The 54491-nt window shown below is 65.0% G+C and carries 57 protein-coding genes, 1 tRNA gene, 2 other RNA genes and 1 pseudogene; 22 read left to right on the forward strand and 39 right to left on the reverse strand.

The window, feature by feature from the left end:
- The first annotated feature begins 704 nt into the window (after nucleotides 1-704).
- Together CRO22_RS16265 and CRO22_RS16270 are read left to right on the forward strand one after the other, a co-directional pair.
- The gene (locus CRO22_RS16265; RefSeq protein ID WP_097071218.1) at nucleotides 705-932 is read left to right on the forward strand and encodes a hypothetical protein; all 228 of its coding nucleotides are present in this window, start codon (nucleotides 705-707) and stop codon (nucleotides 930-932) included.
- Between the two features lie 161 nt (nucleotides 933-1093).
- Nucleotides 1094-1816 (forward strand): HNH endonuclease, encoded by a 723-nt coding sequence (locus tag CRO22_RS16270; protein ID WP_097071219.1) that lies wholly within the window; start codon nucleotides 1094-1096, stop codon nucleotides 1814-1816.
- 154 nt (nucleotides 1817-1970) lie between these two features.
- Here the strand turns inward: CRO22_RS16270 and CRO22_RS18945 are convergent.
- Nucleotides 1971-2054 (reverse strand) — tRNA-Tyr (locus CRO22_RS18945).
- 124 nt (nucleotides 2055-2178) lie between these two features.
- On the opposite strand from CRO22_RS18945, the gene rlmB reads away from it, so the two are divergent.
- The gene (rlmB, locus tag CRO22_RS16275; RefSeq protein WP_097071220.1) at nucleotides 2179-2964 is read left to right on the forward strand and encodes a 23S rRNA (guanosine(2251)-2'-O)-methyltransferase RlmB; all 786 of its coding nucleotides are present in this window, start codon (nucleotides 2179-2181) and stop codon (nucleotides 2962-2964) included.
- Between the two features lie 180 nt (nucleotides 2965-3144).
- On the forward strand, nucleotides 3145-3564 hold the full coding sequence (locus CRO22_RS16280) for a CoA-binding protein (RefSeq protein ID WP_097071221.1): 420 nt from the start codon (nucleotides 3145-3147) through the stop codon (nucleotides 3562-3564).
- Nucleotides 3565-3594: 30 nt separating this feature from the next.
- Here CRO22_RS16280 and CRO22_RS16285 read toward each other — a convergent pair whose 3' ends face one another.
- From CRO22_RS16285 to CRO22_RS16335, 11 genes are all read right to left on the reverse strand, one after another.
- A complete protein-coding gene (locus CRO22_RS16285) occupies nucleotides 3595-4779 on the reverse strand; it encodes a DegT/DnrJ/EryC1/StrS family aminotransferase (protein WP_097071222.1) in 1185 nt (394 codons plus the stop codon).
- A gap of 92 nt (nucleotides 4780-4871) precedes the next feature.
- Nucleotides 4872-6179, reverse strand: a complete 1308-nt coding sequence (locus CRO22_RS16290) for an NAD(P)/FAD-dependent oxidoreductase (protein ID WP_097071223.1) — start codon at nucleotides 6177-6179, stop codon at nucleotides 4872-4874.
- A 3-nt stretch (nucleotides 6180-6182) separates the two neighbouring features.
- The gene (locus CRO22_RS16295) at nucleotides 6183-7550 is read right to left on the reverse strand and encodes a glutamine synthetase family protein (protein ID WP_097071224.1); all 1368 of its coding nucleotides are present in this window, start codon (nucleotides 7548-7550) and stop codon (nucleotides 6183-6185) included.
- A gap of 36 nt (nucleotides 7551-7586) precedes the next feature.
- Entirely contained in the window at nucleotides 7587-8207 is a 621-nt protein-coding gene (locus CRO22_RS16300; protein ID WP_097071225.1) for an FMN-binding negative transcriptional regulator, read from the reverse strand.
- Nucleotide 8208: 1 nt separating this feature from the next.
- Nucleotides 8209-8886 (reverse strand): type 1 glutamine amidotransferase, encoded by a 678-nt coding sequence (locus CRO22_RS16305; RefSeq protein WP_097071226.1) that lies wholly within the window; start codon nucleotides 8884-8886, stop codon nucleotides 8209-8211.
- 171 nt (nucleotides 8887-9057) lie between these two features.
- Nucleotides 9058-10389, reverse strand: coding sequence for a glutamine synthetase family protein (locus tag CRO22_RS16310; protein WP_097071227.1), 1332 nt, complete (start codon nucleotides 10387-10389; stop codon nucleotides 9058-9060).
- Between the two features lie 3 nt (nucleotides 10390-10392).
- Nucleotides 10393-11226: an ABC transporter permease gene (locus CRO22_RS16315; protein ID WP_097071228.1), complete on the reverse strand. Its 834-nt coding sequence runs from the start codon at nucleotides 11224-11226 to the stop codon at nucleotides 10393-10395.
- Nucleotides 11223-12104, reverse strand: a complete 882-nt coding sequence (locus CRO22_RS16320) for an ABC transporter permease (RefSeq protein WP_097071229.1) — start codon at nucleotides 12102-12104, stop codon at nucleotides 11223-11225. Before CRO22_RS16320 ends, CRO22_RS16315 begins: the two co-directional genes overlap by 4 nt.
- A gap of 65 nt (nucleotides 12105-12169) precedes the next feature.
- A complete protein-coding gene (locus CRO22_RS16325; protein ID WP_097071230.1) occupies nucleotides 12170-12889 on the reverse strand; it encodes a transporter substrate-binding domain-containing protein in 720 nt (239 codons plus the stop codon).
- Between the two features lie 27 nt (nucleotides 12890-12916).
- Nucleotides 12917-13693, reverse strand: a complete 777-nt coding sequence (locus CRO22_RS16330) for an ABC transporter ATP-binding protein (protein WP_097071231.1) — start codon at nucleotides 13691-13693, stop codon at nucleotides 12917-12919.
- Nucleotides 13694-13826: 133 nt separating this feature from the next.
- Nucleotides 13827-14276 carry a tellurite resistance TerB family protein gene (locus CRO22_RS16335; protein WP_097071232.1) on the reverse strand — a complete coding sequence of 150 codons (450 nt, stop codon included), beginning with the start codon at nucleotides 14274-14276 and terminating at the stop codon, nucleotides 13827-13829.
- A gap of 116 nt (nucleotides 14277-14392) precedes the next feature.
- Here CRO22_RS16335 and CRO22_RS16340 point away from each other — a divergent pair, with 116 nt between their 5' ends.
- Nucleotides 14393-15031, forward strand: coding sequence for a TetR/AcrR family transcriptional regulator (locus CRO22_RS16340; protein ID WP_097071233.1), 639 nt, complete (start codon nucleotides 14393-14395; stop codon nucleotides 15029-15031).
- A 143-nt stretch (nucleotides 15032-15174) separates the two neighbouring features.
- On the opposite strand, the gene CRO22_RS16345 is transcribed toward CRO22_RS16340, so the two are convergent.
- From CRO22_RS16345 to CRO22_RS16365, 5 genes are all read right to left on the reverse strand, one after another.
- On the reverse strand, nucleotides 15175-16014 hold the full coding sequence (locus CRO22_RS16345; protein WP_097071234.1) for a cytochrome c1: 840 nt from the start codon (nucleotides 16012-16014) through the stop codon (nucleotides 15175-15177).
- Between the two features lie 18 nt (nucleotides 16015-16032).
- Nucleotides 16033-17346 carry a cytochrome b gene (petB, locus tag CRO22_RS16350; RefSeq protein ID WP_097071235.1) on the reverse strand — a complete coding sequence of 438 codons (1314 nt, stop codon included), beginning with the start codon at nucleotides 17344-17346 and terminating at the stop codon, nucleotides 16033-16035.
- Nucleotides 17347-17357: 11 nt separating this feature from the next.
- Nucleotides 17358-17918: a ubiquinol-cytochrome c reductase iron-sulfur subunit gene (gene petA, locus CRO22_RS16355; RefSeq protein WP_097071236.1), complete on the reverse strand. Its 561-nt coding sequence runs from the start codon at nucleotides 17916-17918 to the stop codon at nucleotides 17358-17360.
- A 216-nt stretch (nucleotides 17919-18134) separates the two neighbouring features.
- On the reverse strand, nucleotides 18135-18845 hold the full coding sequence (locus CRO22_RS16360) for a response regulator (RefSeq protein WP_097071237.1): 711 nt from the start codon (nucleotides 18843-18845) through the stop codon (nucleotides 18135-18137).
- Complete coding sequence (locus CRO22_RS16365; RefSeq protein ID WP_097071238.1) at nucleotides 18842-19342, reverse strand: MarR family winged helix-turn-helix transcriptional regulator; 501 nt, start codon at nucleotides 19340-19342, stop codon at nucleotides 18842-18844. The genes CRO22_RS16360 and CRO22_RS16365 overlap by 4 nt, the downstream gene beginning before the upstream one ends.
- 148 nt (nucleotides 19343-19490) lie before the next feature.
- Between CRO22_RS16365 and CRO22_RS16370 the strand changes: the two genes are divergently transcribed.
- On the forward strand, nucleotides 19491-20360 hold the full coding sequence (locus tag CRO22_RS16370; protein ID WP_097071239.1) for a branched-chain amino acid aminotransferase: 870 nt from the start codon (nucleotides 19491-19493) through the stop codon (nucleotides 20358-20360).
- A 274-nt stretch (nucleotides 20361-20634) separates the two neighbouring features.
- On the opposite strand, the gene CRO22_RS16375 is transcribed toward CRO22_RS16370, so the two are convergent.
- The 3 genes from CRO22_RS16375 to queG form a co-directional block, all read right to left on the reverse strand.
- Nucleotides 20635-20829 carry a hypothetical protein gene (locus CRO22_RS16375; protein ID WP_097071240.1) on the reverse strand — a complete coding sequence of 65 codons (195 nt, stop codon included), beginning with the start codon at nucleotides 20827-20829 and terminating at the stop codon, nucleotides 20635-20637.
- Nucleotides 20830-20934: 105 nt separating this feature from the next.
- On the reverse strand, nucleotides 20935-21897 hold the full coding sequence (locus tag CRO22_RS16380; RefSeq protein ID WP_097071241.1) for a DMT family transporter: 963 nt from the start codon (nucleotides 21895-21897) through the stop codon (nucleotides 20935-20937).
- A gap of 37 nt (nucleotides 21898-21934) precedes the next feature.
- A complete protein-coding gene (gene queG / locus CRO22_RS16385) occupies nucleotides 21935-22984 on the reverse strand; it encodes a tRNA epoxyqueuosine(34) reductase QueG (protein WP_097071242.1) in 1050 nt (349 codons plus the stop codon).
- A 365-nt stretch (nucleotides 22985-23349) separates the two neighbouring features.
- Here queG and CRO22_RS16390 point away from each other — a divergent pair, with 365 nt between their 5' ends.
- Nucleotides 23350-24591 carry an aromatic ring-hydroxylating oxygenase subunit alpha gene (locus CRO22_RS16390; protein WP_097071243.1) on the forward strand — a complete coding sequence of 414 codons (1242 nt, stop codon included), beginning with the start codon at nucleotides 23350-23352 and terminating at the stop codon, nucleotides 24589-24591.
- Nucleotides 24592-25656 carry a hybrid-cluster NAD(P)-dependent oxidoreductase gene (locus tag CRO22_RS16395; protein ID WP_097071244.1) on the forward strand — a complete coding sequence of 355 codons (1065 nt, stop codon included), beginning with the start codon at nucleotides 24592-24594 and terminating at the stop codon, nucleotides 25654-25656. It abuts the gene before it with no gap.
- Between the two features lie 102 nt (nucleotides 25657-25758).
- On the opposite strand, the gene fzlA is transcribed toward CRO22_RS16395, so the two are convergent.
- From fzlA to gatC, 13 genes and pseudogenes are all read right to left on the reverse strand, one after another.
- The gene (fzlA, locus tag CRO22_RS16400) at nucleotides 25759-26424 is read right to left on the reverse strand and encodes an FtsZ-binding protein FzlA (protein ID WP_097071245.1); all 666 of its coding nucleotides are present in this window, start codon (nucleotides 26422-26424) and stop codon (nucleotides 25759-25761) included.
- Nucleotides 26425-26477: 53 nt separating this feature from the next.
- Nucleotides 26478-26837 carry a TfoX/Sxy family protein gene (locus CRO22_RS16405; protein ID WP_097071246.1) on the reverse strand — a complete coding sequence of 120 codons (360 nt, stop codon included), beginning with the start codon at nucleotides 26835-26837 and terminating at the stop codon, nucleotides 26478-26480.
- Nucleotides 26837-27454: a recombination mediator RecR gene (gene recR, locus CRO22_RS16410; RefSeq protein WP_097071247.1), complete on the reverse strand. Its 618-nt coding sequence runs from the start codon at nucleotides 27452-27454 to the stop codon at nucleotides 26837-26839. The genes CRO22_RS16405 and recR overlap by 1 nt, the downstream gene beginning before the upstream one ends.
- Before the next feature lies 1 nt (nucleotide 27455).
- Nucleotides 27456-27800, reverse strand: a complete 345-nt coding sequence (locus CRO22_RS16415; protein ID WP_097071248.1) for a YbaB/EbfC family nucleoid-associated protein — start codon at nucleotides 27798-27800, stop codon at nucleotides 27456-27458.
- A 69-nt stretch (nucleotides 27801-27869) separates the two neighbouring features.
- Nucleotides 27870-28319, reverse strand: a complete 450-nt coding sequence (locus CRO22_RS16420) for a DUF6998 domain-containing protein (RefSeq protein ID WP_097071249.1) — start codon at nucleotides 28317-28319, stop codon at nucleotides 27870-27872.
- A 9-nt stretch (nucleotides 28320-28328) separates the two neighbouring features.
- On the reverse strand, nucleotides 28329-30113 hold the full coding sequence (locus CRO22_RS16425) for a DNA polymerase III subunit gamma/tau (RefSeq protein WP_097071250.1): 1785 nt from the start codon (nucleotides 30111-30113) through the stop codon (nucleotides 28329-28331).
- A 134-nt stretch (nucleotides 30114-30247) separates the two neighbouring features.
- A pseudogene (locus CRO22_RS16430) lies at nucleotides 30248-30453 on the reverse strand (IS110 family transposase); the annotation flags it as partial.
- 207 nt (nucleotides 30454-30660) lie between these two features.
- Nucleotides 30661-30828, reverse strand: coding sequence for a 50S ribosomal protein L33 (gene rpmG, locus CRO22_RS16435; RefSeq protein WP_036638206.1), 168 nt, complete (start codon nucleotides 30826-30828; stop codon nucleotides 30661-30663).
- 143 nt (nucleotides 30829-30971) lie between these two features.
- Nucleotides 30972-31379: RNase P RNA component class A (rnpB, locus tag CRO22_RS16440), an RNA gene on the reverse strand.
- A gap of 57 nt (nucleotides 31380-31436) precedes the next feature.
- The gene (locus tag CRO22_RS16445) at nucleotides 31437-32126 is read right to left on the reverse strand and encodes an N-acetylmuramoyl-L-alanine amidase (RefSeq protein ID WP_097071251.1); all 690 of its coding nucleotides are present in this window, start codon (nucleotides 32124-32126) and stop codon (nucleotides 31437-31439) included.
- Entirely contained in the window at nucleotides 32123-32788 is a 666-nt protein-coding gene (locus tag CRO22_RS16450; protein WP_097071252.1) for a hypothetical protein, read from the reverse strand. The genes CRO22_RS16445 and CRO22_RS16450 overlap by 4 nt, the downstream gene beginning before the upstream one ends.
- Before the next feature lie 11 nt (nucleotides 32789-32799).
- Complete coding sequence (gatA, locus tag CRO22_RS16455) at nucleotides 32800-34278, reverse strand: Asp-tRNA(Asn)/Glu-tRNA(Gln) amidotransferase subunit GatA (RefSeq protein WP_097071253.1); 1479 nt, start codon at nucleotides 34276-34278, stop codon at nucleotides 32800-32802.
- The gene (gene gatC, locus CRO22_RS16460; protein WP_097071254.1) at nucleotides 34275-34562 is read right to left on the reverse strand and encodes an Asp-tRNA(Asn)/Glu-tRNA(Gln) amidotransferase subunit GatC; all 288 of its coding nucleotides are present in this window, start codon (nucleotides 34560-34562) and stop codon (nucleotides 34275-34277) included. Before gatC ends, gatA begins: the two co-directional genes overlap by 4 nt.
- A gap of 143 nt (nucleotides 34563-34705) precedes the next feature.
- Between gatC and CRO22_RS16465 the strand changes: the two genes are divergently transcribed.
- Together CRO22_RS16465 and ffs are read left to right on the forward strand one after the other, a co-directional pair.
- Nucleotides 34706-35398 carry a metal-dependent hydrolase gene (locus CRO22_RS16465; RefSeq protein ID WP_097071255.1) on the forward strand — a complete coding sequence of 231 codons (693 nt, stop codon included), beginning with the start codon at nucleotides 34706-34708 and terminating at the stop codon, nucleotides 35396-35398.
- A 56-nt stretch (nucleotides 35399-35454) separates the two neighbouring features.
- Nucleotides 35455-35551: signal recognition particle sRNA small type (gene ffs, locus CRO22_RS16470), an RNA gene on the forward strand.
- Nucleotides 35552-35757: 206 nt separating this feature from the next.
- Here the strand turns inward: ffs and CRO22_RS16475 are convergent.
- From CRO22_RS16475 to CRO22_RS16495, 5 genes are all read right to left on the reverse strand, one after another.
- The gene (locus CRO22_RS16475; RefSeq protein ID WP_097071256.1) at nucleotides 35758-36471 is read right to left on the reverse strand and encodes a hypothetical protein; all 714 of its coding nucleotides are present in this window, start codon (nucleotides 36469-36471) and stop codon (nucleotides 35758-35760) included.
- Between the two features lie 55 nt (nucleotides 36472-36526).
- The gene (locus CRO22_RS16480; protein ID WP_097071257.1) at nucleotides 36527-39580 is read right to left on the reverse strand and encodes an efflux RND transporter permease subunit; all 3054 of its coding nucleotides are present in this window, start codon (nucleotides 39578-39580) and stop codon (nucleotides 36527-36529) included.
- Nucleotides 39577-40635: an efflux RND transporter periplasmic adaptor subunit gene (locus CRO22_RS16485; RefSeq protein WP_097071258.1), complete on the reverse strand. Its 1059-nt coding sequence runs from the start codon at nucleotides 40633-40635 to the stop codon at nucleotides 39577-39579. Before CRO22_RS16485 ends, CRO22_RS16480 begins: the two co-directional genes overlap by 4 nt.
- Entirely contained in the window at nucleotides 40632-41747 is a 1116-nt protein-coding gene (locus CRO22_RS16490; RefSeq protein WP_097071259.1) for an efflux RND transporter periplasmic adaptor subunit, read from the reverse strand. The genes CRO22_RS16485 and CRO22_RS16490 overlap by 4 nt, the downstream gene beginning before the upstream one ends.
- Nucleotides 41748-41831: 84 nt before the next feature.
- The gene (locus CRO22_RS16495) at nucleotides 41832-42593 is read right to left on the reverse strand and encodes an ATP-binding cassette domain-containing protein (protein ID WP_097071260.1); all 762 of its coding nucleotides are present in this window, start codon (nucleotides 42591-42593) and stop codon (nucleotides 41832-41834) included.
- Between the two features lie 106 nt (nucleotides 42594-42699).
- On the opposite strand from CRO22_RS16495, the gene modA reads away from it, so the two are divergent.
- Genes modA through CRO22_RS16510 form a run of 3 tightly spaced genes read left to right on the forward strand, consistent with a single transcriptional unit; the run spans nucleotide 42700 to nucleotide 44998 of the window.
- Nucleotides 42700-43437, forward strand: coding sequence for a molybdate ABC transporter substrate-binding protein (gene modA, locus CRO22_RS16500; RefSeq protein ID WP_097071261.1), 738 nt, complete (start codon nucleotides 42700-42702; stop codon nucleotides 43435-43437).
- A 3-nt stretch (nucleotides 43438-43440) separates the two neighbouring features.
- Nucleotides 43441-44145, forward strand: a complete 705-nt coding sequence (gene modB, locus CRO22_RS16505) for a molybdate ABC transporter permease subunit (protein ID WP_097071262.1) — start codon at nucleotides 43441-43443, stop codon at nucleotides 44143-44145.
- 25 nt (nucleotides 44146-44170) lie between these two features.
- The gene (locus tag CRO22_RS16510; RefSeq protein ID WP_097071263.1) at nucleotides 44171-44998 is read left to right on the forward strand and encodes a TOBE domain-containing protein; all 828 of its coding nucleotides are present in this window, start codon (nucleotides 44171-44173) and stop codon (nucleotides 44996-44998) included.
- Nucleotides 44999-45065: 67 nt separating this feature from the next.
- Here the strand turns inward: CRO22_RS16510 and CRO22_RS16515 are convergent, their stop codons facing one another.
- Nucleotides 45066-45272, reverse strand: a complete 207-nt coding sequence (locus CRO22_RS16515) for a TOBE domain-containing protein (protein ID WP_097071264.1) — start codon at nucleotides 45270-45272, stop codon at nucleotides 45066-45068.
- A 207-nt stretch (nucleotides 45273-45479) separates the two neighbouring features.
- On the opposite strand from CRO22_RS16515, the gene CRO22_RS16520 reads away from it, so the two are divergent.
- The 9 genes from CRO22_RS16520 to mdcE all read left to right on the forward strand — a co-directional run bounded on the left by CRO22_RS16520 (nucleotide 45480) and on the right by mdcE (nucleotide 54491).
- A complete protein-coding gene (locus CRO22_RS16520; protein ID WP_097071265.1) occupies nucleotides 45480-46379 on the forward strand; it encodes a DMT family transporter in 900 nt (299 codons plus the stop codon).
- A gap of 58 nt (nucleotides 46380-46437) precedes the next feature.
- On the forward strand, nucleotides 46438-46854 hold the full coding sequence (locus tag CRO22_RS16525) for a HutP family protein (RefSeq protein ID WP_097071266.1): 417 nt from the start codon (nucleotides 46438-46440) through the stop codon (nucleotides 46852-46854).
- Between the two features lie 522 nt (nucleotides 46855-47376).
- Nucleotides 47377-48339: a triphosphoribosyl-dephospho-CoA synthase MdcB gene (gene mdcB, locus CRO22_RS16530; RefSeq protein ID WP_097071267.1), complete on the forward strand. Its 963-nt coding sequence runs from the start codon at nucleotides 47377-47379 to the stop codon at nucleotides 48337-48339.
- 134 nt (nucleotides 48340-48473) lie between these two features.
- Nucleotides 48474-49682: a Na+-transporting malonate decarboxylase, carboxybiotin decarboxylase subunit gene (gene madB, locus CRO22_RS16535; protein WP_097071268.1), complete on the forward strand. Its 1209-nt coding sequence runs from the start codon at nucleotides 48474-48476 to the stop codon at nucleotides 49680-49682.
- Between the two features lie 22 nt (nucleotides 49683-49704).
- On the forward strand, nucleotides 49705-50604 hold the full coding sequence (locus tag CRO22_RS16540) for a biotin--[acetyl-CoA-carboxylase] ligase (RefSeq protein ID WP_097071269.1): 900 nt from the start codon (nucleotides 49705-49707) through the stop codon (nucleotides 50602-50604).
- Nucleotides 50601-52274 (forward strand): malonate decarboxylase subunit alpha, encoded by a 1674-nt coding sequence (gene mdcA, locus CRO22_RS16545; protein ID WP_097071270.1) that lies wholly within the window; start codon nucleotides 50601-50603, stop codon nucleotides 52272-52274. Before CRO22_RS16540 ends, mdcA begins: the two co-directional genes overlap by 4 nt.
- A gap of 14 nt (nucleotides 52275-52288) precedes the next feature.
- The gene (gene mdcC, locus CRO22_RS16550; RefSeq protein WP_097071271.1) at nucleotides 52289-52603 is read left to right on the forward strand and encodes a malonate decarboxylase acyl carrier protein; all 315 of its coding nucleotides are present in this window, start codon (nucleotides 52289-52291) and stop codon (nucleotides 52601-52603) included.
- A gap of 15 nt (nucleotides 52604-52618) precedes the next feature.
- Nucleotides 52619-53575 (forward strand): biotin-independent malonate decarboxylase subunit beta, encoded by a 957-nt coding sequence (locus CRO22_RS16555; RefSeq protein WP_097071272.1) that lies wholly within the window; start codon nucleotides 52619-52621, stop codon nucleotides 53573-53575.
- Nucleotides 53576-53597: 22 nt separating this feature from the next.
- Nucleotides 53598-54491 carry a biotin-independent malonate decarboxylase subunit gamma gene (mdcE, locus tag CRO22_RS16560; protein ID WP_097071273.1) on the forward strand — a complete coding sequence of 298 codons (894 nt, stop codon included), beginning with the start codon at nucleotides 53598-53600 and terminating at the stop codon, nucleotides 54489-54491.

Consider the following 54491-nt stretch of genomic DNA (forward strand, 5'->3'; position numbering starts at 1 on the left):
CTCGTCCGTGCCCCGCATCATGATCCCCTCTCGCCGTGAGAAGGGGTGAATCATGTTCTGCATCCAAGGTCGAGGCCGACTATTTCAGCGACCTGTTAAAGAGGCTACAAACGAAGCCACGCGCGACGACTACAATCGATGCTTAACTGAGGGGATGAGGGAATTAGGAGCCTTAGAACGTAAGCCGCCGCCTGCTTTCATATCTTTGGCAACGGACTTCGCGAACAACTATGCAGGATCGGCGGCAGCTGTTTTATCCATTAGCGCAGCGTCCTTCTTCGGCGCCGACTGGCTAGCTGATGAAGTTAACTCCAATGCTGGCGCGAACATACTATTCTCGTCAGTTGCTGCGACAGCGACCGGCCTAGCGTCGGCCTCACTGATCCAAAGAGTCCAACGCCGCAGCCACGTCGGCCCTGACGTCTTAAGCTACGCCCTGGAAGCGATAGGCGATCCTACGAATGAGCAGATAGCTCGCAAAGCGGCCGCTGAAGCTTTCATAGCTAGGATGCAAAACCGATAAGGCCCGTAGATCGATTAGGCGCAACTTCGTGGGTTCAATTGCGTCGGATTGGCCATAATCCCCCTGCCAAGACAGGTGCATCAAAAACGGTGTTTCTTGGAACTCGCGGCGACTCAAGCGAAAATCTTGAACGATCTTGCGTCACAAACTCTTGGCAAAACTGCGTTTAGCTTTGGTGTTGATGGACCGTGCCCAACAGGTCGCGTGGCGCGCTGGTGCAGCCAAGGCACGGGCAGAAGGCTTCCCTGCGGTCGCTGTCGTCGGGCTCGATGCGGGGCAGACCCTGCGCGATGCCTGCGCCGCCGCTGGCGTTGATCCTGACGCCGACCGGGCCGTGATCGGCCTCCCGCTTTACGCCATGCCGCCCGGCGTTGCGATGAAGCTGCGACCGATGTTGCCGGTGCGCTGATCTTCGAATTCGGGCGGCATGGCCTGTCTGCCCGATGGCCGTTCGTTCTTCGGGATTGTTCCGAACGGTTTTGCCCCGGCGCTTCATCGCGTCGGGGCTTTTTTCGTTGCTGTCGCAAGCCGGGCAGGTAGATTTGGAGAAAATCAGAAGCAGGATCCGCCATGCGACTTATCGACCCGCGCAACGGGCAACAGGCACCGCTTGATGTGGATTTGGCGAAGCTTTGGGCCAGAGACTACGCCGAATGGTCGCGCGGCGAATGCACCCATGAGAACAAAGAACTTCGTCGCGGGACGAACAACGGCGGGCATCCTGTCATTCGTAATCAATGTTTGGACTGCGGGCTGCGTATCGGCAACGCGGTCAAGCCGCCGTCGAACGTCGAAGAACTGGCGTTTTTCGATGACGCGATGCACGACGCTTACAACGCGAAACGCACCGCAGCGAAAGAAAAGATCGACCAAAAGTATGTCGAAATCCAATTGCGGCGTTGGCGGGCGAAGGAGGAAGGCGACAGCTACTATCGTCAGGCCCACAACGCCTATCTTGCTTCGCCCGAATGGCGCGACCGTAGGCGGTTGGTCATGGAAAGGGCGCAAGGTCTTTGCGAAGGATGCAGACAGACAAGCGCGACCGAAGTTCATCACCTAAGCTATGAGCACTGGGGGCACGAATTTCTGTTCGAACTGGTCGCGCTATGCGGCGATTGTCACGACCGCATTCATGCGAAGGGCGACCACGAAGCATTGGTCGCAGGCTGCAACAACTGTCTTCACGCAAGCAAAGGCAGTTACTGCCGCATGTTCGACATGCCAATGGAAATGGCGTTGGACCCCGAAGGGCCGTGCACATTTGACCGCGAAGCTTTCGAAACGGCCAACTGACCCGGCAAGCCTATCCCCGGCCCGGCCCTTGGTGTTCACGCTTGCGTGATCGTTTCCGGTTCTGGCGGGGGCGGTTGGGTTGCCCGGTTGCCCTTAGGCAATTCTTAGGCAGAAGCATCGGCTCACCATTTTACCCTTTAAAAACGAGGGGAAATGGTGGGTGACCCTGGAATCGAACCAGGCGTGGGTCTCCCCGGCGGAGTTACAGTCCGCTGCCGCACCTTGCAGCTCGTCACCCGACGAGGGCGGGATGTAGCGAAGGGGCGGCGGGGCGTCAAGCGGGTTTTTCACGGCGCCGTGCCTTCCCGCACGCTTGTCAAAACGGGGCGGGCAGCGCAGAGAGGGCAAAACGGGAGCATGCGATGAAAAAACCGACCTGGGTGATCGACAAGGAACGTGCCAAACGCGCCGCTGCCGCGGAAACGCTGTGGCTTTTTGGCCTCCATGCGGTGCGCGATGCGCTGATGAACCCTGCCCGCGAGAAGCTGCGTCTCGTTTTGACGAAGAATGCCGCCGACAAGCTTGCTGCGGCGATCACGGCGGGAGGGCTCGCCCCCGAGATCGTCGATCCGCGCAAGTTTGACGCGCATGTGCCGCTTGGCTCCGATCAGGTGCATCAGGGCGCGGCGCTCGAAGTGAAGCCGCTCGATTGGGGCAAGATTGGCGATGTTGCCCTCGAAGGCGCGGGGGCGCCCCTGGTCGTGCTTCTGGATCGCGTCACCGATCCCCATAATGTGGGGGCAATCCTGCGTTCGGCCGAGGTGTTCGGGGCGCGGGCCGTTGTGGCGCCGCACCGCCATTCTGCGCCCGAGACCGGCGCACTCGCGAAAACCGCCTCGGGGGCGCTCGAGCGCCAGCCCTACCTGCGGGTGGTGAATCTGTCCGATGCGATGCGAGATCTGCAGGAGATGGGCTACGTGCTTCTGGGCCTTGACGGGGCGGCAGAGATGAGCCTCGCCGAGGGGCTGGCCTGGGCGGGGGCGCGGCCGGTGGGGATCGTGCTCGGCGCCGAGGGGCCGGGTCTGCGCGAAAAGACCCGCGAGACCTGCGATCTGCTGGTACGAATCCCCTATGCGAGCGATTTCGGCTCGCTCAATGTCTCGAATGCGGCGGCCATCGCGCTTTATGCCATCACAACGCGCGGATGATCACGAAGTGGCGATTCCGGCCATTTTGCGCCCCGCGACCCTTTAACGCGGGTTTTACATACCTATGTCTGACTGAGGCCGTGCGGCTTTGGAACCGCCGCGCGCCAAGTCACTGTCCCTCGTTCCACACTTTCACGCCCGGGTCCTTGTGGCTCGGGCGTTTTTTATCCGGAGTGGTTGATGACCGATGCCGAGCTGCGCGAGATCTTCAACGAAACCAGGACCATCGCCGTGGTGGGGTTTTCCGCCCATCCGGACCGGCCCTCGCATCAGGTTGCGGCCTTCCTGCAAGGGCGGGGCTACCGGGTGATTCCCGTCAACCCGGGCCTCGCCGGGCAGGTGCATCTGGGAGAGATGACCTATCCGGATCTGGCCGCGATTGCGCGCGGGATCAAGGTCGATATGGTCGATGTTTTCCGCGCGTCTGAGGCCGTGCCGGGGATCGTCGAGCAGGTGCTCGCCCATCGACCCGAGGTGCGCACGCTCTGGATGCAGCTTGGCGTGATACATGATGGTGCGGCCTGCGCCGCCCGCGCGGCGGGCAAGCGCGTGGTGATGGACCGCTGCCCGAAGATCGACCTGCCGCGGCTCGGGATGTGACGGGGGCCGGGGCGCTGCTTCCCGCTCCGCTCAGCCTTTCACCGCCGCCGCTGCCGTGACGATCGCATCGGCGATGAAATCAAGCTCGGCCCGGGTGAGGCGCGCGGGGAGCCGCGTGTCGCAGGCGCGCATCAGCATCGCGCGGGTCTTCGGCAGATCGGGGAGATCGCCGAGGAACTGCCAGTTCCAGTAGGCGCGGGCATTGTCTTGCGAGAGGCCGAACACCTGCACGCCGACGCCGCGTGCCTTTGCCTCGTCTTGCAGCCGCAGCGCCTCCGCATCGCTCCAGTCTCCGACCAGATTGAACTGCAGGCTGTCGGGCGCGCGGGTCTCGGGGCCAAGCGGCGGGGGCACGTCGAGCCAAGGGCTCTCGTTGAGTTTTGCGGCAACGTAATCATGGTTCGCGAGCCCGTCGCGCACGCGGCGCGGCACCTCGGCAAGCTGCGGGCGGATCACCGCCGCCGAGAGGTTTTGCATCCGCGTGTTGTAGAGCGGCAGCTTGTTTTGCCAGTGATGGAAGCTGTTTTGCAGCCCCGGATGTTTCTTCCAGTTATGCTCATAGGCGCCCGACATGATGATCGCGCGCGCGGCAAGCTCGGGGTCGTCGGTCACCAGCACGCCGCCTTCGCCCGCGTTCACCAGCTTGTAGCTCTGGAAGCTGAAGCAGCCGATCTTGCCGATGGTGCCGATCTTCTGCCCGTGCCAGAGCGTGCCAAGCGAATGCGCCGCATCCTCGATCACCGGCACGCCCCTGGCGTTCGCAAGCTCCATGATCGCGTCCATGTCGGAAGTGTGTCCGCGCATGTGGGAAATCATCACTGCCGCGATCGTGTCGTCGAACTTGGCGCGGAAATCTTCAAGGTCGATGCGGAAATTTTCGCCCACTTCAACGAGCACTGGCTCGCAATCGGCGTGCACGATTGCCGAGGGCACGGCGGCGAAGGTGAAGGCGGGCACGAGCACGCGCGCGCCGCGCGGCAGATCGAGCGCCTTCAACGAGAGGAACAGGGCGGCAGAGCAGGAGGCCACGCAGACCGCGTAACGCACCCCCATGAACGCGGCGAATTCCGCCTCGAGTTGGGAGACCGGCGCGTTTTCGGAGGTGTAGCGGAAAAGGTCGCCCGAAGAGAGCAGCCGCTCGATCTCGGCGCGGGCGGCCTCGGGGATCGGTTCGGCGTCATAGCAATTGGGGGCGGTCAGTCCATCACGGGGCATGTTCAGCTTTCCTGAATGTGACATTCGGGAAAGCTTTATGCTCGCGCGGCCTGCAGGCCAAGTGAAACTTTGACGACGCGGCCAAGAGCCGCTCAGACCCCGATCCGGTCGCGCAGCGAAAACCAGCTCATCCCCGCCACCAGAAGCGGCCAGCGCAGCCGCGCCCCGCCCGGAAAGGCGGGTTGCGGCAGCGTGGACATCACCTCGAAACCGTCGCCCGTCGCGGTGGCGGCCTCGGCCATCAGCCGCCCGGCATGGATTGCGAGCGCCACGCCATGACCCGAGAAGCCCGAGGCCGAGAGGCAGTTCGGCGCGGGGCGGCGGAAGCAGGGCATGCGGTTCACGGTGATCGCGAGCGTGCCGCCCCAGGCATGGGTGAGGCGCACCCCCTGAAGCTGCGGATAGATCTCTTCAAGCGGTTTGCGTACCTTGGCGGCAATATCGCGCGGGAAGCGGTAGCTCACCGTTTCGCCGCCGCCAAAAATCAGCCGGTCTTCATGCAAGCGCCAGTAATTGACCACGAATTTCAGATCATGCGCGGCGATATCGCGTGTGAAGACCTCTTGCGCGCGCGCGCCCAAAGGCTCGGTCGCGACGATGTAATTGTTGATCGGCATCACGCGGGCGGCGATGTCGGGTTCGAGCCGGTCGAGGTAGCCGTTCGCGGCCAAAATCACCTGATCCGCGATCACATGGCCCGCAGCCGTCTCCACCCGGCTCGGGGCGCTGGCCGTTGCCCCATGCGCAATATGGGTGACGGGGGACATCTCATGGAGCACCGCGCCCGCGGCCTCTGCCAGCCGGGCGAGGCCAAGGCTGAGATTGAGCGGATGCACATGGCCCGCGTCGCGGTCTAGATCGGCGCCGATAAAGCGCGGTGAGGGGATCAGCGCTTGCGTGGCGGCGCGGTCGAGAAGCTCGATCTTGTCGTAGCCGTAATGGGTGGCGAGATGCTCGGCCTCTTCGGTGAGCCAGCGCAGCTCGGAGGCCTTGCGGGCGGTATGGGCAATGCCGTGATGGGTTGGCACGCCCGCCTCGGCGGCCAGCGCATAAGTAAGAGCTTTCGCCTCCTCGGCCATGTCCCAGAGCCGGCGCGCGGCCCCGCCGCCCAGCATCTTCTCAAGCGTGATCATGTCGAGCCGCTGGCCCGACCCGATCTGCCCGCCATTGCGCCCGGAGGCGCCAAAGCCCGCGCGATGCGCCTCGAGCACGACCACGCGCCGGCCCGCCCGCGCCAGATGCAGCGCGGCCGAAAGCCCGGTGTAACCCGCGCCCACCACGCAAATGTCGGCGCGGATCTCGCCTTTGAGAGCCGGGCGCTCGGGCGCGGCGTCGCGTGTGTCGGCATAGAAGCTCGCCGGGTAATGCCCCGGCCGGTCATTGGCGAAAAGCAGGTTCATGCGTCACACGTTGAGCAGCAGGTGTTCGCGTTCCCAGGGGCTGATGACCTGGAGGAACTCCTTGTATTCGTTGCGTTTCACGGCTTCGTAAACGGTACAGAACTCGATCCCGAGCACCTCGCGCACCGGCGCGGAGTCAGACAGAATGTCGAGCGCATCGCCCAGATTGTAGGGCAGGTCGGTATCGCTCATATAGGCGTCGCCGATGCATTCGGGGCGCGGCATGCGCTTTTCCTTCAGCCCGATATAGCCGCAGGCCATCGAGGCGGCGAGGCCGAGATAGGGGTTGCAGTCCATCCCCGCGAGGCGGTTTTCAAGCCGCCGCGCCGCGGGGCCGGAGATCGGCACCCTGAGCCCCGTGGTGCGGTTGTCGCGGCCCCATTCGAGGTTGATCGGGGCGGCAAAATCCGGAACGTAGCGACGGTAGCTGTTCACGTAAGGCGCGAGCAGCGCCACCACCGCGGGCAGATGCGTCTGCATGCCGGCGATGAAATACATGAATTCCGCGCTTTCCGCCCCGTCCGGCTCGGAGAAGATATTCCGTCCCGTCGCCACATCGATCACCGACTGGTGGATATGCATCGCCGAGCCCGGCTCACCCTCGATCGGCTTGGCCATGAAAGTGGCAAAGCAATCGTGGCGCAAAGCCGCCTCGCGGATCAGCCGCTTGAAGTAGAAGATCTGGTCGGCCAAGGCCACCGGGTCGCCATGCGCGAGGTTGATCTCCACCTGACCTGCGCCGCCTTCCTGCAAGATGCCGTCGATCTCGAAGCCCTGCGCCTCGGCGAAATCATAGATATCGTCGATCACCTTGCCGTATTCGTCGACCGCGGACATCGAATAGGCCTGTTTGCCCGCGGCGCGGCGCCCTGAACGGCCCATCGGCGGGATGATCGGCTGGTTCGGGTCAAGGTTGCGCGCAACGAGAAAGAACTCCATCTCGGGCGCCACGATCGGCTTCCAGCCCTCGGCCTCATAAAGGCTGACAATGCGCTTGAGCACGTTGCGCGGCGCCACAGGCACCGGGTTGCCCTGCTGGTCATTCACATCATGGATCACCTGCAGCGTGATATCGGCCGTCCATGGCGCGGCGGAGGCCGTGGTCCAGTCCGGCGTCAGAATCATGTCGGGCTCGGTGAAGGCGCCCATCGGATTGTCCGCCCACTCGCCGGTGATCGTTTGCAAAAAGATCGAATTGGGCAGGAAGAAGCGGTCCTGATAGGCGAATTTCGAGGCGGGCATGGCCTTGCCGCGGGCAACGCCGGCAATATCGCCGACGATGCATTCCACCTCATCGAGGCGGCGGCCGGCAATGTAATCCTGCGCGGCCTTGGGGATCAGATCAGTCCATGAACGGGTTTTGTGAGGCATGAGATTCGCTTTCCGAAAAAGGGGGGAGGGGCTCGGTCAGGCGAAAGGGTCGGGCATCAGGCGCGCCAGCGGCTCGCCCTCGGCGATCATTCCGGCGCGCACACCCGCGCGGTCCGGTTTGGCGCGGTTTTGCGAGAGTTTCAGCTTGCCTTCCATCGACTGCACCTCGATTTCCAGCCCGGTGATGCCACGCAACTGCGCCGCGATGAAATCGGCAGGCGCGTCGGAAACCGCCCAAGGCTCCGGGCGATTGGCCTCCTGTGCCCGGGTCAGGGCGTCAATCTGGGCGCGCAGGAAGCTCTCGTCCTGCGTCAGCCGTGCCACGCCACGGACCTGCACCATTGCGTAATTCCACGTTGGCACGACACGGTGATGCTCCGCCTTGGTCGGATACCATCCGGGGTGGACATAGGCCTCGGCGGGCTGGAAAACGATCAGCACCTGCGGCGCGGCGGCGATCTCGGCAAGCTGCGGATTGGCCTTGGCCAGATGGGCACGCAGCACCCGCCCGCCGGCCGTTTCCACCAGTTCAAACGGCACGGGCCCCGCCATGATCCCGCCCGGGCCGGAGCTGATCAAGAGCCCCAGCGGATGCGCGGCAATCAGCGCGCCGAGCGTGGCACCATCCTCTTCGGCAAAGGCGGGCAGCCGATACATCCTACCCCCGCGTGAGGAAGAAATCGGCGATGCGCCGGGCAATGCGGCCGGAATCATTGCCCTGCCCAAGCTTTTCACGCGCGGCCGCCATCAGCGGGTCGGGTACGACGCCGGGGCCGCGGGTGGTGATCAGCCCCTCGACGAAAGCATCGCGGAACTCGGGATGCGCCTGAATCGTCAAGGCGGTCTCGCCATAGACGAGCGCGGCATTGGCGCAAAAGTCATTGCAGGCGATCACGCGCGCGCCCTCGGGGCGCCGCGTGACCTGATCGCGGTGCCAGGCGTTGAGGGTGACGGGCTCGCCCTCGAAATCATAGGTCTGCGGCCCGACCGCCCAGCCGCCCTCGTAGCGTTCCACCTTGCCGCCCATCGCCTGCGCGATGATCTGATGGCCGAAACAAATCCCCACCATCGGCACGCCTGCCTCAATGGCCTTGCGGATGAAATCCTCAAGCGGGGGAATGAAGGCATGATCCTCATAGGCGCCGTGGCGCGAGCCGGTGATCAGCCAGCCGTCGCAGTCATGCACATCGGCGGGAAACTGCATGTGCTCGACATCATAGCGCTGAAAGCTCAGCTCCGGGTGTGCGAGCAACGCGGTGAACATGTCGGGGTAATCGCCCGCTTCCTCCCGCAGGGGTTCGGGAGATTGGCCTGTTTGCAGGATGCCGATACGCATGGACGTCTCTTGATTGGATAAGTCAGGGTAGACCTCGCCGCGGCGAGGAGCAAGGGCCGCTGCCGCCCCGCGCCGTCCCCCCTCCCGGATATGTGAAGCCGACAAATGCGCCTTGGCTTCGGCTTTGACCAAATATTCCGGGGGGGCCGAAAGGCGGGGGCAGCGCCCCCCTCAGACGGTGTCGAGATAGAGCTCGGTCTGCTCTTCCTCCGAAAGCTCCGCCATGTAGTGGATCTCCTGACGCTTCGTCATCAGGAAGTTCTCGATCAGCTCTTCCTCGAAGATGCGCCGGATGAACGGGCAATTGTCGAAATTGTTGATCGCGAGGTTCCAGGTGGCGGGAAGCTGCGGCAGCCCCTGGGTATAGGCATTGCCGATGATCGGATCGTCGGGCGTCATCTCGTCTTCGATGCCGACGAGTGCGGCACCAAGGATCGCCGCGATCATCAGGTAAGGGTTCACATCGCCGCCTGCGACGCGGTGCTCGATGCGCCGCGCCGCCGGGCCGGAGGCGGGAATGCGCAGCGCCGCGGTGCGGTTCTCGTAGGCCCAGCCGATGCCGGTCGGCGCATGGGCATTGGGCACGAGCCGGGTGTAGCTGTTCTGATGCGGGGCAAAGATCAGCGTCGAGCCCGGCAGCGCCGCCATGCAGCCCGCCACCGCTTGCCGCAGCGCATCGGAGCCCTTTTCGGAGCCGTCGTTGAAGATGTTGTTGCCCTTCTCGTCAAGGATCGAGAAATGCGTGTGCATGCCATTGCCCGACCACATGTCATAGGGTTTGGCCATGAAGCTCGCGGCAAAGCCGTGCTCGCGGGCGAGCCCTTTCACCAATTGCTTGAAGAACCAGGCATCGTCGGCGGCCTTCAGCGGGTCGGGCTGGTGCATCAGGTTGAGTTCGAACTGCCCCGGCCCCGCCTCCGAGATCGCGGTATCGGCGGGGATGTCCATCGCCTCGCAGGCCTCGTAGAGCGCGGTGAAGAAGGCATCAAAGGCATCGAGCGCGCGGAGCGAAAGCGTTTCGCCCCCGGTGCGGCGTTTGCCCGAGCGGGGCGAGGGCGGCACGCGCAGGGTTTTGCCGGAATCGTCGATCAGGAAAAACTCGAGCTCGGTCGCCACCACCGGCGTCAGCCCCTGTTCGGCAAAGCGGTCCTTCACCCGGGCGAGCGCCTGGCGCGGATCGCCCGCATAGGGGCGGCCATCCATGTGGAACATCCAGATCGGCAGAAGCGCGGTTGGCGCCTCCAGCCAGGGCATCGGCAAAAACCCGCGTTCGGTGGGCAGCAAAAGCCCGTCGCAATCGCCGGTTTCGAACACCAGCGGGCTTTCCTCGATGTCCTCGCCCCAGATGTCGAGGTTCATTACCGAGAAGGGAAACCGGGTTCCCTCGGTAAAGACCTTGGGCGCAAACCGCGCGGGGATCCGTTTGCCCCGCGCCACCCCGTTCAGATCAGCCGCTGCCACGCGAATGGTGCGCACCTCGGGGTGTTCCTTCAGCCAGTCCATATCTCACCTGATGATTTGCGGCCTGATCCTCAGCTTGGGGCGGATATGCCCGGGCAGATGCCGGTTCAGGCGGCGGTTGACCATCCCGAAGAGCCCGATCACCGTCAGCGTGACGAGAATGAAATAGAAAGCCGTGATCGGATAGGGGATGAATGGGTTGAAGGTCTTGTCGGCGAAGAATTTCGCGTAATAGAGCGCGTCGCCGCGTTGTTGATAGGCCGGAAAGCCCGAGAAGAACACGAGCGTCGTGGCGTGAAAAAGGAAGATCGCCTCGTTCGTATAGGCGGGCCAGGCAAGGCGCAGCATGGTGGGCCAGAGTACGCGGCGGAACTTCGCAAAGCCGGTGAGCCCATAGGCATCGGCGGCCTCGATATCGCCCTTGGGCACCGCCATCAGCGCGCCGTGGAAGATCTCGGCCGAATAGGCGGAGGTATTTAGAAACAGCACGAACAGCGCCCCCGCCCAGGCCGAGGTGGTCCAGGAGGTCTCGATGGTGAGGCCGAACAGGTTGATGCCCGCTTTGGGCAGCATCACCAAAAGCTCATAGGTGAGGAAGAACTGGATGAAGAGCGGCGAGCCGCGGAACACAAAGATGAACCATTCCGAAGGGCGGCGCAGCCAACCCCGGGGCGAGGCCTTGGCGAGCGCGAGGGCTGTGGCAAAGAAAAAGCCGAAGCCCACCGCAAGCACGCCGAAATAGATGTTCCAGATCAGCCCCGAGCCGATCAGCGTGAATTCATGACACAGCGTGAAATCGCCCCGCGGCAGCACCCGCTCGCCAAAGCCGAGCGAGCGGAAGGCGTAATCCGCGATGATCTGGGGGCAACTGTCGCTCATGCCGCGGCCTTCCGCAGCGCTTCGCCCGCCATCGTCGCCTGACCGCGCGAGAGCCGCGTGGAAATTCGGCCCAGCACGATCTCGGAGACCTTGGTCATGGAGAGGTAGAAGACCAGCAGCACCAGCACATACCAGAACCGCCAGTCCGGGTGCGGATAGTCGTAGAGCTGCGATTTCGTGGCGCCAAGCTCGCGCGCCCAGTAGACGACATCCTCGACGCCCAGAAGGAACAGCAGCGGTGTCGCCTTGACGAGGATCAGCCAGAGGTTCGAAAGGCCCGGCAGCGCATAGGTCCACATCTGCGGAATGAGCACACGGCGGCGCACCTGCGCGGGTGACATGCCATAGGCCTCGGCCGTTTCAAGCTGCGCGCGGGGCACAGCATTCATCGCGCCGTAAAGCACATTGGCGGCAAAAGCGCCGAACACGACCGCAAAGGCAATAACGGCGAGCGAAAAGCCGTAAACCTCATGCCAGATCTGCGGTGTGGAGGAGAGCGGCAGCTTCGCCGCGGCACAGACGGAGAATTCGTTGTTGGCCCAGACCGGCGTGCCGTCATGCGGGCATTTGTAGAGATAGCGCAGATATTCGAGCCCCTGGTCCATCGCGACGGGCACGAACAGGAAAAACACGATATCGGGGATGCCGCGCACCATCGATGTGTAGAGCTTGCCGAACCACCGGAGCGGTGCAAAGGGCGAGCGCGCGGCAATTGCCCCGCCAAATCCGAAGGCGAGGGCGACAGGCGCCACAATCACCATCAGCGCGATCACCACGAAGAACGAGCCATAAAACATCATGTGCTTGCCCGTGGTCAGGTAGCACAGCAGCCAGGAAAGGCCCTCGAGGGTTTTCGGATCGGCGCAGGTGTCGAACATCGGCAGGATCGGGCAAAAGGGGGCGCGGGAGAGCCCCCGCGCCCGGTCATCTCAGGACAGGCGGATCAGAACAGCGCGGCGTCGTCGCCGAACCATTTTTTGATCATCGTGTTGAGCGAGCCATCGGCTTTCATCTCGGTGATCACGGCGTCGAATTTCGCCTTCAGCTCGGTGTCGGATTTGCGCATACCGATGCCGATGCCGCCGCCGAGCGGCACATCCTCGCCATCCCACACCAGTTCGCCGCCCTCGGTCACGAAGGGCGCCAGCGCGTCCTTGTCGGCAAAGACCGCATCGGCCTCGCCGTTTTTCACGGCGGCCACGGTGTCGTCGAGCGTGGAGAATTCAAGCAGCGTCGCGCCCGATTTGGCGACGTAATCGGCCTGGATCGTGCCGACCTGCGCCGCGACCACGCCCATGACGTCGGCATCGGCGGTTTTCGCCGCATAGGCCGAGGCCGCCGGCGGGTAATAGTTCTGGGTGAACATGATCGTTTCTTCGCGCTCGGGCGTGATGCTCATGCCCGCGATGATCGTGTCATAGTTGCCCGAGAGCAGGTTCGGGATGATGCTGTCCCAGTCGTTGGTGACCCATTCGCAGGTCAGCCCGGCCTTGGTGCACAGCGTGTCGCCCAGTTCGCGTTCGAAGCCGTCGACCTCGCCCTTGTCGTTGATGAAGTTATAGGGAGGGTAGGCGCCCTCCGTGCCCATGCGCACCACATCGGCGGCAAAGGCGGTGCCGGCGCTCAGCGCGAGCACAGCGGCGGTCAGGATCAGCTTCTTCATGGCTCTCTCCACTGTTGGGGTCTTCACTCAGGCCGGCGCCGTGGCCGACAGGAATTGTTGCAGGCGCTCCGACTTCGGCGCACCGAACAGCGTTTCGGGTGGGCCTTCTTCCTCGATCCGGCCCTGGTGCAGGAACACCACATGGTCGGAGACCTCGGCGGCAAGCCGCATGTCATGCGTGACAAGGATCATCGTGCGGTGTTCGCCCGCGAGATCCTTGATCACCTTCACCACCTCCTGCTGCAATTCGGGATCGAGCGCAGAGGTGGGTTCGTCGAACAAAAGCGCCTGCGGTTGCATGCAAAGCGCGCGCGCGATCGCGGCGCGTTGCTGCTGGCCACCCGAAAGCTGGGCGGGCCAGTTTTCCGCCTTGTCGCCGATCCCCACTTTCTCAAGCAGGCTGCGCGCGAGCGGCTCCACCTCCGCGGCCTTGCGGCCGAGCACAGTGACCGGCGCCTCCATCACGTTTTGCAGTACCGTCATGTGGCTCCAGAGGTTGAATTGCTGGAACACCATCGAGAGGTTGGTGCGAAACCGCGTCACCTGCGCACGGTCGGAAGGGCGGCGGGTGAGCCCCGCGCCCTGCCAGCGCACCGCCTCGCCGTTGAACAGAACCTCGCCCTGCTGGCTGTCCTCAAGCAGGTTGCAACAGCGCAGAAGGGTGGATTTTCCCGAGCCGGAAGAGCCGATCAGCGATACCACATGGCCCTTCTCGGCCCGGATCGATACGCCCTTGAGCACCTCGAGGGTGCCGTAGCTCTTGTGCAGGTTTCGGATCTCGATGACGGGTGCAGTCTCTGTCACGGTTCGGCTTCTCTTTGTCCGGTCGGTCAACTTGGCGCGATTTTGAGGCAGATTGCAACGGCGACTTGGCTTTGACCTTGAGGGAAGCGCCAAAAGGACAGGCAGGCGCCCGCAGTTTGGGCAAATGCCCGGCTCAGCCGCGCCGTGCCAGCACCCGTTTGCGCGCCAGACCCGAATCGCGGTCGCTGACCCCCAGAAGGTTCGCCGCGAGCCGGATCAGCGCATCTTCCTCAGGCGCGCGCGCGTTATCGGCAAGTGCCACCTCCCACATCGCTTCGATCACACCGTTGCGGTCCTCATAGGCGATCTTGTCCTTCAACGCGCGGGTGAAGCGCACGGTATCGGGGGCTTCAGCCTCCACCGTTTCGGCGCGTTCGCGCAGTGCTGCCGCGGCGGCATGACCAAGGCCCGCGCGCATCGCCAGCACCCGTTCGATATGCACCCGCTCGTCGGCGCCGTAATCGTTGTCCGCCCGCGCCAGCCGTACCAGAAGCGCCGCCAGCGCCAGTTCGGCATCATCGGCGGTCAGCGGGTCGGATTGCGGGAGCGGATCGGCCAGAAGGCCTGCGAGAAACTTGAACATGATTCCAGTCTAGCGTCCGGCGCGGCGGGGGCAAGCCTGTGACCAAACGTCGGGCATCGCGCAGGCCCTTGAACGAAGCGGTCTAGCAGGTCTATGGTCCGCCAAGGGGGACGAGTATGAGCCAGGTGCCACAGACGGACCGCAGCGAGATCCGGCGCGGGCGGAAATTCGACCAGGTGATCGAGGGCGCGCGCAAGGTGTTTTTGCGTGACGGTTTCGAGGGGGCCTCGGTCGATGACATTGCCCGCGAGGCGGGGGTGTCGAAAGCAACACTCTACAGCTATTTCCCCGACAAGCGGTTGTTGTTCATGGCAATTGCCAGCGGCGAATGCGAGCGGCAGGCCAATGAGGCGGTGGAATTCATCTATGCCGGAGAAAAGCCGGTCGATGAGGTTTTGCGCTACGCCGCGAAAGTGTTGATTGACTATCTGACCTCGGATTTCGGGCGCCAGACCTATCGGCTCTGCGTCGCCGAGAGCGACCGGTTCCCGGCGCTGGGCGAGCAGTTCTATGCCTCCGGCCCGCTTCTGGTGCGCCAGCGGCTCACTGAATATCTGCGCAAGGCGGCGGCCAAAGGCGAGGTAGTGATCGAGGATTACGATCTTGCTGCCGATCAGTTTGCCGAGCTTTGCAAGGTCGACATCCTCGCCGGACTGATGTGCGGCGTGATGGGCACGCTCACTCCGGAGCGGCGCAAACGCATCATCGACGGTGCGGTGGAGATGTTCCTCGCCCGCTATGGCACCAAACGCTGACACGCCGGAACATTGCCTGGGAGGCCCGCCACATGGCGGGCTTTTTAATGCCCGCCTCGTATTTGAGACGGGGGGGACAGTCGCGGCAAAATGAAAACGCGCCCCCGAGGGGGCGCGTTCGATGTTCGGGCGGGAGAGAAGGCTCAGTGCTTGCCTTTGTAGGGCGCCCAGAGCCGCTTGTTGGTGAGATAGAGCAGCACGCTCAGGAGCCCGAGCAGCACCACGGCCACCATGCCCATCTGCTTGCGCGCCATCAGTTTCGGCTCGGCCGCCCAGGTCAGGAAGGCCGCCACGTCATAGGCCATCTGGTCGATGGTGGCTTTGGTGCCATCTTCATATTCGACCTGATCCTCGACGAGCGGAGGCGGCATTTGCGCCCAGCTGCCATGGGTGATCTTCACGCCATTGGCGTCCTTGCAGCTGTCCGGCACGCCGCCGGGCTGGAAGGTGTGGTTATAGTAGTAGCCGTCGATCCCGTCCGGCGCACAGGGCGGGTTTTCCTCGAAGCCGATGACATAGTTGTAGATGTATTCCGGACCGCCGATGCCCTTGAAGAGCTGGTTCATGCCGGTGCCGTTCGGGCCGGAGAAGCCCTTGCGCGCTTTCGCCATCACCGAAAGGTCCGGACCCATGCCGTCGCCGATGCGGGTCGGAAACATGTCGGTTTCCTTGCGGTCACGTTCCTCGCCGGTGTCTTTGTCGACCACCGGGTCGAGCCCAGCGGCATATTCGCGCACGAAAGCCGGGTCGAGCTGCGGGCCGCCGTCATCGGAGAGCGTGCGGATCGGCACGAATTTCATGCCGTGGCAGGAGGAGCAGACTTCCGAATAGACTTGGAAGCCCCGGCGCAGCTGGGCCACATCGAAGGTCCCGAAGGGCCCCTCGAAGCTGAAGGCCACATCCGGCACGTTCTCGTCGTTCGCCATCGCCCCACCGGCGCTGATGATCAGCGCGGAAGCGGCAGAGATGAGAAGCTTTTTCATGATTACTGTCCTCTTCTCTCACTCGGCCGGATTGCCGTAATGGCTGTTGAAATCTTCCTCGATCGTCGCCGGCATCGGCAGCGGTTTCTCGGTCGCCCCCAGAAGCGGCAGGATCACGAGGAAATAAGCAAACCAGTAGGCAGCCCCGATCAGCGAGATCGTCGCGTAGGGTTCGCCCGTCGGCATCGCGCCCACCCAGGCCAGAACGACGAAGTCCACGACGAGCAGCCAGAACCACAGCTTGAACTTCGGACGATAGACACCCGAGCGCACTTTCGAAGTGTCAAGCCACGGCACCAGCGCCATCACGATGATCGCGCCGAACATCGCCAGCACCCCGAAGAGTTTGGCGTCGACGATACCGAAGGTCAGCCCGTCAACCAGGATCACGGCCCAGACGTCGGCAGTGAAGGCGCGCAGGATCGCGTAGAACGGCAGGAAGTACCATTCCGGCACGATATGCGCGGGGGTTTGCAGCGGGTTCGCCTGAATGTAGTTGTCGGGTTCGCCGAGGAAGTTCGGCATGTAGGCGACAACCGCGAAGAAGGCGAGCACCACGAGCGTGAGCGCGAACAGATCCTTGATCACGAAATAGGGCCAGAAGGGCAGGGTGTCCTTCTCGGCTTCCGCTTTCGAGCCGCGGCGCACTTCAACACCGGTCGGGTTGTTGTTGCCGGTCGTGTGGAACGCCCAGATGTGCAGCGCAACGAGGGCAGCGATCACGAAGGGCAGCAGATAATGCAGCGAGAAGAAGCGGTTGAGCGTGGCGTTATCAACAGCCGGCCCGCCGAGCAGCCATTCCTGCACCGCCGGACCAAAGCCCGGGAAGGCGCCGAAGAGGCCGGTGATCACAGTCGCGCCCCAGAACGACATCTGCCCCCAGGGCAGAACGTAGCCCATGAAGGCGGTGCCCATCATCAGCAGGTAGATGATCATGCCGATGATCCAGGTCACTTCGCGCGGCGCCTTGTAGGAGCCGTAGTAGAGACCGCGGAAGATGTGGATGTAAACGGCAAGGAAGAACAGCGAGGCGCCATTGGCATGAATGTAGCGCAGCGCCCAGCCGCCGTTCACGTCGCGCATGATATGCTCGACCGAGGCGAAGGCCATGTCGACATGGGGCGTGTAATGCATCGCCAGCACAACGCCGGTGACGATCTGCAGCACCAGCGTGAAGGCCAGCACGATCCCCCAGATCCACCACCAGTTCAGGTTTTTCGGCGTCGGGATCATGATCGTGTCGTAAATCAGGCTGACGATCGGCAGGCGATCATGCAGCCACTTCTCGATGCCCGTTTTGGGCTCGTAATGGTCGTGCGGAATTCCGGACATGTGTCTTCCCCTCAGCCCAGCTTGATGGTCGTGTCGTCGACGAAGGCCGCGACCGGGATATCGAGGTTGCGCGGCGCGGGGCCCTTGCGGATGCGGCCGGCCGAGTCGTAGTGCGAGCCGTGGCAGGGGCAGAACCAGCCGCCGAAATCGCCCGAAGCGCCGCCCATCGGCACACAGCCGAGGTGGGTGCAAACCCCGAGCATCACCAGCCATTCGCCCGCCTCGTCGAGGGTGCGGTTCTGGTCGGTGGCCTCGGCGCCCGGCTTGTTGGCGTTTTCGGCCGATTTGTCGCGCAGCGCCTCGAGCGGCACGGACCGCGCCAGGTCGATATCTTTCTGGTCACGACGACGGATGAAGACGGGCTTGCCGCGCCATTTCACCGTCAGTTGCGTGCCCACCTCGACGCTCGACACGTCGACAAAAATCGATGCGAGTGCCTTGACGTCGGCCGAAGCGTTCATCTGGTTGATCAGCGGCCAGATGGCCGCCCCTGCCGCCACGACCCCCGTCGCGGCGGTGGCATGGTAGAGGAAATCCCTCCGAGTGCCTTCGTAGTCTTCTGCGTGGGACACGTGTCTTCTCCCTTCCCGAACTTGAATGACAAGCCGATGCGCCATTGCAGGCCGCACGGGGTGCGGCCAAACATGGCTTTCCGTTTAACGCCGGCGCCTTTGTCAGTCCAGCAGACAATCACAATGGGGTGGGGCGAAATGCCGCAAGATCGGCCGAGTCGCGCTTTTATGTCGCTGCCTCATGGGCTTGGTTGGGCGGTCACGGCGCAGAATTGCTTAATCCGGCGCCAGCATATATCCCGCCCCACGCACCGTCTGCAAATAGCGCGGCTCACGCGGATCGGGCTCGATCTTGCGCCGGAGCCGGGTGATCTGCACATCGACCGCGCGGTCGCCCGCGCCGTCCTCGGCTCCGGCCGCGCGGTCGCGGCCAAGCTCCTCGATCAGATCTGTGCGCCCGATCACTTCGCCGGCCCGTGCCGCAAAGATTCGCATCAGCGCCGCCTCAGTCGCGGTGAGCCGGACCAGCGCCTCTCCCTGCCAGAGTTCGCCGCGCTCCAGCTCGTAGCGCAGCGGGCCGAGGCTGATGAATTTCGGACCACGCGCCACCGCCTCTGGCACGCGCCGCAGAATTGCATTGATGCGCAATAAAAGTTCTTTCGGTTCAAAGGGCTTGGGCAGGTAGTCATCCGCCCCTGCCTCAAGTCCCTCGATCCGGTCGCGGGTCTCGCCGCGGGCGGTGAGCAGAAGGATCGGAGTTGCGATCCTGGTGCGCAGATCGCGTGTGAGCGAGAGCCCGTCTTCGCCGGGCATCATCACATCAAGCACGATCAGGTTGAACTCGAGCCCGGCGAGGAGTTTGCGCGCATGCGCCGCATCGCGCGCGGCGGTTACGAGAAAGCCGCTGCGGATCAGGAACTTCTGCAACAGCCCGCGGATCCGCTCGTCGTCATCGACGATCAGGAGATGCGGAGGTGCGGCGCTCATGCGTCGTCCTTCAGCATCTGGTAATGGCGGCGCAGGTTGGGGTCCATCATCGCTTCCAGCACCTGCCGGAATCCGGCCACAGCCTGCGGTCCGGCGGCGCGATAAGCGGCGCGCATGCGCGCCCGCTGCGCCTCTGTCAGCGCCCGCTCCAGCGCCTCTCCCGCCTCGGTGAGAAAAAGATGCCGCTCGCGCTTGTCGCGCTTGCCGACCCGGCTCTCGACCAACCCGTCCTCGATCAGCGTGCGCAACACCCGGTTCAGGCTTTGCTTCGTCACCCCCAGCACCGAGATCAGCGTCGTCACCGTAAGCCCCGGCTCGCGGTTGATGAAGTGGATCGCACGGTGATGCGCTCGGCCGTAATCATGCTTCGCCAGGATCCGGTCCGGATCGGCGGTGAAGCCGCGATAGGCAAAGAACATCGCTTCGATGCCCTTGCGCAATTGCTCGTCGGTCAGAAACAGGAGCGTTTCGCCCCCGGGTGCCCCGGTATCGGCCATGTGATCCTCGCTTTTTGCCTTTTTAGGGCAGCCTTGTTGACTTTCCAAGAATCAATTGTTACCGAAGCGCAGAAATTGCGCAACATTATGTCCGAGGCGGCCCTAATTTGCGCAATTTGTGAAAACCGAGGCTCGATAGGAGGGCGAAATGACCGGTGCATATGACGATCGTGACGGCACGATCTGGATGGATGGCAAATTGATCGAATGGCGCGATGCAAAGGTCCACATCCTGACCCATGCACTGCATTACGCCTCGGCCGTCTTCGAGGGCGAGCGCTGCTACGACGGCAAGATCTTCAAGGGCGTGGAACACTCGCAACGGCTGCGCCATTCGGCGGAACTGCTGGACATGGAAGTGCCCTATTCGGTGGAAGAGATCGAAGCCGCGAAATACGCGATGCTGAAGGCGAATGGCTGGACCAATGCCTATGTGCGCGTGCTGGCGTGGCGCGGGGCGGGCGAAGACATGGGGGTCTCGGCGCGGCGCAACCCGGTGCGGATGGCGGTCGCGGGCTGGGAATGGGGCAACTACTACGGTGATGCGAAGATGAAGGGCGCGAAGCTCGACATCTCGAAATGGCGCCGCCCCGATCCGCTGACGATCCCCTCGGCGGCGAAGGCCTCGGGGCTCTACATGATCTGCACCATGTCCAAGCATGCCGCCGAGGCAAAGGGCTGCTCGGACGCGCTGATGATGGATTACCGCGGCTATGTGGCCGAGGCGACCGGGGCGAACGTGTTCTTCGTCAAGGATGGCGAGGTGCATACGCCGCTGCCGGATTGCTTCCTCAATGGCATCACCCGGCAGACCGTGATTGCGATGATGCGCGAGAAAGGCATCACCGTGCATGAGCGTCACATCGAGCCGGTGGAACTGGCAGGCTTCGAGCAATGCTGGCTGACCGGCACGGCCGCCGAAGTGACGCCGGTGGGGCAGATCGGCGAGTTCCGCTTTGACGTGGGTGCGCTCACCCGCGATGTGGCGCAAAGCTACGAAAAACTCGTGCGCGCCTGAGACGCGGGCCCGAAACAACACCGCCTGTCGACCCCGAAGAGTCGGCAGGCGGCGCTCGCCACCTTCCCGGCCCGAAAGCCGGGGTTCGAGGATAAAGGCTGGACCGAGCAACCCGGAGGCACGTCGATGACGTGCCTTTTTCATTGCCAAGAACGAAAACCCTGCCTCCGGTATGGACGCAGATTTGCACAAATGCTCCAAGATAGGCGCCGATAGAGCACTCAGACGCTATCGACGCCGGATCTGTCCCGGCGGGGTCGGATCGTCCCCGGGTTCAGCCTTCCGCCTTGGCGTCCTCACGGTCAATGCGCAGGAACTCCCGCACCTTCGCCGCCCCGCGCTCGGCGGGCCGTTGCGCAAGGGTTTCCACGGCGGGATGCACGCCATCCTTGCGGTCGATGTCGAGGAATTGCTGCGTGCGGCTGCCTTCGGCCTGCGGCGCGGCATGGTCGATGATGTGACGGGTCATGTCTGCCTCCTCCAACTTCATCGCTTGAACCCTAGCACAGAATCGCGCCCGGGTCTTTGCGCTCGGTCATGGTAGGGCAAGAAATTGCGCATCGGCCGTGCGGCTTCAGCCGCCGCTCACTCCGCTCGTCGCCTTGCGCACGCGTTTGCGCTCAAGCCCGAGCCGGTGTTCGCGCCAGATGATCATCACCCCCGCGATCATGATCAGCCCCGCGCCGCCGAGCATCCAGACCGTCGGCACCTCCCCAAAGAGCCAGTAGCCGATGCCGAGCGCGAAGAGCATCGAAGCGTAATCGAAGGGCGCGATGATCGAGGCATCGGCGAAACGGTAGGAGGAGGTGAGCAGGATCTGCCCGAGCCCGCCCAGAAAACCGCAGGAGATCAGCAAGATTGCCTCGGTTGGTCGCGGCATCACCCAGCCGAAGGGAAGCGTGATCAGCGAAAGCGTGGTCGAGGTGATCGAGAACCAGAACACGATGGCGGACGTGCGTTCTGTTGCCACCATTTTGCGGATGAAGACCTGCGCCAGCGCGGCAAACGTGGCTCCCATCACCACGACCATCGCGCCAAAGGCCTGCGCGGTATTCTCTCCTTCGACCTCGCCCAGCCGCGGCCAGAGCACGATCAGCACGCCCACGAGCCCGACGGCGACCGCCGAAAGGCGGAACGCCCGCACCTGCTCGCCCAGAAACATCGCGGCGAAGATCACCACAAGAAGCGGCGTCGCATAGCCTAGCGCCGTCACCTCGGGCAGCGGCAGAAAGGCGAGCCCGGCAAAGCCAAGCCCCATCGCCGAGGTGCCCGCAACCCCGCGCCAGACATGGCCAAGCGGGTTTTGCACCTTCAGCCCGACATGCAGTTCGCGCCGCCAGGCCAGCCACCCAAGGATCACCGGCAGCGCGAAAAAGGAGCGGAAAAACACCGACTCGCCGGGCGGAACATGGTCCGAGACGACCTTGATCAGGCTCGACATGGCGATGAAAACGAGCACCGAGCAGAGCTTGAGCATGATCCCGGTGACGGGGCTCGGGTGCAGGCCAGCGGCGGCGGGGGGAGGGGCGGAAGACATGCGTGAAAGCTAACGCATTGACCGTCGAAGGAAAGGGTCAATCGTGCCCGATTGTCGCAAGCCGCGCGCATGCCCAGCTTGCGGCCTCTGCAACGCTGGGCTCGGGGTCGGCGGTGAGGGCGCGAGCAAAGGGAAGGAGATCTGGCAGGCCGGAGTTCCCCGCCGCGTAAAGCGCGTTGCGCACCAGCCGGTCGCGGCCGATGCGCTTGATCGGCGAGCTGGCAAAGCGGGCGCGGAAGGCGGTATCGTCGAGCGCGAGCAGCTCGGCAAGGGGCGGGGTGCCGTGGCGGGTGGCATAGCCGATGTCGCGCGCGGTCACGGCGAACTTGTTCCACGGGCAGGCGGCAAGGCAATCGTCGCAGCCGTAAATGCGGTTGCCGAGGAGCGGGCGGAGCGCCGGTTCGACCGGGCCGCGATGCTCGATCGTGAGATAAGAAATGCAGCGGCGCGCATCAATGCGGTAGGGCGCGGGGAAAGCGCCGGTCGGGCAGGCGTCGAGGCAGGCGGTGCAGGAGCCGCAATGGCTCACGTCGGGTGCGTCGGGCGGCAGTTCAAGCGTGGTGAAAAGCGCGCCAAGGAAAAACCAGTTGCCGAGATCACGGGCCAGAAGATTGGTATGCTTGCCCTGCCAGCCGAGCCCCGCGGCCTCGGCCAGCGGCTTTTCCATCACCGGGGCGGTGTCGACGAAAACCTTGATCTCGCAGGGCTCCTCGGCAATCAGCCAGCGCCCGAGCCGCTTGAGGCGTCGTTTCACGAGGTCATGGTAATCCTTGCCCTGTGCATAGACCGAGATCGCGCCAGCCTCTTTTACCGCCGTCGCGGCGCGCGGGTCGGCCTCGGGGGTGTAGTTCTCGGCAAGCATGATCACCGAGCGCGCCTCGGGCCAGAGCGCGGCGGGGTTGGCGCGCCACGCCATCCGCTCGGCCATCCAGCCCATCTGCCCGTGATGGCCCGCAGCAACAAAGCCCGCCAGATCTGCGGGCAGGTCCGGGCGGGAATCGGGCCGCGTGATGCGCGCTTTTGCAAAGCCCTCGGCGAGAGCCTGCGCGATCAACCGGGTCTTCAGCCGTTCCAGAGGAGCCTCCATCTCTTCGCCCCGCCATAAGCGATCTGGCCGGCCCCGGAAACACGTTCCCGTGCGCAATCGCGGGCTTGTCTTTTCCTGGCCTCATCATGTCGGATTCGCGCGACGTATGATGCGACAATATGTCAATCTCTTCGCATAGGGGAGCCGGCCGCAGAGCCGGAACTGGCACGCCGGCGCAGAACCGGCACATTGGCGCAAAGAGACAGCGGAAGGGGCAGCATGCACCCGGGCCGAACGGCTCGGTCTGTGCCGCATGCCCGGGGAGACCCGCCTTTTGCGCCCGCTCGCCGCGCCCCGAAACCGCCGGGCCGCAAGGTCCAGATGAAGCCAGCACCTGCGGGGAGGCAGGGCAAGTGAGGTGACAGATGCTTGAAGCGTCCGAAATCCGCGCGGAGCTTTCCGCCCGCCGCAAGAATTACTCCCTGTCCCGCGCGCTTTACTGCGACGAAGGCGTGTTCGGGACCGATCTTGAGCAGATCTTTTACCGGGAATGGCTGTTCGCGCTGCCCGCCTGCCAACTGGTGAAGGCGGGGGATTACGCCACGCTGCAGGTGGGCGCCTATCCGGTGATCGTGGTGCGCGGGGCGGATGGCATGATCCGCGCCTTCCACAACGTCTGCCGCCACCGCGGCCAGCGGCTTTGCGCCAAGGCCACCGGCACAACGCCGAAGCTTGTTTGCCCCTATCACCAATGGACCTATGACCTTGACGGAAAACTCCTCTGGGCCAAGGACATGCAGGAGGATTTCGAGCCCGGCAAACACGGGCTGAAAAAGGTGCATTGCATCGACATTGGCGGCATGGTCTTCGTGTGCCTGGCCGATGTGCCGCCCGCGATTGCGGATCTTGCAGGCACGCTCGGGCGCTACCTCGCCCCCGCCGGGCTGAAAAACGCCCGCGTCGCCCATGTCTCGACCATCGTCGAGAAGGGCAACTGGAAGCTCGTGATCGAGAACAACCGCGAATGCTACCATTGCGGCGGCTCGCATCCTTCGCTGTGCCGCACCTATTCGGACAACCCGCGCATGACGGCGATGGAAGGCCCGGAGGCCGCGAGCCCCGACATTCTTGCGCATTGGCAGCGTTGCGAGGCGGCGGGCCTGCCCTCGCGCTTCATCCATCATCCGAAAATGCAGTGGCGCCTTGCGCGCATCCCGCTGCTCAATCAGGCCGAGAGCTACACCATGAGCACCAAGGCCGCGGTGAAGGGCAAGCGCATGGGCGAGATGCCCTTCAACGATGCCGGAAGCCTGCTCTTCTTCCATTATCCCAACACCTGGAACCACTTCCTCGCCGATCATGCGATCGTGTTCCGCGTGCTGCCGATCTCGGCCACCGAAACCGAGGTGACAACAACCTGGCTCGTGCCGGGCGATGCCGTCGAGGGGGTGGATTACGACCTGAAGGAACTGACCGAGGTCTGGATGGCGACCAATGACGAGGACCGTCAGGTGGTCGAGGAAAATCAGGCCGGCATTCGCTCGCCCGCCTATGAGCCCGGCCCCTATTCGCTGGTGCAGGAAGAAGGCGTGATCCAGTTCGTCGACTGGTATTGCGACACGCTCACCGCGCGGCTCGGCCCCGCGCCTGCCGTGGCGGCCGAATAGATGCGGCGCCAGAACTGGGCTGGCGCGCCCTGGAACGACGCCGAACTGCTCGAATGCGCGATGGTGGTCCCCGAGACCCGTGACAGCGCCACAATCACCTTCCGCGCGCCTTCGGGCGCGTGGTTTGACTACATGGCGGGGCAGTTCCTGACCTTTGATCTGCCGGTGCCGGGCAATCCGGTCTCGCGCAGCTACACGATCTCGTCCTCGCCCTCGCGCCCGCTGTCGCTCTCGATCACCGTGAAAGCGCAGCCCGGCTCGATCGGCTCGCGCTGGATGATCGACCAGCTCAAGCCCGGCATGCAGTTGCGCGCCCGCGGCCCGATGGGGGCGTTCAGCGCGCAATTGCACCCGGCGCGCAAATACCTGTTCATCTCGGCGGGCTCGGGCATCACGCCGATGATGTCGATGACCACCTGGGCCTGGGACAGCGGCGAGATGCCGGACATCGTCTTTGTCCATGCCGCGCGCCGCCCCTCGGAGATCATCTTCCGCAACCGGCTGGAGCAATTCGCCGCCCGCGTGCCGGGGCTGCAATTGCGCTTCACCGTCAAGGAGCCCGATCCGTTCTCGGTCTGGCATGGCCATCACGGACGGCTCAACCAGATCATGCTTGGTCTGATGGCGCCCGATTACCTTGAGCGCGAGGTGTTCTGCTGCGGCCCCGAGCCCTTCATGCAGGCCGTGCGCGAGATCCTCGGCACCATCGGCTTTGACATGAGCCGCTATCATCAGGAGAGCTTCGGCCCGCCCGAGATCCCGTTCGATCCGGGCGCGGAGGCGGCGGAGATCGCGGCCTCGGGCGACAGCGAGATCCATTTCGCCGCCTCGGGCGTGCGCGAGCCCTGCACCGAAGACGAGACCGTGCTTGCGGTTGCCAAGCGCGCCGGGCTCAACATCCCGTCGGGGTGCAATTTCGGGCTGTGCGGCACCTGCAAGGTGAAAAAGACCGAAGGCGAGGTGCAGATGGTCCACAACGGCGGCATCTCGGACGACGAGATTGCCGCGGGCTATATTCTGGCCTGCTGCTCGCGCCCGAGGGGCGCGGTGGCGGTCGAGGTCTGAGCCCGGGCGCCCCCGGTGCCAGCCCCTGTCGGCGCGCTTTGACGTAGCCGCCGGCAGGGGAATTCCCGTCGCTCTTGCGGCAGCCCGATCAAGGCAGGTGGGTCAGAAATCCAGCTCCGCATATTGCGGTGAGGGCGGCATGCCGGGGAGCTGATCGGCCAGAAGCGAGCGGAACGCCGGGCGCGACTTGATTTTCGCATACCATTGCTTGACCACTTCGGAGCGGTTCCAGTCCACATCCGAAATATAATCGAGGCAGCTCAGATGCGCGGCGGCGGCAAAATCCGCGAGCGTCATCAGATCGCCTGCAAGCCAGCGCCGCTGATCGAGCAGCCAAGCCATGTAATCAAGGTGATACTTGGTGGCCGCGAGCCCTTCCTTGACGGTCTTGCTGTCGGGGTAGCCCTTTTTCTGCACCTTCTTCCAGACCCGCTCGCCCATCACCTTGGCGGTGACTTCGGCGTTGAACTTGTCATCAAACCAGGTGCACAGGCGGCGCACCTCAAAGCGCGCCTCCGCATCGCGCGGCATCAGCGCCGGCGTCGGGAGGATCTCGTCGAGATATTCGCAAATCGCCTGACTCTCGGAAAAGAGCCGGTTGTCATAGCGCAGCACCGGCACTTTGCCCGCCGGGTTGCGGCGCAGAAAATCGGCGCTTTTCTCCCAGTAGCGTTCTTCGACAAGCTCCACCTCGATCTTCTTTTCCGCGAGCGTCAGGCGCACCTTGCGGCAGAACGGGGAGAGGGCAACGTGGTAAAGACGGTTCATCGGCACACCCGGACCATGACTTTTCCCCCTGATAGCGGCGGGGGGCGGGGGGATCAATGCTTGTCGGGCCTCTGGCGCGCCTCATCCTTAGGTTTAGTGCGTTTCGGCTTTGGGGCGGGAAGGTCGCGTTCCATCAGCGCAAGCAGCCCCCAGAGCCAGTCGGCCTCCTCCCAGAGATCCGCCTCGATACGAAAATAAGGTTTTGCACCGGGGTAGGGCGCCGCTTCGACCGGGGCTTCGAGATAAGCTGCCGCCGCGGGGATCGGGCGCACGAACAGGCAGTCGTCACAGATCAGCGCGACCATCTTCGCGCCCAGATAAATGCCGTATTCGCCAAACATCTTGCGCGCGCGCACATCGCGGCCCTCGAGCTGTTCGAGGAAAAAGGCGATGGTTTCGGGGGAGGTTGCCATCAGAGCGCGCGGCGCGCGCGCAAGGCGGCCGAGATCGTGCCATCGTCGAGATAGTCAAGCTCGCCGCCAATCGGCACCCCCTGCGCGAGCGATGTGACACTGGCCCCGGATCCCTCCAGCGCCTCGGCAATGTAATGCGCGGTGGTCTGGCCCTCGACGGTGGCGTTGAGCGCAAGGATCACCTCGCGCACTTGCTCACTGGCCACGCGGTCGAGCAGTCGCGGGATGCCAAGTTCCTCGGGACCGATCGCATCGAGCGCCGAGAGCGTGCCGCCCAGCACGTGATAGCGGCCCTTGAAGGCGCCGCCGCGCTCCATCGCCCAAAGATCGGCCACGTCTTCCACCACGCAGATCTCGCCCGTGGCGCGCGCGGGATCGGTGCAAAGCGCACAGGGCGCGCCCGGCGTCACCCCCACCGCGATATTGCCGCAAAGCGGGCAGTCCCGAGCGGTTTCGGCCACATGGGCGAGCGCGGCCGCAAGCGGCGCCATCTGCCCCTCGCGGCGGCGCAACAGATGCAGCACGGCCCGGCGTGCCGAGCGCGGCCCGAGGCCGGGCAGTCGCGCCATCTGCACGATCAGCGCCTCGATCTCGTCGCGCCCGGCTCCCGGTGCCATCTCAGCCCGGAAAGCTCATGTCGGCGGGAAGGCCAAGCTCCGCCATCAGCTTGCGCTGTTCCTCGGCGGCCTTGTCGATGGCGCGCGACTGTGCTTCCTTGATCGCGGCGATGATCAGGTCTTCGACCACTTCCTTTTCCGAGGCGACGAGGATCGAGGGATCGATGTCGAGCCCGCAGATCTCGCCCTTCGCGGTCGCGCGCGCCTTGACAAGCCCGCCGCCCGCCTCGCCGATCACCACGATCCGGCCAAGCTCCTCCTGCAGGGTCATCATGCGTTCCTGCAAGTCTTTCGCCGCCTTCATCATCTTGGCCATGTCGCCCAGCTGGCCCAAACCTTTCAGCATTTTCCTACCCTTTCGTTCGCGTTCCTGAGAGATATGCGGTGGTGTTGTCTCAAGCAAGGGGAGCAACCGTCACGCTGGCCAAACCCGCGTTGCAATCGTTTTGAACTGGGAAACCCCCATCGAATTGCGTTCATTTCGCGCTTTGGACCCTGGCGCTTTAAGACGTGCGATGACCGCGGCCCGGTCAGCTTCCCAAATCTCCACAACTTCATAGTGCCCACTCAGAAGCACCAGAAGAACGGCATCAAACTCGTGGGAGCAATTGATTGAAGGGACGCGCCCCCAAGTCTTTCCGCCGCTCTTCCAGCGGCCCTTTATCTGCAAACGTCGCGCGGGATCCATCCGGATATCTTCGGCATCGTATCCTGGAGAGCGAGCATCTGCGAGACGCAACCCAAGCAATCTTGCTGCTTCGGCCTCCGCGATCTCGCCAGTTACCCCGAGCGGTTTCCCTGTCAATTCATAGTATTCAACGGCAAGCGTCTTGACCTCGTTGAGGATTTCATCCGCCGACCGCATCCCGCTCTCCTATCCGTCCTCGAATGGATCCCATTCGTCTTCCACCTCGGGCAAAGCCTCGGCGGCCTGTTCGGCCTCCAGCTCTTCGGCCAGAGTGATCTCCTCGAATTTCGCTTGCGGGAAGGCGGTAAAGATCGCCTGCACCACCGTGTTGCCCGCGCGTGCCTCCGCCTCGGCGGCCAGTTTCGCGGCATTGTCGCGCTCGAAAATCGTCGGCGCCCCGCCCGAGCCCACGACCGAAACGCCCCAGCGCGCCCCGGTCCAGCCCTGCAACCTTTGCGCGAGGGTCTGCGCGAGGTCGCGCGGCGCGTCGGGCGCGAGTTCGAATTCGATCCGACCGGGCGCATAGCTCACCAGCCGCACCCCATGCTCGACCTGATGCTTCAAAAGCCCGTCGCGCATCCGCGCGATCAGTTCCACCACATCCTCGAACCGCGCATAGCGCGCCAGCATCGAGGCGGCGGGCTGGACGGCGAGCGCCGTCGCGCCGGAAAGGTGGAGCGGGCGCCCGCCCATCATGTGCCGCGTGGTGGCCTCCGCGCGCGGGCTCCCGCCGCCGCCGCCACCACCCTGTGCGGGGCCTTGCCCGCCCGAGGCGCCGGGGCCGCCCATCACCTTGCGCATCAGCGTTTCCGGGTCGGGCAGGTCGGCCACATGGGTGAGGCGAATGAGCGCCATCTCGGCGGCCATCATCGCATTGGGCGCGCTTGCGACCTCTTCGATCGCCTTCAAGAGCATCTGCCAGAGCCGCGACAGCACCCGCATCGGGATTGCCGCGGCAATCGCCTGACCGCGGGTGCGCTCTTCGGGGGGCACGGTCGGGTCATCGGCGGCCTCGGGGGTGATCTTGATCACCGAGACCCAATGGGTGATTTCCGCCAGATCGCGCAGCACCGCCATCGGGTCCGCGCCATCGGTATATTGCGCGCCAAGCTCGGTCAGCGCCGCCGCCGCATCGCCCTTGAGCACATGATCGAAGAGGTCGAGCACGCGGGCGCGGTCCGCGAGGCCCAGCATCGCGCGAACCTGATCGGCGGTGGTTTCCCCCGCGCCGTGCGAAATCGCCTGATCGAGGAGTGACATCGCATCGCGCACCGAACCTTCGGCCGCGCGGGTAATGAGCGCGAGCGCATCATGCGCGATCGCAGCGCCCTCCTTGGTGGCGACTTTCGAGAGGTGGTCGATCATCACCTCCGGCTCGATCCGGCGCAGGTCAAAGCGCTGGCAGCGCGACAGCACCGTCACCGGCACCTTGCGGATCTCGGTGGTGGCGAAGATGAATTTTACATGCGCGGGCGGCTCTTCGAGCGTTTTCAAAAGCGCGTTGAAGGCCGAGGTCGAGAGCATGTGCACTTCGTCGATGATATAGACCTTGTAGCGCGCCGAGGCGGCCCGGTAGTTCACGCTCTCGATGATTTCGCGGATGTCGCCCACCCCGGTGCGCGAGGCGGCGTCCATCTCCAGCACATCGACATGGCGCCCCTCGGCAATGGCGCGGCAATGCTCGCAGAGGCCGCAGGGCTCGGTGGTGGGGCCGCCCGTGCCATCCGTGCCGATGCAGTTGAGCCCCTTCGCGATGATCCGCGCGGTGGTGGTTTTGCCGGTGCCGCGAATCCCCGTCATGATGAAGGCCTGCGCGATCCGGCTCGCGGCAAAGGCGTTCTTCAGCGTGCGCACCATCGCCTCCTGCCCGATCAGATCGGCGAAGGTGGCGGGGCGGTATTTGCGGGCGAGAACCTGATAGCCCGGGGCGGTCTCGGCCGGCGGTCCGGCGGGGCTTTCGGCTTCGGTCATGGGCGCTCCTGAATTGCCTGCGCAGTCTAGCGGCGCAGGCGGGCAAGTCAAACCGATGCCCGCGAGCAGAATGTCACAAGAGGGCCAACAGCGCCCAGACGATCCGCGCTGTCCCGTTTCTTGCCCCGTCGGGCGATCTCGACATCGCGCTTGCCGATCTCACGGCCCCGGAAGTGGCCCTGCCGCAGGCTTCCATCGCCACGACACAAGGCAGCAGCTTCGCAAAGAAAGCCAGGCCCTGGTCCCGTCTGCGCTTCTTGCGTATCACCGCCCGCCCCATGGCATCAGCTCCATGCACCTGAACCGCGCTCTGCGCCAGATCGAGTCCAACCGTGGCAATCTCCCTCGCGACCGGCCTCCTTTATGGATCGTCGCAGGCCCAGCTTGGTGCAACGATGCCATCGGGGGGCGGTCACATCATCCGCACCGGCAACAACCGCAGGGAAAGCCGTCCGGCCGCGCGCTCTTCCCGGCTCGCGCAGGAGCGAACCCGGCAAAGTAAAAGGCCGCCCCGAAGGACGGCCTCTGACCCGTGAAAGAGCAGATCTTACTTGATCTTGCCTTCCTTGTATTCGACATGCTTGCGTGCGACCGGATCGTATTTGTTCACGGTCATCTTTTCGGTCATGGTGCGGGCATTCTTCTTGGTCACATAGAAGTGCCCGGTGCCCGCCGTCGAGTTCAGACGGATCTTGATCGTCGTCGGCTTCGCCATTTTCAGTCTCCCAGAGTCGGGCGCGCGACGCCCGCTAAATCCTTGAAGCCTGCCTTTTAGTCAGCCCGAAGACGGAGTCAACCGCAAAGGAAGGGCGAAGGACGATTTTTCGCGATGCGCTCTCGTGCGCGTGCGAAAGAGATATGCGCGGAGGGCCTGTAAGCCGGATTCTGTCCGGGGGTCGCCCCCCTGGATGACCATTCCTCTGGGTCTGCGGTCACCCGCAGCCTCAAGCCGCCAACCCGGACCGCTCGGGGCGAAGCTCCCCTGCCGTCTCCGTTGCCGGATGCGGCGCGCGATCCCTATTCGGCGTTGCTCCCGGTGGGGCTTGCCGTGCCGGTCCTGTTGCCAGTCCCGCGGTGGGCTCTTACCCCACCGTTTCACCCTTGCCCCCGCAAGCGAGGGCGGTCTCTTCTCTGTGGCGCTTTCCCTGGGGTTGCCCCCGCCGGGCGTTACCCGGCACCGTTGCTTCAGGGAGTCCGGACTTTCCTCGACCGCCCAGCTATCCGCAAAACGGAGCTATGGGCCGCCGCGGTCATCCAGCCCTCCGCGCGCGCCTGCCTTACGCTGCACAAGGGCCAGAGGTCAATGGGGCGCTGCCTCTTCTCTCAGCTCGAGCGCCAGGAGCCGCCGTCCGCGCCAAAGCGCAGGGCGAGATCGGTGATCAGCGCCATGTCGGTGGCATCGAGGGGCCCCGCGTGGCGCTGCCGGAACCGCAGCCGGAACGCCGCGAGCAGCACTTCCAGCGGCGCCTCCGGATAGCCAAAGGTCTCGGCCATCCCCAGAAAGCCCGCCGCGGTCACGGGAGGGGCGATGCCGCCCGGCGCGGGCATCACCGCAAGGCCCTGTCGCGCCAGCCGTGCCCAGTCAAAGCGCGGACCCGGGTCCGCCTTGCGGCCGGGTGCCATGTCGGAATGCGCAATCACCGCCTGCGGCGCGATGCCCCAGCGTGCGAGAATCGCTCCCAGAAGCGCTTCAAGCGCCGTCATCTGCGGCTCGGGGAAGGGCGCGTCCCCCGGATTAGCAAGCTCGATGCCGATCGAGCTCGAATTCACATCCGTAAAGCCCGCCCAGCCGCCCGCCCCCGCATGCCAGGCGCGCATCTCCTCGGGCACCAGCGCCTCGACCGTGCCATCCTCGGCAATCAGCCAATGCGCGGAGACTTCGGCCGCGGGGTCACAGAGCCGCGCCCGCGCCGCGGCGCAGCTCGCCATCCCGGTGTAATGCAGAACCACGAGCTCGGGCCGCGCGCCGCCGCGTCGCGCGCCAAAATTCGGCGACGCGGGGGCCTCGGTCACTGCCGCGCCGCCTGGAACGGGCGCGGATCCCAGCCACAGGCGAAGCCGTCGCCATCGGGATCGAGGTTGGCCGGGTCGCGTTCGGGCCCGCCACGGCGCAGAAATTCCATCTGCGCCAGATCGGGCGAGATGAATTTGCCGCAGGCGCGCGCGGAATTGCTGAGCTTGATCCCGCCGCGTTTGTAGACCTGCTGGCCCGGCGCATTGGTCGCGGCGAGCGCATAGGCCGCAAGGTTCGGCCCGGCACTGCCCGTAGCGGCCGCGGGAGACGGGGGAGCGGCAGGCGCCATCGCATCGAGAGGCGCGCCAACACCGGTTGCGTTTGGCGCCACCTGCACCGGGTTCGTTTCCCCCGCCGGGGCGGTGGCGCGCAACGCGGCCAGCGTCTCGGCGCCGATCGAGCCGTCGCCCGCCGCCACCTGACCGGCTGCCGATTGCACCGGCGTCGCGCCATAGCCCGTGCTCCCATAGCTGGAGGCCGCGCCCGGCGTCGCGGTCGCGGACGCGGGAGACATGGCAGCAGAGCCGCGCAGCGCGGCCTCGCGCTGCTGCAGGTAGCTTTGGTAATCGCCGAATCCGACCCCCGCGGCGGAATTGGGCACTGGCGGATCACAGGCTGCGAGCGCCAGAACCGGGAGAACAAACACCAGAGTCTTGCGCATCGCGTCCCTCCTTACCACCACTGCGCGGGTTTTGCCGTGAAGCCCGCAGCCTTCTCCAGCACCAGCGCCTGATTGAGCAGATCGCCTTCGCCCCAGGGCTTGCCGATCAGTTGCAGCCCCATCGGCAGCCCCTTCGCATCAAGCCCGACCGGGACCGAAATGCCCGGCAGCCCCGCGAGGTTCACCGTCACGGTGAAGACGTCATTGAGATACATCTCGACCGGATCGGCATCCTGCATCTCGCCCAGGCCAAAGGCCGAGGAGGGCGTTGCCGGGGTCAGGATCGCGTCGATCCCGGCCTCGAAGGCAAGGTCGAAATCGCGCTTGATCAGCGCGCGCACGCGCCGCGCGCGGTTGTAATAAGCGTCATAGAAGCCCGCCGAGAGCACATAGGTGCCGATCATGATGCGCCGCTGCACCTCCGGGCCGAAGCCCTCGGCGCGGGTCTTTTCATACATGTCGACAATGCCTTCGCCCGAGCCAAGCGTGGCGCGGTGGCCGTAGCGCACGCCATCATAACGCGCGAGGTTCGACGAGGCCTCTGCAGGCGCGATCACGTAATAGGCCGGCAGCGCGTATTTGGTGTGCGGCAGCGAGATATCGACGATTTCGGCGCCCGCATCGCGCAGCATCGCCGCGCCATCGTTCCAAAGCTTCTCGATTTCGGCGGGCATGCCGTCCATGCGGTATTCTTTCGGGATACCGATTTTCTTGCCGCGGATGTCGCCCGTCAGCGCCGTTTCGAAATCCGGCACCGGGAAATCGACGCAGGTCGAATCCTTGGCGTCGTTCGAGGCCATGGCGGAAAGCATGATCGCGGCATCGCGCACCGATTTAGTCATCGGCCCGGCTTGGTCGAGCGAGGAGGCGAAGGCGACGATGCCCCAGCGCGACACCCGGCCATAGGTGGGCTTGATGCCAACGATACCGGTGAAGGCGGCGGGCTGGCGGATCGAGCCGCCGGTGTCGGTGCCGGTCGCGGCCAGGCAGAGATCGGCCGCCACCGCCGAGGCGGAGCCGCCCGAGGAGCCGCCCGGCGTCAGTTGCCGGTCATCCACCTTCCAGGGGTTCACCACCGGGCCGTAGCAGGCAGTCTCGTTCGAAGAGCCCATCGCGAACTCGTCCATCGAGAGCTTGCCGAGCATCACCGCGCCCGCATCCCAGAGGTTTTGCGTGACGGTCGATTCATATTCCGGCTTGAAGCCCTCAAGGATGCGCGAAGCGGCCTGCGAGGCCACGCCCTTGGTGCAGAACAAGTCCTTGATACCAAGCGGAATGCCGCACAGCGCGGGCGCTTCGCCCGCCTTGAGGCGGGCATCCGCCGCGCTCGCCTGCGCCAGTGCGATCTCGGGGGTTTTCGCGCAATAGGCGTTGAGCGCCGCGGCGCCCTCGATCGCAGCAAGGCAGCTCTCGGTCAGCTCCACCGCAGTGAAATCGCCCTTTTTCAGCCCGTCACGGGCCGCGGCAATCGTCAGTTTGTTGAGGCTCATTCCACCACCTTCGGCACGGCAAAGAAGCCCTCGCGGGCATCGGGGGCATTGGCGAGGATCTTGTCCTGATAATTGCCGTCGGTCACTTCGTCGACGCGGCGCTTGAGCCGCATCGGCGTGACCGAGGTCATCGGCTCGATGCCCTCGACATCCACCTCGTTGAGTTGTTCCATGAAAGTCAGGATGCCCGAAAGCTGTTCGGCCAGTTTGGGCAGGTCGGTTTCGGCCACGCGAATGCGCGCCAGATGCGCCACCTTGCGGGCGGTGTCGATGTCGATGGACATGAATATCTCCGCTTGTCTTGGCCCGGGTTTAGCGTTGCCGCGCCAAGGCTGCAAGCATGCGCTCCCCTGCGGGCTTCCCTTGTCACTCAGTTGCGCTAGGTTTGTGCCACCCATTCACCCAACCGACAGTGAGGAGCATTGCGATGAAACTGATCTGGCTTGGCCATTCCGGCTTCCGTCTCGAGATCGAGAAGGCGGTGATCCTGATCGACCCCTGGATGACGGGAAACCCGATGTTTCCGGCCGAGCGGCGCGCCGAAGCGCTTGCAGGCGCCACGCATATCCTGCTCACGCATGGCCATGGCGACCATTCGGGCGACACGCTCGCAGTGGCGAAGGAACTCGAGATTCCGGTGGTTGGTATCTATGACATCGTCAGCCATTGGGAAGCGCATGAGCATATCGAGGGCATCGGCTTCAACAAGGGCGGCACGGTCGATCTGGGCGGCGCCAAAGTGACGATGGTGCCCGCGAGCCATTCCTCCTCGATCTCGGGGCCGACCGGGCCGATCTATACCGGCACCGAGTCGGGTTACATGATCGCGGGCGAGGGCCATGTGATCTATGTCTCGGGGGATACCTGCATCTCCTCGGAAATGGCGTGGATGGGCGAGTATTTCCGCCCCGATATCGGCATCCTTTCCGCGGGCGGCCATTTCACCATGGACATGCGCGCCGCCGGGTGGGCCGCAAAGAAATACTTCGATTTCAAGACGGTGATCCCCTGCCATTACCGGACCTTCCCGCTTCTGGAGCAATCCGCCGCGGCGCTGATCGCGGCGCTCCCCGGTGTCGACGTTATCGAACCCGAGGTGATGGCGCCGATCTCGCTGTGAACGGCGTGGTGATCGAAGGCTTGCATGGGGGGGCGGTGACGACTATATGACGCCGCGAGAGGTTGGCGCGGGCGAGCGCCTCGCCAACCCGGTCAGGTCCGGAAGGAAGCAGCCGCAACGAGCCCCGCTTGGGTCGCTGTCCAGCCTCTCACCCTCCCCCCTCGTGCTCCTTGGCCTAATGGAATGACCTGCGCTCCAAGGGCCTGCGCTGCAAAAGCTGCTACAAGATCTGCGCCGCGCCACGTTTCGGAGGTCGCCGTGCCCCGTGGCGCTTTGGCTTATCGAAGTCGCCCGCAGCCTTCTTCCCGCATTTTCGCGGCCTCTCACATCCCGCCGGGACATGGGATTCAGGCCGAAGTTCAGAGCAGAAGCAGGGCGGCGAGTATGACGATACTGGTGAAGGTGGCGCCAACGATCACCCAGGGGCTCGGCAGGGCAGCGGGCGGATCGAGCGGCGGCGGATGCAGGGCGAGATCGCGGCGGCGGAGCGGGGCATCGCGCGGGTCAGTATCGATGGCGTGGTCGGTCCCGGGAGAGCGATCGTCGGCAAGCGCATCCTCGTGGTCGTGCCGGCCGCCGAGCGTCAGCGGCAGATGCGGGGCATGCGGGTCAAATGTGTCGGTCGGAGCGTGATCGGTTGCCTTGGCGGGGCCGTCGCGGCGGGGCTCGCTGCGCGGGGGAGCATGCGGCAGGGCACGAGTGGCGGCCTGTTGCGCGAGCAGCGCCTGCAGAGGCGCGGTCTCGGTGCCAATCATTTGCCCGGCGCCGATCATCTGCGCGGTGACGAGCGCGCGGGAGGAGGCGGAGCTGGTCGTGGTCTCGGCATTGGCCAATGCGCTCGCGAGGGCCGTCTCGGTTTCCGCTAGCGGCAGGGAGAGGTCAGGGCCGGCGTGCTCGGCCGCAGCCGGGGCCGGGCGCGCAGCGCCGGCGGCGGCTGGGAGGGCCACTGGCAAGGCCACGGAAAGGAGTTGTGCCGAGGCCGCGCCCTGCTGTGGCGTGGCCCCCTGCGGCAGCGGCAGCGGCTGGCTGCCCGGGGCGGTCGGAAGCGGCGTCGAGGGCAGGGGGGTCAACATGGCTCGCTCGCAAACAGGAACGCCCGAATCGTCGCAAGAATCAATGAACGGAGGGTTAATCCGCTTGCGGAGCCGGTGTTTGCGGCGGTTTCACCCGGAACACGATACAGTAGAGCGCGGGGGCGAAGACCAGCGTGATCAACGTGCCGGCGATGATGCCCCCCATCATCGCAAAAGCCATCGGTGCCCAGAACACCTCGCGCGAGATCGGAATGAGCGCCAGCGAGGCGGCGGCGGCGGTGAGCAGAATGGGCCGCGCGCGGCTGTCTGACGCCTCGAAGACTGCGTCCCAGTGGCTCTGTCCCTTGCCCCGCAGATCCTGCACTTCCGCCATCAATATCAGTGAATTGCGGATCAGGATGCCGACCAGTGCCAGAACGCCCAGGATCGCGACGAAGCCGAGCGGCTGGCCCGAAGGCAGCATCGCCGCAACCACGCCGATGAGCCCGAGCGGTGCGACGGCCAGCACGATGAACATCAGCCGGAAGCTCTGCATCTGCACCATCACGAGAGTGAGGATGACGAGCACCATCAGCGGCACCACGGCAACGATCGGCGCCTGGCTTTCGCCACTGCTCTCCGCCACGCCGCCGGGTTCGATCGTGTAGCCCGCGGGCAGGGTCGCGGTCTGCGCGGCGATTGCCGGGGCGAGATCGGCGGTGATGGTGGCAGGCTGATTTTTCCCCAGCACCGCAGTTTTCACGGTGATCGTCGGCACCCGGTTGCGCGCGTGCAGCACCGGCGCCTCCATCTGCCATTCGAGCCGGGCAAAGCTCAGCAGCGGCACCGGCACTCCGGTGGGCGAGGGCAGTTGCAGCGAGCCGAGCGAGGCGAGCGAGGAACGATCCGCGGCGGTGCCGCGCGCCACCACATCGACGAGCGTCTGCCCGTCGCGCAGCTCGGTCACGGTGACACCCTCAAACAGCGTTTGCAGTGCCTGCGCCACGTCCTTTTGGGTCAGACCAAGCTGGCGCAGCCGCTCCTGATCGAGCACGACGCGGGCAACCCGCACCGGCTCGCCTTCGTCGATCGTGATATTGGTCAGCCGCCCGTCTGCGGCGAGCCTTTGCGCGAGGCTGCGCGCCTCGTCGAGAAGCCGCGCCCGGTCCGGCCCCATGATCCGGTATTGCACAGGCTTGCCGACCGGAGGGCCCAGCTCGATCAGCTTGGTGAAAACATCGACACCCGCGAAAGCGGCGCTTTTCTTTGCCAAAGCGGCACGCAGCGCGTTGCGCTCCTCCAGCCCCGCCGTCATCACCACGATCTGCCCCATGAACGAGGCGGGGGTGGGCCGGTCGAGCGAGAGCAGGAACCGCGGGGCGGACTGGCCGACATAGGTGGTCCAGTACCGCGCCTCGGGACGGGTGGCGAGCCAGGCGTCGATCTCGGCCATGGCGGTATCGGTGGCGGCGATGGCGGAGTTCTGGCGCAAGGTGACGTCGACCAGCAATTCGGGCCGGTCCGAAGCGGGGAAGAACTGCTGCTCGATATGGCGCATGCCGTAAAGAGAGCTGGCAAAGAGCACGACAGTGGCGAGCACGGTGAGCCAGCGCGCCCGCATCGCCCCGCGCAGAAGCGCGCGGAAGGCACGGCGCAGCGGCCCCGGGCGCCGGTCGTGATGGGGCAGATGCGCGGGCAGCACCGTGGCCCCGATCAGCGGCGCGAACAGCACCGCGACGATCCAGCTCAGAAGCAGCGAGATGGCGATGACGTAAAACAGGGAGAGCGTGTATTCGCCCGCCTGAGAGGAGTTCAGTCCGATCGGAATGAACCCGGCCACGGTGACGAGCGTGCCCGACAGCATCGGAAAGGCGATCGAGGTCCAGGCATAGGAGGCGGCGCGGCCGATCTTGTCGCCCGCCTCGAGCCGGGCGATCATCGTCTCGATGGCGATCATCGCGTCGTCGACCAGAAGCCCGAGCGCGATGATCAGCGCGCCGAGAGAGATCCGTTGCAGCGTCACGCCCATCGCTTCGAGGATGACGAAGGTGAGGGCCAGCACGAGCGGGATCGACAGCGTCACCACGAGCCCCGCGCGCCAACCCAGCGAAATGAAGGAGACCAGAAGCACGATCGCCACCGCTTCCGCGAGGGCGCGCAGGAAGTGATTGACCGATTCCTCCACCACGTTCGGCTGATCGGCAACCTTGTGAAGCTGCATCCCCACCGGCAGTTCCTGTGCCACACGGTCCATCAGCCGCGTGAGTTCGGCGCCGAAATCGAGGATATTCGCCCCCTCCTTCATACCGATGATCAGCCCCACCGCCGGTTTGCCATCATACCGGAAAAGCGCCGAGGGCGGATCGACGAAACCCGCGCGTACGGTGGCGACATCGGCCAGCGTGAAGAAAATATCTCCCACCCGCAACGGCGCAGCGGCAAGGTCTTCGGCCGTTGCGAAGCGCCCCGACATCCGCACCGCGATCATTTCGTCGGCGGTGCGGATCACGCCCGAAGGGACGATGGCGTTCTGTGCCGCCAGGGTTTCGAGCACTTCGGACTGATCGAGCCCCAATGCCGCCAGCTTGCGGGCCGAAAATTCGACATGAACCACCGGATCCTGGGTGCCGACAAGCTCCACCTTGCCCGCGGCTTTCAGCGTCAGGACCGCCGAGCGCACTTCTTCCACCCGGTCCTTCACCTCCTGCGGCGAGAAACCGTCGGCGGTGAAGGCATAGATCGAGCCATAGACATCGCCGAAATCGTCGCTGATTGCGTAACCCGCGAATTCGGAAGGAAATTCCGGTTTAAGATCCGACATCATGTTGCGGATCTTGAGCCAGGTCTGGATCACCGCGGGCCCGCGTGTCTCGGGGGTCAGCTCGACATAGACAACGGCGCGGCCGGGATAGGTTTCGGAGCGCGTGAACTTCAGGTTCGGCAGCTCCTGCATCTTCTTTTCGATCCGGTCGGTGACCTGTTCGCGCGTCTCCTCGGCCGTGGCGCCGGGGAGCGCCGCGGTGATGAACATCACCTTGATCGTGAAGGACGGATCTTCCTCGCGGCCGAGGTTCATGTAGGAAAGAACGCCCGCGACAAGCGAGACGATCAGCAGATACCAGACCATCGAGCGGTGCCGCAAAGCCCAGTCGGAGAGGTTGAAACTCATGGGTCGACCCTCGCGCCGAGCTGTTGGCCCTCGGTGAGGGAATGAATGCCCCGGATCGCCACCTCGTCACCTTCGGCAAGCCCGGAGCGGATCACCACGCGCGGGCCGATCTGCTGGCCGAGGCTGACGGCAGTGGCGCGGGCGCGACGTTCGGGGTCGAGGCGCCAGACCATCGGTTGCGCTTGTGTGCCCCAGATTGCCGCGCGCGGCAGCGTCAGCAAGGTGGCTTGCGGCAGCTCGAGCCGGGCCGAGACCAGCGCGCCGAGCCGGAGCCCGCGGCCTTCGTCGGCGAGGGTGATCCTGAGCCGGTGTGCGCGCGTCGAAGGGTCGGCAACGGGTTCGATCAGCCGCAACCGCCCCTCGGTCACCAGCGCATCCTCGTAGCGCGCCGCGATGCTGAAGGGGGCGGCTTCTGGCAGGACGGCGAGCACCTCGTCGGGCACGTCGATCACAGCCTCCCGCCCGGCCGCCGTGGCGAGCCGCAAAACCGGCGTGCCCGGGCTGACCACGGTTCCCGGCTCGGCGAGGATGCGGCTCACGATCCCGGCGGCGGGGGCGGTGAGCGTGCCGTAGCGCGCGGCATCCTGGGCACGGGAGAGATCGGCTTCGGCCGCTTCCACCGCGGCGCGGGCGGAAAGGTCTTTCGCCTGCGCGGCTTCCAGCGTGGCCTTGGGGGCCACACCGCGGCGGTGCAGCTCTTCGGCACGCGCCCGGCTCTGAGCGGCAAAATCGGCCTCGGCGCGGGCAGCGCTGAGGCCTGCCTCGGCAGCGGCGACATCCTCGGCGAGCGTGACCTGATCGAGCGTGGCGAGAACCGTACCCGCCGCGACACTGTCGCCCAGATCGACGGGGCGGGTGGCGATGCGCCCGGCGGTCTGAAACGCGAGCGGGGTTTCGACCGTTGCGGCGATCACGCCCGGAAACAGCCGCGCCGTCATCGCCGAGCCGGTGACGATCTCGCTCACCACCGGGCGCGGGGCCTCCTCGGCGGAGATGGCGCCAAACGGCACAAAGAGGGCGAACAGGAGCGTGGCGGCGGCTCTCGATCGGGTCATTCCTGCCCCTCCTGCACCTGAACGAGCTGACCCGGATAGAGCAGATGTGCGCCCCGGGTAACGACAAGCGCGCCCTCGGGCAGGCCCTCGGCGATCTCGACCGCATGATCGGTGTATCGCAGCACCCGCACCGGGGTGAGTGCCACGCGCCCGCGCCCGGGGACACCCTTGACCGCATCCAGGGTCCAGACCGCGGCCTTCCCGCCCTGGCTCACCAAGGCTTGCCAGGGCAGCGCCATCGCGGCGCCATAGCTCAGGTCGACGGCTGTCACCACCGTGGTGCCCAGCCCGGGCGGCGGCAGATCCGGGGCGGGGGCCAGCTCGGCCTTCACCCGCACCGTGCCGCCGTCGCTCGAGACGAGCGGGGCGATTTCGGTGACGGTCGCCTGTCGCTCTGGCCCGGATTCGCCCAGCGGGTGGAGCGTTACGGCGCGGCCTTGAAAGCGGTCGAGTGCGGCGAAATCAGGAATATAGAACACAGCCTCGCGGGCGCCGTCGCGGGCGAGGGTCAGCACGGTCTGGGCCGCTTCGACGATTTGGCCGGGTTCGGCGGTGCGGGCGGTGACAATGCCCGAGACCGGCGCGAAGAGGGTGCAATCGGCCAGCGTTTGCGTGGCCTTGGCACGGGCGGCATGGGCCTGATCGCGCGCCGAGCGGGCCGAGAGCGCCGCCTCGGTCGCGGCATCAAGTGCCGCCTGGGTGGCAAAGCCGCGCGCCGCGAGGCCGGCGGCGCGGGTCAGCGCCTGCTCGGCCTGGGTGAGCGTGGCCTCGGCCGCGGCATCTTGCGCCTGGGCGGCACGCAGGGCCGCTGCCGCCTGGGTCGGATCGATTTCGGCGAGCACTGCGCCCGCCTCTACCCTGTCGCCAACCTCGGCGTTCAGCGCCAGCAGCCGCCCGCCGTTGCGAAAGCCCGCGGGCACGGCTTCGGCGGCCTCGATCGTGCCGGACAGCTCGAAATGCAGGAGGACCGGCGCGGTATGGGCCGTAACAATCCGCACCGGCAGCGCCTCTTCGGCGCCAGCCGGAAGCACCAGAAACGGCAGCGCCATGACCACCCCGGACGCCCGGCGCATCAAAGCACCGACGCGGCGAAACCTGCTCTCGCGCGGCATCCTGCCTCCCTGTTTCTTGCGCCTCTTAGATTTCGGATTTTTCTGATTCGCGAAAGGGAAAGGGTGACGAAAGCGCCCGTGCCGTTACGGGACAGGAGGAGACGCGGCGTGCGCCGGGTCCGGCGGAGGCGCGGGTGCGGAGACCAGCACGCCCGCCTCAAGCCGCAATACGGTATCGGCAAGCCGCGCCGCTTCGGCCGGATCATGGCTCGTCATCATCGTGGTGGCCCCGAAATGGGCATGCATCCGGCGCAAATGGCCTTGCAGCTCGGCGCGGGTCTCGGGGTCGAGCGCGGAGAGCGGCTCGTCGAGCAGCAAAAGCCCGGGCCGCCGCGCCAGCGCCCGCACCAGCGCGAGCCGTTGTTTCTGCCCGCCCGAGAGCTGCGCGGGATAGGCCCGGGCGAGATGCGCGAGCCCGGCGATCTCGAGCATTTCGGCCACTCTCCCGGCGCGGGCCTTGCCCCTGAGGCCGGGCAGGGCAAAGCCGACCTGTGCGGCCGCGGTCATGTTCGGAAAGAGCGCGTAATCCTGAAACACGAAACCCAGATCGCGCGTGCGAACCGGCGCGAAGATCCCCGCCTCGGACTCGCTCCAGATCCGCGTGCCCATCGTCACGCGCCCCGTCGCGGGCCGCTCGAGCCCGGCGATCAGTCGCAGTAGCGTGGTCTTTCCGGCGCCCGAGGGGCCCGTCAGAACAACAAAGCGCCCGGCCGGAATCGTCAGGCGGACGGATAGATCGAACGCCCCCTGCGGCCCCTGCAGGCGATGCGTGAGATCCACCGAAAGCGAAGCCGTGACGGGCGCGGGGGCGGGGCTTGGCACGAAGTTTGACGGCCGCTCGAGCATGGGTGGCTTGCATCCTTTCGATGTATAGTAGAACTATATAGCGTAAGGCGCGCTGTCCAGCGTTGAGTCCTGTGCGCGCCAACCTCTTGTTTCACCGGAGAAAGCCATGAGCATCCGCCGTCGTTCGAAAATTCTCTCCGTCTTTGTCGCCGCGACGGTGGCGTTGGGCGCGGGGGCTGCGGCGCCGGTTTTTGCCGAAGGGCTGACGATCGCTGCCGGCGCGGGCTACCGTCGTCCGATGGCGCAAGCCTTCACCGCGTTCGAAGCCGCGGGCGGTGAAAAGGTCGGGCAGGTTTACGGCAATATGGGGCAGGTGCTCGGTCAGGCGCGCGAGAGCGGGCAGATCGCTATGGTCTGCGGCGACCGCAAGGTGCTGGCGAAGGCCGAGGGGCTCGCTTTCACCCGGTTCGTGCCGCTCGGGGAGGGCAAGCTCGTCGTCGCCTACCGCAAGGGCGTGAGGCTTGCCGCGCCCGAGGCGATCACCGGCCCTGAAGTGACGCGCGTGGGCATTCCGGATGCCAAGGCCGCGGTCTATGGCAAGGCCGGGCGGCAATATCTGGCCAAAAGCGGAGTGGGGGATCAGGTTGCGGCCAAGCTTGTCGAGGTGCAGACCGTGCCGCAAGTGACCGCCTATCTGAGCGCGGGCGAGGTTGATGCGGGTTTCCTCAACATCACCGATGCGATTGGCGCAGGCGATGCGATCGGTGGTTATGTCTCTGTCGATCCAAAATATTATGACCCGATCGAGATCGCCTGCGGCGTAATTTCGCCCGCGGCCGAAGGCTTTGCGGCCTTCCTCGAAAGCCCGGCGGGCCATGCGATCATGGAAGCGAACGGGTTGTGAGCGGTGACAGGCGCAGCGCTCGGCGAGAGCCTTGCCGGGGTGCTCGGCGATCCCGCGCTGGCTTTTCCGCTGGCGCTCAGCCTGCGCATCGCCCTTGCGACGCTTGCGGTGCATGCCACGCTCGGCATCGCGTTGGGCTGGGCGCTGGCGCGGCGTGGCTGGTGGGGGCGGGGGCTTGTCGATCTTTTGGTGCTGCTGCCGATGGTGTTCCCGCCGATCGTGCTCGGTTTCGCGCTTCTGATAGTGCTGGGGCGGCGCGGGCTTGGCGGCTGGCTCGAGGCGCACTTGGGCTTTGGCTTTGTCTTCACCGAGACGGGGGTCTGGCTCGCCTCGGTGATCGTCGGTTTGCCGCTGATCGTGAAGCCCGTGGAGGCGGCGATTGCGGCGCTGCCACGCAATCTGGCGGAAGCGGCACGCACCCTCGGCCATGGCGAGGCGGTGATCTTTGCGCGGGTGATCCTGCCCAATATCGCGGGCGCCGTCGGCGCCGGGCTTTTGATGGCCTCGGCGCGCAGCCTTGGAGAGGTGGGCGTCACGCTGATGCTCGGCGGCAATATTCTCGACCGGACCAACACGATTTCGCTCGAGATCTACAATGCCGTGACAGTGGGCGAGTTTCACCGTGCGCTGGTGCTTTCGGGGCTGCTCGGGCTCGTTTCCGTCGCGGTGTTTGTGGTGCTCCGTCGCCGGGCCGCGTCCCCGCTGTGAGCCGCCGCTTTCGACTGGAGCTGCCATGAACGAACGCCCCCTTACCGCCGCGCTGAGCCTGCAACGCCCCGGCGACGCCCGGATCGGGCGCGACCGGATCCGGCTTCTTGCCGCCATCGACCGGCTCGGCACGATCGCGGGCGCCGCGCGCGAGCTGGGGATGTCTTACAAGACCGCCTGGGATGCGGTGGCCACGCTCAACAACCTGTTCGAGCGGCCGCTGGTCGAGGCGGCACCGGGCGGGCGCACCGGCGGCAATGCCCGCGTCACCGAGGCGGGCCGGGCGCTGATCGGCGGTTTCGGCCGGCTCGAGGAAACGCTCGATCGGGCGCTCGCCGATCTCGAGGCCGACCTGCTCCCCGCACCGGGTGCGGAACGGCCGCTCCCGGTGCGCGGCGCGGCGATCGGCACGTTATGGAGCCTGAGCATGCAGATTTCGGCACGCAACACTTTCCGCTGCACCGTCACCGGGTTGAGCCCGGGCGCAGTCAACACCGAGGTGGAACTGGCGCTGACCGATGGTCACCGGCTGGTCGCGGTGATCACGGAACGCGCCGCTCAGGACATGGGCCTTGCCCCCGGTCGCGCCGTCTTTGCATTGATCAAATCAAGCTTCGTGATGCTCTCGGCGGGGGGGGATCCGGGCCGGATTTCCGCGTGCAACCGGCTCACCGGGCTTGTCGCCGCGCGCTCGGACGGGCCGGTGAACAGCGAGATCGTGCTCGATCTTGGTGCCTGCAAGTCGATCACCGCGGTGATCACCCGCACCAGCGCTGATGCGCTTGGCCTCGCGCCGGGCGTGCCCGCAACGGCGCTTTTCAAGGCGAGCCACGTCATTCTGATGTGCCCCTGAGGACCGCCGCGCGGTAAGGGCCGCGCGACGTGAAATGGTTGCGGCCGGACCCGGCCTGTGGCGTGGCTCAGGCCTTGCCGACGATCACATCGCTCGATTTGATCACGGCGCAGGCCGCATCGCCCACTTTCAGTGCAAGATCTTCCGCCGCTTCATTGGTGATCGAGGCGGTGACGATGGTGCCACCGATATCGATCTTCACATGGGTGGTGACATGCCCGGTTTCGACCGCGGTGACGGTGCCGTTGAGAATGTTGCGTGCAGAGAGTTTCATGGGCTGTCCTTTCCTGAAAAACCGAAATCGGAGGCGCCGGAAGATCCGGCCCTTCCTTGATCGGACGAAGCAAGCGCTTTGACAATATGGGAAAAACTCACATATCGCGCGGCGCGACCGCAGCGGGTTGGGGGGGGGCTTGCGGCGCGGCGTCGCACGTGGCAGGGCTTGCGCCGGGGCCCGGGGCCCCGCGAAAGGCAGGCCGGAATGAACGACAACACCCGTGGCATCCTCTTCATGGTGCTGGCGATGGCGGTGCTCATTGGCTCCGACATGGTCGTGAAACGGCTCGCCGAGGGGATGCCGCTCTTCGAGGTGATCTGCCTGCGCCACATCGTCATGACCCTTTGCCTCGGTGCGATGGCCTGGCGCGAACGCAGCTTCGTGCGCAAGCTCGGCGGCGGGGCGCGGGCGCTCGTGGCGCTGCGCACGCTGGGTGAGGTCGGCATCGTGATGTTCTACATGCTGGCCTTGACGATGATGCCGATGGGCACCGCGACGGCGCTGTTCCAGCTTCAGCCGCTCGCGGTGACGCTCGCCGCGGCGGTGTTTCTTTCCCAGCCGATCGGGCCGCGGCGGATCGCAGTGATTGCGGTCGGCTTCTCGGGGGTGCTGCTGATCGTGCCGCCGGGGGCGCTCGGGCCGGGGCAGGGGGCGCTTGGCCCGGGGGCATTCTTTGTGCTGCTCGCGGTGGTCTGCGTCTGCCTGCGCGATATTTCCACTCGCGCGCTTGGCCCCGGCGTTCCCGCCCCGGTGCTGGCCTTCCTTGCCTCTGCGGCGCTTCTTTTGGTGAGTTTCATCGCGATGCAGATCCGCGGCGGCTGGGTGCCGGTGAGCCCGTCCGAGCTGGGCGGCATCGGTCTTGGTGCGGCTTTGCTGATGGCGGGCTATCTGGCGATGGTGCATGCGATGCGCACCGGCGATATCGCGGTGATCGCGCCGTTTCGCTATGTCTCGCTGGTGTTCGGGCTGCTCGGCGGCTTCGTGCTGTTTGGCGAGGTGCCACGTCCGGCCATGCTTCTGGGCGGGGCGATCATCGTTGCGAGCGGAATGTACACGTTCCTGCGGGAACGTCAGTTGCGGCGCGCCGAGCATCATCGCCGTTGAGCCCCGGGGCCTTCCTCTGTAGAAGAGCCAAAACCCGGGATCGAAACGGAACACATCAATGGAAATCGTCGCCGACAGGATCGGTAAGGCCGCCATCATGGCCGCGATCAGCAGCCGCGAGGAAGAAGACCGGATCAAGGCGCAAATCGCCGAGCGTCCGGATTGGAAAATCGGCATCACCTATGTGACCGGGCGGCGCACCGATATCGAACGCGGGTTCGTCAAGTCGATCGTCGCCTGCGCGCTCAACTCCGGGGTGATCCGCCACCGCTCGCAAGAGATCCATGGCGTCATCCACGCCGGGCTTGAGTGCCTGCATGGGGTGAGCGCCTCGGTGGTGGCGGAATCGAACCTGAAGCTCAAGGTGGCGCTGGTCTCGGATGGTCACTGGGTCGCGGTGGCGGCGCATGGCGAATCAGCCTTCCACCCGCTTACCAACCACGAGCGCATCGGCTTTGGCGTGATGCATATCTGACTGTCGCAAACTGCATGGCCCCTGCAAACGGGGCCGGTTTGTGACGAAATCTCCCGCATTTGTGAAGTTTTCAAGCTGCTCGCGGAACGGGCGGATCGGCGCGGGTGCGAGCCGCGATCTTGCAGTGAATCTGAGCCATATATTTGCCCAGAAAGCCGAATTTATTGGAATAAAACCTGTCAACTGTGGCTGGATGCCGCACTTTTGGGCGGTAAAAACGAATGCTGGACAAGCTGAAAAAGGAGGCGTATCGCTTGCGTCAACCCCGGGGTGACAGCCTCACAGGATGTTGACCGGAGTTACCCGAGCCCTGAAAAGCCGGGTCGTGATCCCGTGATGAGCCTGTCGTGATACGCCGGCAGCGCTGACAAACCTGAAGCACCGCGTGCCTAAGTGACTATCGTGTGGTGCATTCCTGACGGTTCTTCGGACCGGATGTAATCCTTCATCTGGCTCTCGAACGCAAGCTGCGACGCCTGCAAGCGCGCGCTGCGACCCCGTCGGTTGCGCGGGATAGATCTCATGAAATACGCTTTGCGGCGCACTCTGGACTGGTACAGCGACATGTCGCTGTGGCCGCATTCCAACGCCTGGTCGATCGGATCGGCTTTCCTCACCGGGGCCCTCCTCGAAATCTCCACCCATCCCAAACCCGGTCTCGTCACCCCCCGCTCGAATGGGGCGCATGAGGACATGAACCTGCAAACGTTCATGATTTCCTCGGCGGTGATCGCGCCTTGCCTCTATCAATGCGCGGAAGCGGGGCTTGGCCACGCCGGCCCGGCCTGGACGCTGCTCGAACAGGTCCGCGGCATCGGTGCGCGCTACGAGGCGCGGCTTCTTGACGCCACAAGGGGCGTGAACACGCAACGGGGCTTGCTGTTCTCGGCGGGCATCCTGAGCGCCGCGGCAGGCCTCGTGACGCGGCAGATGCCGCGCTGCGAAGAGGGTGTCCTTTTTGCCACCGCCGCCGATATGGTGCGGGGCATCGTGGAGCGCGAACTGCGCGCGCTCGGGCGCCGGGCACCGCAGACGGCTGGCGAAAAACTCTATCAGCAATATGGCGTTACCGGTATCCGCGGCGAGGCCGAGGCGGGCTTTCCCTCGGTGCGCAAGCTCGGCCTTCCGGCGTTGCGCGCGGCCCGCGACAGCGGCGCGCCGCTCGCCACCGTGCTGCTGGACACGCTGATCGCACTGATGACCGAGACCGAAGACACCACGCTTTTGTGGCGCGGCGGCCCCGAGGCGCTCAGCTTCGTGCAATCGCGGGCGCGCCACATCCGCTCGCTGGGCGGGGCGTTGACCGAGGCGGGGATGGAAGCGATCCGCGTTTTCGACGCCGATTGCATCACCCGTCGCCTCTCTCCCGGCGGTTCCGCCGATCTGCTCGCCGTGACCATCGGTGTCGATGCGCTGCTCGGTGGTCTCCTTCCTCCCGCAACTCCCGCGCCCGGCACCTCCCCCGCCCGCGCGCCCAACTTCTGAGGACCAGATGAACATCATCGCCTATGCCGCTTTCAGCTACCTGATCACCGCCGTGATTTCCTTCGCGGTGATCGGGGTGATCGTCGCGATCTCCAAGCTGCTCTCCAACTCCAACGCATCCTGAGGCCAGTCCGATGCTCGAAACCCTTTTCAACGTGTTTCCCGGGATCGGGACACTCTTCATCCAGGATCCGGTGATCGCGATCGCCCGTCTGGCCTTCATCGCGCTCGGCTTCACCCTCGCCTATCTCGGCTTCAAGCGCACGCTCGAACCGCTGATCATGGTGCCGATGGGGCTTGGCATGATGGCCGTCAACGCCGGCGTCATGATCCTCGAAGGCGGCCAGCTTGGCACGCTGATCATCTCGCCGCTGGTCTCTGACACCGACGCTCTGATGAACATCATGCAGATCGACTTCCTGCAGCCGATCTACAACTTCACCTTCGTCAACTCGCTCGTCGCCTGCATGCTCTTCATGGGCATTGGCACGATGGCCGACATCTCCTTCATCCTCGCCCGTCCCTGGGCCTCGATCACGGTGGCGGTCTGTGCGGAACTCGGCACCTTCGTGACGCTGGTTGTGGGCTACTACTTCGGCCTCACCCCCGGTCAAGCGGCTGCCGTGGGCACGATCGGTGGCGCTGACGGCCCGATGGTTCTCTTCGGCTCGCTGATGATGGCGAAGGATCTCTTCGTTCCGATCTCGATCATCGCCTACCTCTACCTCTCGCTCACCTATGCCGGTTACCCCTACCTCGTGCGCTGGCTGATCAAGGAAGAGCACCGTGGCATCGAAGTCGACTACGATTTCCCCGATGTGACGCCGCAAGCGAAGTTCGTCTTCACTGTTGCCGCCGCTGGTCTGCTGTGCCTGCTGCTGCCCGTCGCCACGCCGCTCATTCTCTCCTTCTTCCTCGGTGTTGCGATCAAGGAAGCCGAGATCGAACCCTACCAAAAACTGCTCGAAAACACCGTCACCTATGCGTCGACGCTGCTGCTCGGCCTGGTTCTGGGTGTGCTCTGTGAAGCCGGTACGCTGCTCAACCCGCAAGTTGCGATCCTCGTGGTCCTCGGCATCTTCGCCCTCGCGGTTTCGGCGCTCGGCGGTATCGGTGGCGGCTACCTGATGTGGTGGATCTCCAAAGGCAACTTCAACCCCGTGATCGGTATCGCCGGCGTCTCCTGCATGCCCTCGACCGCCAAGATCGCCCAGAAAGAAGCCTTCAAGGCCAGCCCGCACGCCATGATCATGCCGCTCGCCATGGGCGCCTCGATCTGCGGGGTCATCGTCTCGGCCATCGCCGTGGGTGTCTTCGCCTCGACCATCGGCCTCGTGCACTGATCGTCTCACCCGGAGCAAGCAAATGAACGCGTATCCGACCCTTTCCGCCCAAGCCCCCCGCTTCCCGCATCCCGCGCAGCTGGAACGGCCGCAAGCCGGGGTCGGGTGCGCCCTCCATCGCCTTCCCGTCGTCGACTCCACCAATCGGTATCTCGCCGATCTCGCAGCCGGTTCTTCCCCCGCGCAAACGCGCACCGGCACGGTGGTTCTCGCCGACACGCAGACCGCGGGGCGCGGCAAGTATGACCGTGTCTGGGCTTCCCTCCCCGAAAGCAGCCTGACGTTCTCGGTTTTGCTGCGTCCCGCGCGTCCTGTCGAAGATCTGGCCCAGACCACGCTCGTCATGGCCGTGGCCGTGGCTGAGGCGGTTGCCGCCTCGGCCGGGCTTGAGGTCGAGATCAAATGGCCCAATGACCTGATGGTGCGTGGCCGCAAGCTGTGCGGCATCCTGTGCGAGCTGGTCCTGACCGATGAGGGCGAGCCTGCCCATATCATTGCCGGGGTTGGCCTCAACCTGAACCATGCGCAGGGTGACTTTCCGCCTGCGCTGCAGGGGCTGGCCACCTCGATCGCGCTCGAGACCGGGCGCAAGGTGGATCGTTTCGATCTGCTCACCGAAATTCTCGAACGGCTCGAGGAGCGGCTTTCCGACTGGGAAGCATCCGGCTTCGAGCCGATCCGCAAAGCCTGGAGCGCGCGGTCCTGCACGCTCGGCCGCGAAATAGTCATCACCCAGCCCGGCGGCGATCGCCTGTGCGGCACCGCCATCACCCTCGAAGCCAATGGCAATCTTACCCTGCGCGAGGCTTCGGGCCGCCTTCACAGCATCGTCTGCGGCGAAATCAGTTCCCCCCCGGACAGCCCCACTCACGGCGCCCTTCCGAGGACTGCACCTGCAAAGGAGGAAAACGAAAGCAAATGACCCATCACGACACGCGCAAGAACTGGCGCACGCGAGCCGCGGATACCGCGGCGCGGAAAGAGGCGGCAGCGCCGCTCTTCGCCAAGGGAAAAGAAGTTCTCGCCAAGGATACGGTTGCGCTTCTGGAAGCGGTGATCCGCGCCGGTGACGTCATCAACATCGAGGGCAACAACCAGAAACAGGCCGACTTCCTCGCGGATTGCCTCAATCAGGTCGACAAATCCAAGATCCACGACCTGCACATGGTGCAATCGGCGGTGCCGTTGAAATCGCACCTCGACCTGTTCGAAAACGGCATCGCGAAGAAACTCGACTTCGCCTTCGGTGGCCCGCAAGCTGCCCGCGTGGCCGAATTCATCGAGAACGGCAAGATCCAGCTCGGCGCGATCCACACCTATCTCGAACTTTTCGGTCGCTACTTCCTCGATCTGACGCCGCGCGTCTCGCTCGTTTGCGCCTACAAGGCGGACCGCAAGGGCAACCTTTATACCGGCTTCAACACCGAAGACACGCCGGTGATCGTCGAAGCGACGAAGTTCAAGGACGGGATCGTGATCGCGCAGGTCAACGAGATCGTCGACGAGCTGCCGCGCGTCGATATTCCGGGCGACTGGGTCGATGCGGTGATCGAATCGCCGCGCCCCTTCTTCATCGAGCCGCTCTTCACCCGTGACCCGGCCAACATCACCGACAACCAGATCCTTCTGGCGATGATGTGCCTCAAGGGGATCTACGGCGAATACGGTGTCACCTCGATGAACCACGGGATCGGCTTCCTGACCTCGGCGATCGAGCTCATCCTGCCGACCTATGGCGCGGAACTTGGCCTCAAGGGCAAGGTCTGCACCCATATGATCATCAACCCCCACCCGACGATGATCCCCGCGATCGAAGAGGGCTGGGTCGAGGCGATCCACTGCTTCGGCGGTGAGCTCGGCATGGAAGATTATGTGGCCTCGCGCCCCGACGTCTTCTTCATCGGGCCCGATGGCACGCTGCGCTCGAACCGCGCCTTCGCGCAAACCGCCGGTCACTATGCGGCCGACATGTTCATCGGCGGCACGCTGCAGATCGACAAATACGGCAACTCCTCGACCGCGACCGCGGGCCGTGTGGCCGGTTTCGGCGGTGCGCCGAACATGGGCTGCGACCCGAAAGGCCGCCGTCACCCCTCGGGCGCCTGGCTCAAATGCGGTGCGGAACTGCCCTCGCTCGATACGCTCACCGGCTCGGTGCCGCGCGGCAAGCGCCTTGTGGTGCAAGGGGTCGAAACCTTCGGCGAAGGCCGCAAGCCGGTCTTTGTCGATGAGCTCGACGCCTGGAAACTGGCGAAGAACGCGAACCTCGACATCCCGCCGGTGATGATCTACGGCGACGATCTCACCCATATCGTGACGGAAGAAGGCATCGCCTATCTCACCCGCTGCAAGGATATGGAAACCCGGATGGCCGCGATCCGTGCGGTGGCCGGTTTCACCGAGATCGGCCTGTCCGCCAAACCTGAAGAGACGAAAGCCCTGCGCGAGGCCGGCATCGTCAAGACCCCGTCCGACCTCGGCATCGACCCCGCCCGTGCGACCCGCGACCTGCTCGCCGCGAAGAACATGCGCGATCTCGTGACCTGGTCCGGCGGTCTCTACAACCCGCCCGCGCGTTTCCGCAACTGGTAATGGAGGCTGGAGCGATGGCTCTGCATACTCTCGAATTCGAACTCGAAACGACCTCGGGCACCGCCTCGATCCCCGCGCCGACCCATGTGGGCGTGACCGGCTCGAGCGATCTCGAAGTGATCCTGGAACCGGCTCCGGCGGGCAAGGTGGCGGTGCGTATCGTCACCCCCGTCACGGGCTTTGACGAACTCTGGAAGCGCGTGGTGAAAAAATTCACCGACGAGACCGCGCTCGCCGGGGCCCGGATCGAGATCAACGACAACAATGCAACGCCCGCCGTGGTCCTGCTGCGCCTCAAACAGGCGCTCACGCAGGCCACCGCGGCCTGAGGCGGAGATTGAGAAATGAGCAACTGGAAAAATCTGCAAAGCCGCAGCTTTCTTGAATCGAGTGCACGCGACCGGGCGCTTGGCCTGGTCGATGAGGGCACCTTCACCGAGCTTGCCGGTCCGTTCGACCGCGTCACGAGCCCGCACCTGGCTCTTCTGGGTGATGCTGTAGCCTTCGATGACGGGATCGTTACGGGCGTCGGTCGGATCGGCAAGACCCCGGTCTTCGTGATCTCGCAAGAAGGCAAGTTTATCGGCGGGTCCGTGGGCGAGATCGGCGGGGCGAAGATGGTCAACACCATCAAGCTCGCGATCGACTTCCACGATGATCTGGTCGCGAAATACCCGGACCTCTCGGATGCGGAAAAACCCGTGGTGGTGATTTCGTTCGAGACCGGTGGCGTGCGTCTGCACGAAGCCAACGCTGGCCTGCTGGCCCATGCCGAAGTCATGGATCAGCTGCAAAAGGCCCGCGGCAAGGTTCCGGTGATTGCCGTGATCGGCTCCAAAGTGGGCGCCTTCGGCGGCATGGGCTTCGTGGCTGCGGCCACCGATGCGATCATCATGAGCGAGTTTGGCCGCCTTGGCCTGACCGGCCCGGAAGTGATCGAGCAGGAGATGGGCAAGGAAGAGTTCGACGCATCGGACCGCGCTCTTGTCTATCGCACCACCGGCGGGCGCCACAAATACATCATGGGCGACGCGAACTTCCTCGTGGAAGACACGATCGAAGGCTTCCGCGCCAAGCTCGTGGATCTGGCGCCGCTGCCGGTGGCTGATTTCGAAGCGATGCGCCGTATCGGCTCGCCCGAGAAGGTCGAGCATCAGCTGAAGCTCGTCGCGCTTGCCGCCGAGATGCAGCCGAAAGACGCCGTCGATGTCTGGGCGAAGGCGGGCAACGAGAACGCCCCCGGGCTTCTGGATGTGCCCTTCGCGGAGTTCGTGGGCAGCGTCAAGCGGCTCTCGGTCTGACCCCGAAACACAGGAGAAAATCATGGAAATGCAAGAAAGCATGATGGGCCGGGGGCGTGAGGCGATCGACATGATCGTCGATGCCGGCTCGTTCCAGGAGAACACTGTCGGGGCGCAGAGCTTCGACGACCCGGACTTCGGCCCCGGCGCCGTGGTCGGCACCGCAACGCTCGATGGCATGACCTGCACGATGATCGTGTCGGATGCGGATGCCTTCAACGAGAAGTTCCCTGTCGTCTATGCCGGGATCATCGGCATGGAAGAGGGCTACAAGATGGCGCAGGCCGTCTATGCCTCGATCGAAGCCGATGCCGAAAAACCGCTGGCGGAAAAACGTCCGCTGGTGCTGGTCGTCGACACCCCCGGCAACGGTCCGGGCAAGGTCGAAGAGATCTTCGGCATGAACAAGTCGACCGCGGCCTACCAGCTCGCGCTCGCCGAAGCCCGCCTCAAAGGCCACGCGATCATCGCCATGGTGATTGGCCGCGCGATCTCGGGCGCCTTCCTGTGCCACGGTCTGCAAGCCGACAGCATCCTCTCGCTCGATGCCAACTACGGCACGATGATCCACGTGATGCCGCTCACCTCGGTGTCGCGCATCATCAAGAAGCCGCTGGAAAAGCTTGAAGAAATCTCCAAGCACAGCGCCGTCTTCGCGGCCGGCCCGCGCTTCTTCTACTCGCTCGGTGGCGTCGGCGCGCTCGTTGACAACGTCGACGGCATGCGCCCGGCAATCATCGCGCGGATCCAGGAAGTGCAGACGGCGAAAGCCGAGGGCAAACAGGACACGCTCGGCCCCTGGGGCCGCGGTGCGCTGGGTGCCGAGCGCGGGGGCCGGGTCGAACGGCCGAAGATCCTCGCGCTGATGGACCGGGAATTTGCAGCCGTGGCGGAGCAATACGCCCCCGCCCGCTGA

The sequence above is a fragment of the Rhodobacter maris genome (genome assembly GCF_900217815.1).
Taxonomy (GTDB): domain Bacteria; phylum Pseudomonadota; class Alphaproteobacteria; order Rhodobacterales; family Rhodobacteraceae; genus Rhodobacter; species Rhodobacter maris.

Coding starts and splice junctions, on each gene's coding strand:
- CRO22_RS16265 (WP_097071218.1), top strand. CDS start 705: ATGGACCGTGCCCAACAGGTCGCGTGGCGCGCTGGTGCAGCCAAGGCA.
- CRO22_RS16270 (WP_097071219.1), top strand. CDS start 1,094: ATGCGACTTATCGACCCGCGCAACGGGCAACAGGCACCGCTTGATGTG.
- rlmB (WP_097071220.1), top strand. CDS start 2,179: ATGAAAAAACCGACCTGGGTGATCGACAAGGAACGTGCCAAACGCGCC.
- CRO22_RS16280 (WP_097071221.1), top strand. CDS start 3,145: ATGACCGATGCCGAGCTGCGCGAGATCTTCAACGAAACCAGGACCATC.
- CRO22_RS16285 (WP_097071222.1), bottom strand. CDS start 4,779: ATGCCCCGTGATGGACTGACCGCCCCCAATTGCTATGACGCCGAACCG.
- CRO22_RS16290 (WP_097071223.1), bottom strand. CDS start 6,179: ATGAACCTGCTTTTCGCCAATGACCGGCCGGGGCATTACCCGGCGAGC.
- CRO22_RS16295 (WP_097071224.1), bottom strand. CDS start 7,550: ATGCCTCACAAAACCCGTTCATGGACTGATCTGATCCCCAAGGCCGCG.
- CRO22_RS16300 (WP_097071225.1), bottom strand. CDS start 8,207: ATGTATCGGCTGCCCGCCTTTGCCGAAGAGGATGGTGCCACGCTCGGC.
- CRO22_RS16305 (WP_097071226.1), bottom strand. CDS start 8,886: ATGCGTATCGGCATCCTGCAAACAGGCCAATCTCCCGAACCCCTGCGG.
- CRO22_RS16310 (WP_097071227.1), bottom strand. CDS start 10,389: ATGGACTGGCTGAAGGAACACCCCGAGGTGCGCACCATTCGCGTGGCA.
- CRO22_RS16315 (WP_097071228.1), bottom strand. CDS start 11,226: ATGAGCGACAGTTGCCCCCAGATCATCGCGGATTACGCCTTCCGCTCG.
- CRO22_RS16320 (WP_097071229.1), bottom strand. CDS start 12,104: ATGTTCGACACCTGCGCCGATCCGAAAACCCTCGAGGGCCTTTCCTGG.
- CRO22_RS16325 (WP_097071230.1), bottom strand. CDS start 12,889: ATGAAGAAGCTGATCCTGACCGCCGCTGTGCTCGCGCTGAGCGCCGGC.
- CRO22_RS16335 (WP_097071232.1), bottom strand. CDS start 14,276: ATGTTCAAGTTTCTCGCAGGCCTTCTGGCCGATCCGCTCCCGCAATCC.
- CRO22_RS16340 (WP_097071233.1), top strand. CDS start 14,393: ATGAGCCAGGTGCCACAGACGGACCGCAGCGAGATCCGGCGCGGGCGG.
- CRO22_RS16345 (WP_097071234.1), bottom strand. CDS start 16,014: ATGAAAAAGCTTCTCATCTCTGCCGCTTCCGCGCTGATCATCAGCGCC.
- petB (WP_097071235.1), bottom strand. CDS start 17,346: ATGTCCGGAATTCCGCACGACCATTACGAGCCCAAAACGGGCATCGAG.
- CRO22_RS16360 (WP_097071237.1), bottom strand. CDS start 18,845: ATGAGCGCCGCACCTCCGCATCTCCTGATCGTCGATGACGACGAGCGG.
- CRO22_RS16365 (WP_097071238.1), bottom strand. CDS start 19,342: ATGGCCGATACCGGGGCACCCGGGGGCGAAACGCTCCTGTTTCTGACC.
- CRO22_RS16370 (WP_097071239.1), top strand. CDS start 19,491: ATGACCGGTGCATATGACGATCGTGACGGCACGATCTGGATGGATGGC.
- CRO22_RS16375 (WP_097071240.1), bottom strand. CDS start 20,829: ATGACCCGTCACATCATCGACCATGCCGCGCCGCAGGCCGAAGGCAGC.
- CRO22_RS16380 (WP_097071241.1), bottom strand. CDS start 21,897: ATGTCTTCCGCCCCTCCCCCCGCCGCCGCTGGCCTGCACCCGAGCCCC.
- queG (WP_097071242.1), bottom strand. CDS start 22,984: ATGGAGGCTCCTCTGGAACGGCTGAAGACCCGGTTGATCGCGCAGGCT.
- CRO22_RS16390 (WP_097071243.1), top strand. CDS start 23,350: ATGCTTGAAGCGTCCGAAATCCGCGCGGAGCTTTCCGCCCGCCGCAAG.
- CRO22_RS16395 (WP_097071244.1), top strand. CDS start 24,592: ATGCGGCGCCAGAACTGGGCTGGCGCGCCCTGGAACGACGCCGAACTG.
- fzlA (WP_097071245.1), bottom strand. CDS start 26,424: ATGAACCGTCTTTACCACGTTGCCCTCTCCCCGTTCTGCCGCAAGGTG.
- CRO22_RS16405 (WP_097071246.1), bottom strand. CDS start 26,837: ATGGCAACCTCCCCCGAAACCATCGCCTTTTTCCTCGAACAGCTCGAG.
- recR (WP_097071247.1), bottom strand. CDS start 27,454: ATGGCACCGGGAGCCGGGCGCGACGAGATCGAGGCGCTGATCGTGCAG.
- CRO22_RS16415 (WP_097071248.1), bottom strand. CDS start 27,800: ATGCTGAAAGGTTTGGGCCAGCTGGGCGACATGGCCAAGATGATGAAG.
- CRO22_RS16420 (WP_097071249.1), bottom strand. CDS start 28,319: ATGCGGTCGGCGGATGAAATCCTCAACGAGGTCAAGACGCTTGCCGTT.
- CRO22_RS16425 (WP_097071250.1), bottom strand. CDS start 30,113: ATGACCGAAGCCGAAAGCCCCGCCGGACCGCCGGCCGAGACCGCCCCG.
- rpmG (WP_036638206.1), bottom strand. CDS start 30,828: ATGGCGAAGCCGACGACGATCAAGATCCGTCTGAACTCGACGGCGGGC.
- CRO22_RS16450 (WP_097071252.1), bottom strand. CDS start 32,788: ATGCGCAAGACTCTGGTGTTTGTTCTCCCGGTTCTGGCGCTCGCAGCC.
- gatA (WP_097071253.1), bottom strand. CDS start 34,278: ATGAGCCTCAACAAACTGACGATTGCCGCGGCCCGTGACGGGCTGAAA.
- gatC (WP_097071254.1), bottom strand. CDS start 34,562: ATGTCCATCGACATCGACACCGCCCGCAAGGTGGCGCATCTGGCGCGC.
- CRO22_RS16465 (WP_097071255.1), top strand. CDS start 34,706: ATGAAACTGATCTGGCTTGGCCATTCCGGCTTCCGTCTCGAGATCGAG.
- CRO22_RS16475 (WP_097071256.1), bottom strand. CDS start 36,471: ATGTTGACCCCCCTGCCCTCGACGCCGCTTCCGACCGCCCCGGGCAGC.
- CRO22_RS16480 (WP_097071257.1), bottom strand. CDS start 39,580: ATGAGTTTCAACCTCTCCGACTGGGCTTTGCGGCACCGCTCGATGGTC.
- CRO22_RS16485 (WP_097071258.1), bottom strand. CDS start 40,635: ATGACCCGATCGAGAGCCGCCGCCACGCTCCTGTTCGCCCTCTTTGTG.
- CRO22_RS16490 (WP_097071259.1), bottom strand. CDS start 41,747: ATGCCGCGCGAGAGCAGGTTTCGCCGCGTCGGTGCTTTGATGCGCCGG.
- CRO22_RS16495 (WP_097071260.1), bottom strand. CDS start 42,593: ATGCTCGAGCGGCCGTCAAACTTCGTGCCAAGCCCCGCCCCCGCGCCC.
- modA (WP_097071261.1), top strand. CDS start 42,700: ATGAGCATCCGCCGTCGTTCGAAAATTCTCTCCGTCTTTGTCGCCGCG.
- CRO22_RS16510 (WP_097071263.1), top strand. CDS start 44,171: ATGAACGAACGCCCCCTTACCGCCGCGCTGAGCCTGCAACGCCCCGGC.
- CRO22_RS16515 (WP_097071264.1), bottom strand. CDS start 45,272: ATGAAACTCTCTGCACGCAACATTCTCAACGGCACCGTCACCGCGGTC.
- CRO22_RS16520 (WP_097071265.1), top strand. CDS start 45,480: ATGAACGACAACACCCGTGGCATCCTCTTCATGGTGCTGGCGATGGCG.
- CRO22_RS16525 (WP_097071266.1), top strand. CDS start 46,438: ATGGAAATCGTCGCCGACAGGATCGGTAAGGCCGCCATCATGGCCGCG.
- mdcB (WP_097071267.1), top strand. CDS start 47,377: ATGAAATACGCTTTGCGGCGCACTCTGGACTGGTACAGCGACATGTCG.
- madB (WP_097071268.1), top strand. CDS start 48,474: ATGCTCGAAACCCTTTTCAACGTGTTTCCCGGGATCGGGACACTCTTC.
- CRO22_RS16540 (WP_097071269.1), top strand. CDS start 49,705: ATGAACGCGTATCCGACCCTTTCCGCCCAAGCCCCCCGCTTCCCGCAT.
- mdcA (WP_097071270.1), top strand. CDS start 50,601: ATGACCCATCACGACACGCGCAAGAACTGGCGCACGCGAGCCGCGGAT.
- mdcC (WP_097071271.1), top strand. CDS start 52,289: ATGGCTCTGCATACTCTCGAATTCGAACTCGAAACGACCTCGGGCACC.
- CRO22_RS16555 (WP_097071272.1), top strand. CDS start 52,619: ATGAGCAACTGGAAAAATCTGCAAAGCCGCAGCTTTCTTGAATCGAGT.
- mdcE (WP_097071273.1), top strand. CDS start 53,598: ATGGAAATGCAAGAAAGCATGATGGGCCGGGGGCGTGAGGCGATCGAC.